General features: G+C 71.6%; 55 protein-coding genes (1 of these 55 cut by a window edge). 13 read left to right on the forward strand and 42 right to left on the reverse strand.

Annotated features, from left to right (window positions below):
• Positions 1-306: 306 nt before the first annotated feature.
• The 9 genes from ACO03V_RS10135 to argC all read right to left on the reverse strand — a co-directional run bounded on the left by ACO03V_RS10135 (position 307) and on the right by argC (position 10,329).
• Entirely contained in the window at positions 307-1,134 is an 828-nt protein-coding gene (locus tag ACO03V_RS10135) for a DUF4184 family protein (protein WP_423137507.1), read from the reverse strand.
• 1 nt (position 1,135) lies between these two features.
• Positions 1,136-2,449 (reverse strand): tyrosine--tRNA ligase, encoded by a 1,314-nt coding sequence (gene tyrS, locus ACO03V_RS10140; protein ID WP_367730806.1) that lies wholly within the window; start codon positions 2,447-2,449, stop codon positions 1,136-1,138.
• Positions 2,450-2,517: 68 nt separating this feature from the next.
• Positions 2,518-3,948: an argininosuccinate lyase gene (gene argH / locus ACO03V_RS10145; RefSeq protein WP_423137508.1), complete on the reverse strand. Its 1,431-nt coding sequence runs from the start codon at positions 3,946-3,948 to the stop codon at positions 2,518-2,520.
• Entirely contained in the window at positions 3,945-5,084 is a 1,140-nt protein-coding gene (locus tag ACO03V_RS10150) for a heparan-alpha-glucosaminide N-acetyltransferase domain-containing protein (RefSeq protein ID WP_367730761.1), read from the reverse strand. Before ACO03V_RS10150 ends, argH begins: the two co-directional genes overlap by 4 nt.
• Positions 5,063-5,986 carry an ornithine carbamoyltransferase gene (gene argF / locus ACO03V_RS10155; protein ID WP_423137509.1) on the reverse strand — a complete coding sequence of 308 codons (924 nt, stop codon included), beginning with the start codon at positions 5,984-5,986 and terminating at the stop codon, positions 5,063-5,065. Before argF ends, ACO03V_RS10150 begins: the two co-directional genes overlap by 22 nt.
• On the reverse strand, positions 5,983-7,230 hold the full coding sequence (locus tag ACO03V_RS10160) for an acetylornithine transaminase (RefSeq protein WP_423137510.1): 1,248 nt from the start codon (positions 7,228-7,230) through the stop codon (positions 5,983-5,985). The genes argF and ACO03V_RS10160 overlap by 4 nt, the downstream gene beginning before the upstream one ends.
• Positions 7,227-8,129, reverse strand: a complete 903-nt coding sequence (gene argB / locus ACO03V_RS10165) for an acetylglutamate kinase (RefSeq protein WP_367730755.1) — start codon at positions 8,127-8,129, stop codon at positions 7,227-7,229. Before argB ends, ACO03V_RS10160 begins: the two co-directional genes overlap by 4 nt.
• Positions 8,126-9,283 (reverse strand): bifunctional glutamate N-acetyltransferase/amino-acid acetyltransferase ArgJ, encoded by a 1,158-nt coding sequence (gene argJ, locus ACO03V_RS10170; RefSeq protein ID WP_423137511.1) that lies wholly within the window; start codon positions 9,281-9,283, stop codon positions 8,126-8,128. Before argJ ends, argB begins: the two co-directional genes overlap by 4 nt.
• Positions 9,280-10,329: an N-acetyl-gamma-glutamyl-phosphate reductase gene (argC, locus tag ACO03V_RS10175; RefSeq protein WP_423137512.1), complete on the reverse strand. Its 1,050-nt coding sequence runs from the start codon at positions 10,327-10,329 to the stop codon at positions 9,280-9,282. The genes argJ and argC overlap by 4 nt, the downstream gene beginning before the upstream one ends.
• Before the next feature lie 741 nt (positions 10,330-11,070).
• Between argC and ACO03V_RS10180 the strand changes: the two genes are divergently transcribed.
• The 3 genes from ACO03V_RS10180 to ACO03V_RS10190 all read left to right on the forward strand — a co-directional run bounded on the left by ACO03V_RS10180 (position 11,071) and on the right by ACO03V_RS10190 (position 14,539).
• Entirely contained in the window at positions 11,071-12,657 is a 1,587-nt protein-coding gene (locus ACO03V_RS10180) for a hypothetical protein (RefSeq protein WP_423137513.1), read from the forward strand.
• Between the two features lie 116 nt (positions 12,658-12,773).
• The gene (locus ACO03V_RS10185; RefSeq protein ID WP_423137514.1) at positions 12,774-13,490 is read left to right on the forward strand and encodes a DUF5819 family protein; all 717 of its coding nucleotides are present in this window, start codon (positions 12,774-12,776) and stop codon (positions 13,488-13,490) included.
• Positions 13,487-14,539 (forward strand): hypothetical protein, encoded by a 1,053-nt coding sequence (locus tag ACO03V_RS10190; RefSeq protein WP_423137515.1) that lies wholly within the window; start codon positions 13,487-13,489, stop codon positions 14,537-14,539. Before ACO03V_RS10185 ends, ACO03V_RS10190 begins: the two co-directional genes overlap by 4 nt.
• A gap of 63 nt (positions 14,540-14,602) precedes the next feature.
• Here the strand turns inward: ACO03V_RS10190 and pheT are convergent, their stop codons facing one another.
• The 10 genes from pheT to infC form a co-directional block, all read right to left on the reverse strand.
• On the reverse strand, positions 14,603-17,113 hold the full coding sequence (gene pheT, locus ACO03V_RS10195) for a phenylalanine--tRNA ligase subunit beta (RefSeq protein WP_423137516.1): 2,511 nt from the start codon (positions 17,111-17,113) through the stop codon (positions 14,603-14,605).
• Positions 17,113-18,153, reverse strand: coding sequence for a phenylalanine--tRNA ligase subunit alpha (pheS, locus tag ACO03V_RS10200; RefSeq protein WP_367730671.1), 1,041 nt, complete (start codon positions 18,151-18,153; stop codon positions 17,113-17,115). The genes pheT and pheS overlap by 1 nt, the downstream gene beginning before the upstream one ends.
• 51 nt (positions 18,154-18,204) lie before the next feature.
• Positions 18,205-19,119 carry an amino acid ABC transporter permease gene (locus tag ACO03V_RS10205; RefSeq protein WP_423137517.1) on the reverse strand — a complete coding sequence of 305 codons (915 nt, stop codon included), beginning with the start codon at positions 19,117-19,119 and terminating at the stop codon, positions 18,205-18,207.
• Positions 19,116-19,772, reverse strand: a complete 657-nt coding sequence (locus ACO03V_RS10210; protein WP_423137518.1) for an amino acid ABC transporter permease — start codon at positions 19,770-19,772, stop codon at positions 19,116-19,118. The genes ACO03V_RS10205 and ACO03V_RS10210 overlap by 4 nt, the downstream gene beginning before the upstream one ends.
• Positions 19,773-19,834: 62 nt before the next feature.
• Positions 19,835-20,731: a glutamate ABC transporter substrate-binding protein gene (locus ACO03V_RS10215; protein WP_423137519.1), complete on the reverse strand. Its 897-nt coding sequence runs from the start codon at positions 20,729-20,731 to the stop codon at positions 19,835-19,837.
• 131 nt (positions 20,732-20,862) lie between these two features.
• Positions 20,863-21,627 (reverse strand): amino acid ABC transporter ATP-binding protein, encoded by a 765-nt coding sequence (locus ACO03V_RS10220; protein WP_414685847.1) that lies wholly within the window; start codon positions 21,625-21,627, stop codon positions 20,863-20,865.
• Positions 21,628-21,702: 75 nt separating this feature from the next.
• Entirely contained in the window at positions 21,703-22,500 is a 798-nt protein-coding gene (locus ACO03V_RS10225) for a TrmH family RNA methyltransferase (protein ID WP_387055928.1), read from the reverse strand.
• Between the two features lie 104 nt (positions 22,501-22,604).
• Complete coding sequence (gene rplT / locus ACO03V_RS10230; RefSeq protein WP_063257942.1) at positions 22,605-22,988, reverse strand: 50S ribosomal protein L20; 384 nt, start codon at positions 22,986-22,988, stop codon at positions 22,605-22,607.
• 29 nt (positions 22,989-23,017) lie between these two features.
• A complete protein-coding gene (gene rpmI, locus ACO03V_RS10235) occupies positions 23,018-23,212 on the reverse strand; it encodes a 50S ribosomal protein L35 (protein ID WP_013583375.1) in 195 nt (64 codons plus the stop codon).
• Positions 23,213-23,259: 47 nt separating this feature from the next.
• Entirely contained in the window at positions 23,260-23,928 is a 669-nt protein-coding gene (infC, locus tag ACO03V_RS10240; RefSeq protein WP_367730980.1) for a translation initiation factor IF-3, read from the reverse strand.
• Positions 23,929-24,128: 200 nt separating this feature from the next.
• Here infC and ACO03V_RS10245 point away from each other — a divergent pair, with 200 nt between their 5' ends.
• Positions 24,129-24,551, forward strand: a complete 423-nt coding sequence (locus ACO03V_RS10245; RefSeq protein WP_387055929.1) for a DUF1844 domain-containing protein — start codon at positions 24,129-24,131, stop codon at positions 24,549-24,551.
• Between the two features lie 148 nt (positions 24,552-24,699).
• Here ACO03V_RS10245 and ACO03V_RS10250 read toward each other — a convergent pair whose 3' ends face one another.
• Genes ACO03V_RS10250 through ACO03V_RS10275 form a run of 6 tightly spaced genes read right to left on the reverse strand, consistent with a single transcriptional unit; the run spans position 24,700 to position 29,024 of the window.
• On the reverse strand, positions 24,700-25,509 hold the full coding sequence (locus ACO03V_RS10250) for an SseB family protein (protein WP_423137520.1): 810 nt from the start codon (positions 25,507-25,509) through the stop codon (positions 24,700-24,702).
• On the reverse strand, positions 25,493-26,239 hold the full coding sequence (gene priA / locus ACO03V_RS10255) for a bifunctional 1-(5-phosphoribosyl)-5-((5-phosphoribosylamino)methylideneamino)imidazole-4-carboxamide isomerase/phosphoribosylanthranilate isomerase PriA (RefSeq protein ID WP_367730652.1): 747 nt from the start codon (positions 26,237-26,239) through the stop codon (positions 25,493-25,495). Before priA ends, ACO03V_RS10250 begins: the two co-directional genes overlap by 17 nt.
• Positions 26,240-26,285: 46 nt before the next feature.
• Positions 26,286-26,933 (reverse strand): imidazole glycerol phosphate synthase subunit HisH, encoded by a 648-nt coding sequence (gene hisH, locus ACO03V_RS10260; protein ID WP_367730646.1) that lies wholly within the window; start codon positions 26,931-26,933, stop codon positions 26,286-26,288.
• Entirely contained in the window at positions 26,930-27,544 is a 615-nt protein-coding gene (gene hisB / locus ACO03V_RS10265; RefSeq protein WP_423137521.1) for an imidazoleglycerol-phosphate dehydratase HisB, read from the reverse strand. Before hisB ends, hisH begins: the two co-directional genes overlap by 4 nt.
• Positions 27,541-28,635, reverse strand: coding sequence for a histidinol-phosphate transaminase (locus ACO03V_RS10270; RefSeq protein WP_423137522.1), 1,095 nt, complete (start codon positions 28,633-28,635; stop codon positions 27,541-27,543). The genes hisB and ACO03V_RS10270 overlap by 4 nt, the downstream gene beginning before the upstream one ends.
• Before the next feature lie 38 nt (positions 28,636-28,673).
• Positions 28,674-29,024, reverse strand: a complete 351-nt coding sequence (locus tag ACO03V_RS10275) for a LysM peptidoglycan-binding domain-containing protein (protein ID WP_387055935.1) — start codon at positions 29,022-29,024, stop codon at positions 28,674-28,676.
• 260 nt (positions 29,025-29,284) lie between these two features.
• Here ACO03V_RS10275 and lexA point away from each other — a divergent pair, with 260 nt between their 5' ends.
• Both lexA and ACO03V_RS10285 read left to right on the forward strand, forming a co-directional pair.
• Positions 29,285-29,974 carry a transcriptional repressor LexA gene (lexA, locus tag ACO03V_RS10280; protein WP_367730638.1) on the forward strand — a complete coding sequence of 230 codons (690 nt, stop codon included), beginning with the start codon at positions 29,285-29,287 and terminating at the stop codon, positions 29,972-29,974.
• 180 nt (positions 29,975-30,154) lie between these two features.
• Positions 30,155-32,062 (forward strand): prolyl oligopeptidase family serine peptidase, encoded by a 1,908-nt coding sequence (locus tag ACO03V_RS10285; RefSeq protein WP_423137523.1) that lies wholly within the window; start codon positions 30,155-30,157, stop codon positions 32,060-32,062.
• A 57-nt stretch (positions 32,063-32,119) separates the two neighbouring features.
• Here the strand turns inward: ACO03V_RS10285 and hflX are convergent, their stop codons facing one another.
• Entirely contained in the window at positions 32,120-33,637 is a 1,518-nt protein-coding gene (gene hflX / locus ACO03V_RS10290) for a GTPase HflX (protein WP_387055937.1), read from the reverse strand.
• 87 nt (positions 33,638-33,724) lie between these two features.
• Between hflX and ACO03V_RS10295 the strand changes: the two genes are divergently transcribed.
• Entirely contained in the window at positions 33,725-34,369 is a 645-nt protein-coding gene (locus ACO03V_RS10295) for a class I SAM-dependent methyltransferase (RefSeq protein WP_423137524.1), read from the forward strand.
• 3 nt (positions 34,370-34,372) lie between these two features.
• Here ACO03V_RS10295 and dapF read toward each other — a convergent pair whose 3' ends face one another.
• Genes dapF through miaB form a run of 4 tightly spaced genes read right to left on the reverse strand, consistent with a single transcriptional unit; the run spans position 34,373 to position 38,216 of the window.
• Positions 34,373-35,227, reverse strand: coding sequence for a diaminopimelate epimerase (gene dapF, locus ACO03V_RS10300; protein ID WP_423137525.1), 855 nt, complete (start codon positions 35,225-35,227; stop codon positions 34,373-34,375).
• Positions 35,228-35,260: 33 nt separating this feature from the next.
• Complete coding sequence (locus ACO03V_RS10305) at positions 35,261-35,710, reverse strand: GNAT family acetyltransferase (RefSeq protein ID WP_423137526.1); 450 nt, start codon at positions 35,708-35,710, stop codon at positions 35,261-35,263.
• Positions 35,707-36,669, reverse strand: coding sequence for a tRNA (adenosine(37)-N6)-dimethylallyltransferase MiaA (miaA, locus tag ACO03V_RS10310; RefSeq protein WP_423137738.1), 963 nt, complete (start codon positions 36,667-36,669; stop codon positions 35,707-35,709). The genes ACO03V_RS10305 and miaA overlap by 4 nt, the downstream gene beginning before the upstream one ends.
• The gene (gene miaB / locus ACO03V_RS10315; protein ID WP_367730626.1) at positions 36,666-38,216 is read right to left on the reverse strand and encodes a tRNA (N6-isopentenyl adenosine(37)-C2)-methylthiotransferase MiaB; all 1,551 of its coding nucleotides are present in this window, start codon (positions 38,214-38,216) and stop codon (positions 36,666-36,668) included. Before miaB ends, miaA begins: the two co-directional genes overlap by 4 nt.
• A gap of 209 nt (positions 38,217-38,425) precedes the next feature.
• Between miaB and ACO03V_RS10320 the strand changes: the two genes are divergently transcribed.
• Positions 38,426-41,035 (forward strand): LuxR C-terminal-related transcriptional regulator, encoded by a 2,610-nt coding sequence (locus ACO03V_RS10320; protein ID WP_423137527.1) that lies wholly within the window; start codon positions 38,426-38,428, stop codon positions 41,033-41,035.
• Positions 41,036-41,050: 15 nt separating this feature from the next.
• On the opposite strand, the gene ACO03V_RS10325 is transcribed toward ACO03V_RS10320, so the two are convergent.
• From ACO03V_RS10325 to dapA, 9 genes are all read right to left on the reverse strand, one after another.
• Positions 41,051-42,109, reverse strand: coding sequence for a regulatory protein RecX (locus ACO03V_RS10325; RefSeq protein WP_423137528.1), 1,059 nt, complete (start codon positions 42,107-42,109; stop codon positions 41,051-41,053).
• On the reverse strand, positions 42,109-43,158 hold the full coding sequence (gene recA / locus ACO03V_RS10330; protein WP_367730617.1) for a recombinase RecA: 1,050 nt from the start codon (positions 43,156-43,158) through the stop codon (positions 42,109-42,111). Before recA ends, ACO03V_RS10325 begins: the two co-directional genes overlap by 1 nt.
• A gap of 224 nt (positions 43,159-43,382) precedes the next feature.
• Positions 43,383-43,607 carry a DUF3046 domain-containing protein gene (locus tag ACO03V_RS10335; protein WP_367730615.1) on the reverse strand — a complete coding sequence of 75 codons (225 nt, stop codon included), beginning with the start codon at positions 43,605-43,607 and terminating at the stop codon, positions 43,383-43,385.
• Between the two features lie 18 nt (positions 43,608-43,625).
• A complete protein-coding gene (locus ACO03V_RS10340; RefSeq protein ID WP_367730595.1) occupies positions 43,626-43,934 on the reverse strand; it encodes a helix-turn-helix domain-containing protein in 309 nt (102 codons plus the stop codon).
• Between the two features lie 168 nt (positions 43,935-44,102).
• Positions 44,103-44,630: a CinA family protein gene (locus ACO03V_RS10345; RefSeq protein WP_423137529.1), complete on the reverse strand. Its 528-nt coding sequence runs from the start codon at positions 44,628-44,630 to the stop codon at positions 44,103-44,105.
• Entirely contained in the window at positions 44,627-45,214 is a 588-nt protein-coding gene (gene pgsA / locus ACO03V_RS10350) for a CDP-diacylglycerol--glycerol-3-phosphate 3-phosphatidyltransferase (RefSeq protein ID WP_367730591.1), read from the reverse strand. Before pgsA ends, ACO03V_RS10345 begins: the two co-directional genes overlap by 4 nt.
• Positions 45,214-47,910 carry a DNA translocase FtsK 4TM domain-containing protein gene (locus tag ACO03V_RS10355; RefSeq protein ID WP_423137530.1) on the reverse strand — a complete coding sequence of 899 codons (2,697 nt, stop codon included), beginning with the start codon at positions 47,908-47,910 and terminating at the stop codon, positions 45,214-45,216. The genes pgsA and ACO03V_RS10355 overlap by 1 nt, the downstream gene beginning before the upstream one ends.
• Before the next feature lie 207 nt (positions 47,911-48,117).
• On the reverse strand, positions 48,118-49,794 hold the full coding sequence (locus tag ACO03V_RS10360; protein WP_367730587.1) for a ribonuclease J: 1,677 nt from the start codon (positions 49,792-49,794) through the stop codon (positions 48,118-48,120).
• A 76-nt stretch (positions 49,795-49,870) separates the two neighbouring features.
• Positions 49,871-50,848: a 4-hydroxy-tetrahydrodipicolinate synthase gene (gene dapA / locus ACO03V_RS10365; protein WP_367730585.1), complete on the reverse strand. Its 978-nt coding sequence runs from the start codon at positions 50,846-50,848 to the stop codon at positions 49,871-49,873.
• A 164-nt stretch (positions 50,849-51,012) separates the two neighbouring features.
• On the opposite strand from dapA, the gene ACO03V_RS10370 reads away from it, so the two are divergent.
• Positions 51,013-51,549 carry an NUDIX domain-containing protein gene (locus ACO03V_RS10370; RefSeq protein WP_423137531.1) on the forward strand — a complete coding sequence of 179 codons (537 nt, stop codon included), beginning with the start codon at positions 51,013-51,015 and terminating at the stop codon, positions 51,547-51,549.
• A gap of 42 nt (positions 51,550-51,591) precedes the next feature.
• Here the strand turns inward: ACO03V_RS10370 and ACO03V_RS10375 are convergent, their stop codons facing one another.
• From ACO03V_RS10375 to ACO03V_RS10385, 3 genes are read right to left on the reverse strand one after another with little or no spacing between them, the layout of a single operon-like run.
• Positions 51,592-52,353 (reverse strand): SDR family NAD(P)-dependent oxidoreductase, encoded by a 762-nt coding sequence (locus tag ACO03V_RS10375; protein WP_423137532.1) that lies wholly within the window; start codon positions 52,351-52,353, stop codon positions 51,592-51,594.
• Positions 52,354-52,355: 2 nt separating this feature from the next.
• Positions 52,356-52,853 carry a dihydrofolate reductase gene (locus tag ACO03V_RS10380; protein WP_367730579.1) on the reverse strand — a complete coding sequence of 166 codons (498 nt, stop codon included), beginning with the start codon at positions 52,851-52,853 and terminating at the stop codon, positions 52,356-52,358.
• Positions 52,850-53,659, reverse strand: a complete 810-nt coding sequence (locus tag ACO03V_RS10385; RefSeq protein ID WP_423137533.1) for a thymidylate synthase — start codon at positions 53,657-53,659, stop codon at positions 52,850-52,852. The genes ACO03V_RS10380 and ACO03V_RS10385 overlap by 4 nt, the downstream gene beginning before the upstream one ends.
• A 154-nt stretch (positions 53,660-53,813) precedes the next feature.
• Here ACO03V_RS10385 and ACO03V_RS10390 point away from each other — a divergent pair, with 154 nt between their 5' ends.
• From ACO03V_RS10390 to ACO03V_RS10405, 4 genes are all read left to right on the forward strand, one after another.
• Positions 53,814-54,266, forward strand: coding sequence for a TlpA family protein disulfide reductase (locus ACO03V_RS10390; RefSeq protein ID WP_423137534.1), 453 nt, complete (start codon positions 53,814-53,816; stop codon positions 54,264-54,266).
• Positions 54,259-54,762, forward strand: coding sequence for a DUF4395 domain-containing protein (locus tag ACO03V_RS10395; protein ID WP_423137535.1), 504 nt, complete (start codon positions 54,259-54,261; stop codon positions 54,760-54,762). The genes ACO03V_RS10390 and ACO03V_RS10395 overlap by 8 nt, the downstream gene beginning before the upstream one ends.
• A gap of 297 nt (positions 54,763-55,059) precedes the next feature.
• Positions 55,060-55,485, forward strand: coding sequence for an OsmC family peroxiredoxin (locus ACO03V_RS10400; protein WP_367730571.1), 426 nt, complete (start codon positions 55,060-55,062; stop codon positions 55,483-55,485).
• On the forward strand, positions 55,478-56,050 hold the 5' portion of the coding sequence (locus ACO03V_RS10405) for a TIGR01777 family oxidoreductase (protein ID WP_423137536.1). Its footprint extends 342 nt past the window's final position; only the first 573 of its 915 coding nucleotides appear in the window; its start codon is at positions 55,478-55,480; its stop codon lies off the right edge, out of view. The genes ACO03V_RS10400 and ACO03V_RS10405 overlap by 8 nt, the downstream gene beginning before the upstream one ends.

Here is a 56,050-nt window from a genome sequence, read left to right on the forward strand (position 1 = left end):
TGTTGAGTTCTCAAGGAACGGACGCACCCACAGAAACGATCTCTCGACCTACCCGTGAGGCAACTTCACTACCTTATATGCCGCACTCGATCTGTCAAGTCGACATCGAGCCGCTCTGACGAGCAGGGAGTCGAGGACAAGTGCCGAGTGGCGGGCTCCTCATCGTAGACCTTCGAGCCGAAGCTCTCAAGTACTGTGATGGGGATTCGTTCACCGCTTGAGAGGACGCGGGGCCTTCCGGCCGCTCCGCTCTCCCCTGTGGGGCGAACAAGTAATACTTTACGTGCGTCACCACGGTCTGGCCAATCAGGCACGATCCCGGGCGTGTCGCAACCCGGATTCCGCGTCTTTCCGCGGTAGTGTCCTCCGTCGGCGCTCCTGCAGGACGATGCAGGCGAGGAGGCTGGCGACGCCCCACACGGCGCAGGCCTGCGGCAGGGTCGCATAGGCCAGATGCGCCGGAGTGAACTCCCCGTCGAACGGGCCGAGCGTCACGAGGCCCACGACCGACGCGACGATCAGAGCGGCCGGCAGCGACGCCCACCACACGACGCGCGCCGCCGACGGCAGCACACGGGAGACCGCGCGCGGACGACGCCGCGCGAGCCAGACCGCACCGGCGACGGCGAGGATTGCCAACCCGACGACGCTCGAACCGTGCTGCAGCCACTTGATGCCGAGCAACGGTCCCCACTGCTCCTCGAGCACCGGGAACAGGTCGGTTCCCGCGCGGCCCTCGTGCGTGAACACGTCCCACACGATGTGAGAGAGCACGCCAATCGCGAGCGACAGAACGAGCAGCAGGAGACCGCGCACTCCCCCGGCGAACGTCTCCCGCGCACCGGCACGCGCTCCCCCCTCCCACTCGCTGGGGAGACGGCTCGCGACGACGCCCGGGACGAACTCGGTCACCGCGGGTCGCAGTACGCACCGCCACGCGAGCAGCAGCACGAGGGCGACGGTCACGGTGAGCGGCATCCAGACCGGGTCGTGCGTCATGCCGTAATGCGGCACCATGCCGCGGAGGAACAGCGGCAGGTCGGGGGTCATCGCCCCGACCGCGATCGCCGCCGGCACCAGCGGCGTCCGCACGAAGGGGAGTGCGACGACCGCGTGGCTCGGCGTGAACGGCATGTCAGCCCAGGAAGATCCCGGCGAGGGTCTTCTTGCCTCGACGCAGGACGGACACCCCGCCCGGCAGCGTCCCTTCGACGACCGCGTCGTCGGCGGCGACCTTGGCGCCGTCCAGCGACACCCCGCCCTGTCCGATCGCCCGGCGCGCCTCGCTCAGGCTGGTGACCAGACCGCTCGCCAGCAGGGCCTCGACCACGGTGCTGCCCGCGGGGACCGTCGCGTTCGGCAGCTCCTCCAGCGCGTCCCGGAGGACGGCGGCATCCAGGCTCCTCGGATCCCCCTGGCCGAACAGCGCCTCCGTCGCGGCGATGACCGCGTCGGCCGCGTCGATGCCGTGCACCGTCGTGACGACCTCGCGAGCCAGGCGCTTCTGCGCGGCGCGGCGGAAGGGCTCCTCTTCGACGAGGCGGGCGTAGCCGTCGATCTCGTCCTTGGCGAGGAAGGTGAAGACCTTCAGGCGGGAGATCACGTCGCGGTCGTCGGTGTTCAGCCAGAACTGGTACATCGTCCACGGGCTGCACATCTCGGCATCCAGCCAGATCGCATTGCCTTCGCTCTTGCCGAACTTCGTACCGTCGCTGTTCGTGATCAGCGGGGTGCCGATGGCGTGCACCGAGGTGCCCTCGACCTTGCGCACCAGGTCGGTGCCGCTGGTGAGATTGCCCCATTGGTCGCTGCCGCCGGTCTGCAGCATGCAGCCGTAGGCGCGATGCAGCTCGAGGTAGTCCATCCCCTGGAGGATCTGGTAGCTGAACTCCGTGTAGCTGATGCCGGCCTCGGAGTTCAGGCGGGCGCTGACCGCGTCCTTCTTGAGCATCGTGCCGACGCGGAAGTGCTTGCCGATCTCGCGCAGGAAGTCGATGGCGCTGAGCGGCGCCGTCCAGTCGAGGTTGTTGACCATGCGCGCGGCGTTGTCGCCCTCGAAGTCGAGGAAGCGCTCGACCTGCGCGCGCAGCCGGTCCACCCAGGCGCCGACGGTCTCGGGGGTGTTGAGCGTGCGCTCCGCGGTCGGACGCGGATCGCCGATGAGGCCCGTCGATCCGCCGACGAGACCCAGGGGACGGTGACCGGCCAGCTGCAGACGGCGCATGGTGAGCAGCTGCACGAGGTTGCCCAGGTGCAGGCTCGGAGCGGTCGGGTCGAAGCCGCAGTAGAACACGATCGGGTCGCCCCCGAGCATCTCGCGCAGTTCGGCCTCGTCGGTCGAGACGTGCACGAGGCCGCGCCACTGCAGCTCGTCCCAGACGTTCTCGAACGACGGGTCGTTGGCGGGTGCGAGAGCGCTCACGGGCGCGGCGTCGATCGGGGCGGACACCCCTTCAGGCTATCAGCGGGCCGGCGGCGCACCCGGCCCGCGGTGCTCGCGCGCCGGGCGCGGCGTCGTCAGACGCCGACCGCGCGCGCCGCGGTCTGGGCGCGGTGCACGAGCTCGGTGCGCTGCTCCCGCACGCGATCCGGCGCGGTTCCTCCAGCGCCGGTGCGGCTGGCCACCGAGCCCTCGACCGACAGGACCTCACGGACCTGCGGGGTGAGCAGGGACGAGACCGAGACGAGCAGGTCGTCGTCGGCGTCCTCCAGCCCGATGCCGCGCTCCTCGCAGGCGCGGACGAGGGCGCCGGAGATCTCATGCGCGTCGCGGAACGCGACGCCCTGACGCACGAGCCACTCGGCGACGTCCGTCGCCAAGGAGAACCCCTGCGGGGCGAGCTCCGCCATGCGCTCGGTGTGGAAGCGCAGCGTCGAGATCATCCCCGAGAACGCGGGGAGCACGAGCTCGAGCGTGCGGACGGAGTCGAAGACCGGCTCCTTGTCCTCCTGGAGGTCGCGGTTGTACGCCAGCGGCAGGCCCTTCAGGGTCGCGAGGAGCCCGGAGAGGTTGCCGATGAGACGGCCGGCCTTGCCGCGGGCCAGCTCCGCGATGTCGGGGTTCTTCTTCTGGGGCATGATGCTCGAGCCCGTCGAGTAGGCGTCGTCGAGGGTGACGAAGCCGAACTCCCGGGTGTTCCAGAGGATGACGTCCTCGGACAGACGCGACAGGTCGACGCCGATCATCGCGGCGATGAAGGCGAACTCCGCGACGACGTCGCGGGAGGCGGTGCCGTCGAGCGAGTTCTCGGCCGGACGCGCCAGACCGAGACGGTCCGCCACGAGCTGCGGGTCGAGACCGAGCGTCGCTCCGGCGAGCGCTCCCCCGCCGTACGGCGAGACCGAGGCGCGGACGGTCCAGTCCCGCAGCCGCTCCAGGCCGCGGGTGAAGGCCCAGCCGTACGCCTGCAGGTGGTGGGCGAGGAGCACGGGCTGCGCGTGCTGCAGGTGGGTGCGGCCCGGCATGACGGCGTCCTCGTGGGCGGACGACTGGGCGACGAGCGCGTCGATGAGACGCAGCAGCTCGCGGGAGATGGTCCGGGCGTGGTCGAGCAGGTACAGGCGCACCAGCGTCGCGATCTGGTCGTTGCGGCTGCGTCCCGCGCGCAGCTTGCCGCCGAGGGCGGGTCCCACCGTCTCGATGAGGACGCGCTCGAGCGCACCGTGGACGTCCTCGTCGCCGGGCGCGGCGACCAGCGTGCCGGCGCGCAGGCGAGCGGCGAGGTCGTCCAGGCCGTCGTGCATCGCGGCGGCCTCGTCGGCGGTGAGGTAGCCCGCCGCCTCCAGAGCGGCCGCGTGCGCGTGCGAGCCGGCGATGTCGTACAGCGCGAGGTCCCAGTCGAAGTGAGTGGAACGGCTCAACGCCGCCAGCTCGGGAGACGGTCCGCCCGAGAAGCGGGCGCCCCAGAGGGCGCCCTCGTTCGTGCCGTGTCCGGTCTCGCTGCTCATTGCTCCAGCCTATCGACGCTGCGCGGCTGCTCCCGGCGGGCCCCGGGTCCGACGACGAACCGGACCGCCGCGTCGATGAGCCTCTCCAGGGGGCCCCGCCCGAGGAGCAGCGCCCACGCCGTGCATCCCAGCACGAGTCCGATGGTGAGCGGCCAGAACAGTCCGGCATCCCGGATGCCGTAGAGGTCGGTCGTGTCCCCGAGCACGACCAGCGCGACGACGGCCCACACGAGGAGCTGGGCGACGTAGGCCGTCAGCGGCATCGACCCGACGGCCCGCAGCGGCAGGGCGATCCACCGGAGCGGGGTGCGGCAGACGAGGAGGCAGACGCCGATGACGGCGACGGCGAAGCCGCCCGATCCGACGACCTCCCACAGACCCGACGAGTGGTCGAGCGCCGTCCACACCTCGGCCATGTAGACGCTCTGCAGGGCGAAGGCCGTGGTCGCCGCGGGCACGGTGTAGCCGATCACGGCGAGGACAGCCCCCGAAACCGCCAGCACGGCGGGGGCCCGGATGCCGCGGAGGTCGAGGCGGCCGACGCCCATTCCGGCGAGGAGGAACGCGATCCAGACGGTGAAGGGGTACGCCCAGCCCACGCCGAGGAAGAGCTCGACGCCGAGCGCGCCGGACCAGATCGGAGCGGCATCCAGGAACGGCTGCACCCACGGCATGACGAGGCCGAACGCGGCGGCGGCGAGGAACAGCGGTCCCGCCGACCATCCGAGGAAGGGCAGGGCCAGGAGGAAGAGCACGGCGTACGCCGGAAGGATCACGTAGACGGGCACGCCCGTCGTGATGAGCAGGATGCCGATGACCCATAGCACCGCGGCTCGCACGGCCAGACGTGCGGCCGCGCGGGGCCGGTCGGCGGACGGCAGCGGCCGGGGGCCGCCCGTGACGAGTGCGATCGACACTCCGGCGAGCGTCGCGAAGAGGATCGAGGACCGCCCGTTGACGATGTCGAGCCAGGTCGAGGGGTCGCCCGGGTCGAACAGCTCGATCGTGAGCAGGTGTGCGGCGAGCATGCCGAGCACCGCGAGCCCGCGCGCGAGGTCGATGCCCGTCAGCCGTCCGGGGCCGTCGAGTCGCCGCCACGCGCGGCGGGCAGGGGTCACGACTGGCGCAGCAGCCACACCAGCAGCGCCTTCTGCGCGTGCAGGCGGTTCTCGGCCTCGTCCCAGACGACGCTCTGCGGTCCGTCGATCACCTCGGCGTCGACTTCGTAGCCGCGATCGGCGGGCAGGCAGTGGATGAAGATCGCGTCGTCGTCCGCCTGCGACATCAGCTGCGTCGTGACCTTGAACCCGCCCAGGTCGCGGATGCGCGCGATCTTCTCCTCCTCCTTGCCCATCGACACCCAGGTGTCGGTGACGACGACGTCGGCTCCGGATGCCGCCGCCTCGGGGTCGTCGCTGAGGGTGATCGACCCGCCGGTCTCGGCGGCGATCCGCTCGGCATCGGCGATGACGTCGGCGCGCGGGGCATAGTCGGCCGGGGCGGCGACGCGCACGTGCATGCCCGCGGTGACGCCGGCCAGGACGTACGAGTGCGCCATGTTGCTCCGCCCGTCGCCGAAGAACGACAGCGTGAGGCCCTTCAGCTCGCCCTTGTGCTCGCGGATCGTGAGCAGGTCGGCGAGCAGCTGGCAGGGGTGGAAGTCGTCGCTCAGCGCGTTGACGACCGGGACCCGGGTGCCCCGCGCCATCTCCTCCAGCCCGGCCTGGGCATAGGTGCGCCACACGATGGCGGCGACCTGGCGCTCGAGCACGCGCGCGGTGTCGGACGGCGTCTCCTTGCCGCCGAGCTGGCTGTTGGCGGTGGAGATGATCAGCGGCGAGCCGCCGAGGTCCGCGATGCCCACGGCGAAGGACACGCGCGTACGGGTGGAGGACTTGTCGAAGATCACCGCGACCGTCTGCGGACCCGCGAGCGGCTTCTGCGCCCAGCGGTCCTTCTTGAGCTCGATCGCGAGGTCGAGGATCTCGGCCTGCTCGGCCGGGGTCAGATCGTCGTCGCGCAGAAGGTGGCGGGTCACGCGGGGGCTCCTTCGAGGATGAGGGCATCGGAGACGGTGGCGAGCGCGGCACCGAACAGGTCGAGGAAGGCGGACACCTCGGCATCCCCGATCGTCAGGGGCGGGGCGATGCGGATCGTGGTGTCGTTCGCCGCGTTGACGATGAGCCCGTGCTGCTGGGCGGCGGCGACGACGGCCTTCGCCACCGGGCTGGTGAGCGCGATGCCGAGCAGCAGGCCGCGGCCGCGGATGCCGGCGACGAGCGGGGAGCCGATCGCGGCGATGCCGTCGCGGAGCTGACTCTCGCGGTGCGCGGCGTTCTGGACGAGCCCGGCGTCCTCGATCTCCTGCAGCACGGCGCCGCCGACGCCGGTGCCGAGGGCGTTGCCGCCGAAGGTGGAGCCGTGGGTGCCGGGGAAGAACAGGTCGCTCGCCGCGCCGAACGTGATGAGCGCACCGATCGGGAAGCCGCCGCCGATGCCCTTGGCCACCGTGATGGCATCCGGAACGATCCCGGCGTGCTGGAACCCGAACCACGCGCCCGTGCGACCGGCGCCGGTCTGGATCTCGTCGACGATCAGCAGCGCGCCGTGGCGTGCGGTCAGCTCGCGGGCCGCCTGGAGATACCCCTCCGGCAGCTCGACGACGCCGGCCTCGCCCTGGATGGGCTCGACCAGGAGGGCGGCGACCTTCTCGTCCACGGCGGCCTCGAGGGCCTCGACGGTGGCGTCGATGTGCTCGACGCCCGGCACCATGGGAAGGAAGTCGGCCTGGAGCGCGGGCTTGCCCGTCAGGGCGAGGGCGCCCATGGTGCGGCCGTGGAAGCCGCCCTTCAGGGTCAGGATGCGGGTGCGGTCGGTTCCGCGACCGTGCAGCCGCGCCAGCTTGAGCGCGGCCTCGTTCGCCTCGGCGCCGGAGTTGCCGAAGTACACCCGGCCGGACTCCCCCGTCCCCGCGAGGCGCTTCAGACGCGCCGCCATCGCCAGCTGCGGCGGCGTCGCGAAGTAGTTGGACACGTGCGCGAGAGTCGCCGCCTGCGCGCTGATCGCCTCCACGAAGACCGGGTGCGCGTGGCCGAGGGCGTTCACGGCGATGCCCGCGAGGAAGTCCAGGTACTTCGTGCCCTGGTCGTCCCAGACGTACGCGCCCTCACCGCGGACGAACAGCGCCATGCGGTCGCCGAAGCTGCGGACCAGGTCGCGGCCGGCGTCCTCCTGCCAGGTGGCGCGCTGCGCCGTGGGTTCCTGAGTCGTGTCCGCGTTCACGCGACCACCTCCGTTCCGATTCCCTTGTTGGTGAACAGTTCGACGAGCACCGAGTGCGGCACGCGTCCGTCGATGATGGCCGCGGTCGGCACACCCCCGTCGACGGCGTCGAGGCACGCCTGCATCTTGGGGATCATGCCCGACTCGAGCGTCGGCAGCATCGCGCGCAGCTCCGTCGAGGTCAGGTGCGACACGAGCGAGTCGCGGTTGGGCCAGTCGGCGTAGAGCCCCGGCACATCGGTCAGCACGACGAGCTTCTTCGCATCGAGCGCCGTGGCGAGCGCCGCCGCAGCGGCATCCGCGTTCACGTTCAACGACGAGCCCGGGTGGTCCAGGTCGGGAGCGATGCTCGACACGATCGGCACGCGTCCGGCGGCGAGATGGTCGAGCACCGGCTGCGGGTCGACGGTCACGACGTCGCCGACGCGACCGAGGTCGTGCTCGACCCCGTCGACGACGACACCGCGGCGGCGGCCGCCGAAGAGGCCGGCGTCCTCTCCGCTCAGGCCCGTCGCCAGGGGTCCGTGCGCGTTCACCTTGGCGACCAGCTGCGGGTTGATCTGACCGGTGAGGACCATGCGCACGACGCCGATGGCCTCGGTCGAGGTGACCCGGTAGCCGCCCCGGAACTCGCTGGGGATGTCCAGCCGGTCCAGCATCGACGAGATCTGCGGGCCGCCGCCGTGGACGACCACGGGCTTCACCCCGACGTACCGGAGGTAGGCGATGTCGGCGGCAAAGGCGTCCTGCAGCTCCTCGCTGACCATGGCGTTGCCGCCGTACTTCACCACCACGACCTGGTCGCGGTACTTGCGCACCCACGGCAGCGACTCGACGAGAGTCACCGCCCGCTCGCTCGCGGCGGTGGGATCGGTGTCCTGAAGATCGACGTGGGTCATGAGGAGTAGGCGCTGTTCTCGTGGACGTAGTCGTGCGTGAGGTCGTTGGTGCGGATGGTCGCCGCGGCGTCGCCGACGCGCAGGTCGATGACGAGGTCGGTCGCCCGCGGGGTCAGGTCGACGTCCTCGCGGGGCCGGTCCGGGCCGCCGGCGGTGCACACGCGGACGCCGTTCATCCACACGTCCACGTCGTACGGGTCGAACGCGGCGTCCGTGGTGCCGATCGCGGCGAGCACGCGGCCCCAGTTCGGGTCGTTGCCGAAGATCGCGGCCTTGAAGAGGTTGTTCCGGGCGACCGAGCGGCCCACCTCGACGGCGTCGTCCTCGGTCGCGGCGTTCACCACGCGGATCGTGATGTCGTGGCTCGCGCCCTCCGCGTCGCCTTGCAGCTGGGCGGCCAGGCCATCGCATACCGAAACGAGCGCGGCCGTGAAGACCTCGGGATCGACCTGGATGCCACTGGCCCCGCTCGCGAGGAGGGTGACCTGGTCGTTGGTCGACATGCAGCCGTCGGAGTCGAGCCGATCGAAGCTGACGCGCGTCGCCGCGCGCAACGCGGCATCGGCCTGGGCGGCATCCATCACGACGTCCGTGGTGAGGACGACGAGCATCGTCGCCAGCCCCGGCGCGAGCATGCCCGCGCCCTTGGCCATGCCGCCGATGCTCCAGCCGTCGCCGGCGTGGATGACGCGCTTGGGGCGGGAGTCCGTCGTCATGATGGCCAGCGAGGCGTCCTCCCCGCCGTCCGCGGACAGCTGGGCGACGCCCTTCTCGACGCCGTCGAGCACCTTGGCGCGGAAGACCTCGTCGCCCGTACCGATGAGACCCGTCGAGCACACCACGACGTCCCCCGCGCCGACGCCGAGGAGATCGGCGGCGCGCTCGGCCGTCTGATGCGTGGTCTGGAACCCGAAGCTGCCGGTGAAGCAGTTGGCGCCACCCGAGTTCAGGACGACCGCCTCGACCACGCCGTCGCGGACGACCTGCTCCGACCACAGGATCGGGTTGGCCTTCGCGCGGTTGGAGGTGAACACCGCGGCGCCGACCTTGAGCGGTCCGCGGTTGACGACGACGGCGACGTCGCGCGCACCCGTCGACTTCAGCCCGACGGCGACCCCGGCCGCTTCGAATCCTGCGGGGGCGGTGACGCTCACGGGGCGACTCCATTCACGGGGAGGGCGGTGGTCTCGGCGAGGCCGAGCGCGATGTTCATCGATTGGACGGCGGCGCCGGCGGTTCCCTTGACGAGATTGTCTACGGCAGCGACGACGACCACGCGGTTCGCCGCGCGGTCGATCGCGAGTCCCATCAGCGCGGTGTTCGCGCCGAGCACGTCCGCCGTGCGCGGGAACTGCCCCTCCGGGAGGACGTGCACGAACGGCTCGTCCCCGTACGCGGCCTCCCAGGCCTCCCGGATCTGCTCGTCGGTCGCCCCGGGCCGGATGGGCGCGCTGGAGGTCGCCAGGATCCCTCGCGCCATCGGCACGAGCACGGGGGTGAAGGAGATCCGGATGCCATCGGCCTCGGCCCCCGCCGCCGCCAGAGCCTGGCGGATCTCGGGGATGTGGCGATGTGTACCGCCGACGGCATATGGGTTCGCAGTCCCCAGGATCTCGCTCGCGAGGAGGTTCGTCTTCGCGGCCTTCCCGGCCCCGCTGGGGCCGACGGCCAGGACCGAGACGATGTCTCCCGGGTCGATGACTCCCGCCGCGACGCCCGGGGCGAGGCTGAGCGACACGGTGGACGCGTTGCACCCGGGGGCCGCGATGCGCGACGCCCCACGGAGCAGCTCGCGCTGCTTCGTCGATCCCGCCGGCAGCTCGGGGACCCCGTACGCCCATGGCTCCGCGTGGTCCCCGCCGTAGAACGCCGCCCAGTCCGCGGACGAGGTGAGCCGGTGGTCCGCGCCGGCGTCGATCACGAGGGCCGTGTCGGCGAGCGCGTCGGTGTACTGCGCCGACTGGCCGTGCGGCAGGGCGAGGAAGACCACGTCGTGGTCCGCCAGGGCCTCCGGCGTGGTGGCCTCGAGCTGCAGGTGCGCGAGCGAGCGCAGGTGCGGCTGATGCGCGATGAGCGGCTGACCGGCATTGGAGTGCGCGGTGACTGTGCGGATCTCGACATCGGGATGGTCGGCGAGGAGGCGGAGGATCTCGCCGCCCGCATAGCCGGAAGCGCCGGAGACGGCGACCGAGAGGGTCATGTTTCCACCTTAGGAGTCGGGGCTGTGGCTGAACTCAGCGTGAACCGGGGCGGCGACGCCCGTATGCCCCACCTGCGGCGGGTTACGAGGTCGCCGAGACTCGGCGTGCGACCCGACGTCGACGCACGGCAACGGTGCTCACGGAGAGCCCCTCGTTGCGGGTGACGGTCGACGACATGGGCCGAGGTTATCCGCCCGCGAGGAGGCACCGCAAATCACGGGGCGTGTCGCCGGAGTCGGACCGATGCTCAAGATTGGCGCAGGAAACCCCTCATGTCCCCCAAATGGGGGACACGGTACGCCTATGCTGGAGACCTGCCCTCATCGCCGGGCACTTCCGACTGCCCCCCTTATCCGGCGATGAGGGCAGATCCATGCCCGCGCCGGTCTGCTCTCCGGGGCGCGACCGGCCGGCGCGCCGGCTCGCCGGTGGGGCGAGGTGCTGCGGCGGCGGTCGTGTCCCACGCGCTCGTCCAGCAATCCTCCGCGTCCGCGGCCGCGGCCCGCGCGCGAACGCGCACACGCCCGTCTGCGCGCACTCCGCGCGGGAGCGCGCGACGGTCGCAAACGAGCGATGCCGATGTCAAGTGGGCCGGGGGGGTTCAGGTCGTTTCCCTACTTTCGTCACCACGGTGCATCTAGGGGGGCCTAGACAACCGGGGGAAAGCAGTGCTTCGCACTACTCATCGAGATGCGCGCAGTCAGGGACCGCGCGGCATCCTGTTCCGAACTCTCGCCATCGTGGCGCTGGGTTCACTGGCCGCTTTCGGCGCGCCGCTCAGCGCGTCGGCCACGACGGACGCGGTCGCCGAGAGCACGACGCAGACGTCGACGGACGGCGGCCACACGGACGGTTCTTCGGGCGGCGGACACAGCGACGCGTCCGCCGACGGCAGCAGCCACGACGGCAGCCACACCGACGGCACCAGCCACGACGGCAGCCACACCGACGGCACCAGCCACGACGGCAGCCACCACGATGGTTCCACGGAGGCCAAGGACAACCACGACGGCACGAGCCACGACGGCTCCACCGACGCCAAGGACAACCACGACGGCACGAGCCACGACGGCTCGACCGAGGCCAAGGACAACCACGACGGCACCTCGGACGCGAAGGACGTCAAGGACTCCACCGACGCCAAGGACAGCCACGACGGCTCCACCGACGCCAAGGACAGCCACGACGGCTCCACCGACGCCAAGGACGTCAAGGACTCCACCGACGCGAAGGACGTCAAGGACTCCACCGACGCGAAGGACGTCAAGGACTCCGACGACGCGAAGGACAGCCACGACGGCTCCACCGACGCCAAGGACAGCCACGACGGCTCCATCGACGCGAAGGACGTGAAGGACTCGACCGACGCCAAGGACAGCCACGACGGGTCCACCGACGCCAAGGACGTCAAGGACTCCACCGACGCCAAGGACAGCCACGACGGCTCCATCGACGCGAAGGACGTGAAGGACTCGACCGACGCCAAGGACAGCCACGACGGGTCCACCGACGCCAAGGACGTCAAGGACTCCACCGACGCCAAGGACAACCACGACGGGTCCACCGACGCCAAGGACGTCAAGGACTCCACCGACGCCAAGGACAGCACCGACGCCAAGGACTCGACGGAGTCGAAGGACTCCCACGACGGCTCCACCGACTCCAAGGACGCCAAGGGCAGCCACGACGGCTCCACCGACGCCAAGGACGTCAAGGACTCGACCGACGCCAAGGACTCCCACGACGGCTCCACCGACGCGAAGGACAGCCACGACGGCTCCACCGACGCGAAGGACAGCCACGACGGCTCCACCGACGCCAAGGACGCCAAGGACAGCACCGACGCCGAGGACGCCGCTGACGCGAAGGACTCGACCGACGCGCAGGACGCCACGGACTCCACCGACGCGACCGACGGGACGACCGACGCCACTGACGCCACCGAGACGCCCCGACTGGTGGGCGTGACGTTCGCGGCGGCTGCTCCGGCACCGGCACCCGCCCCGGCGGCGCCGACCGCTCTCGCGGCGACCGGCAGCGACGCGGCGACCACGGGCGGCCCGCTGAGCCTGCTGGCCGGCGCCCTGCTCCTCGGTGGACTGTTCCTCCTCGTGCAGCGGCGTCGATCCGCGGCGGTCGCCTCGACCGGCGCGCAGCGCACCGCTCCGCGGGACGAGGCCGAGGCGGCGAGCGTCCGCACCGAGCGACGGTCCGCTCCGGCGGCATCCGTCCTCGCACCCCCGCTCCGCGCGGAGGAGATGACGCGGATTCGTCGTCGCGATGACGGCCGGAGGGCCGGCACCGACCCCGGGGCCTCGAACGGCTGACGATGTCCTCACGCAGATCCGGGGCCGGTCGCGCACCGCGGCCGGCCCCGGCGAAGCGCCCCACCGCGATCGAAACGCCTCGCCGGCTCGCGCCGACGATCGCGACGATCGCGGCCGTGGGCGTCATCGGTGCCTACGTCTTCGTCAGCGCGACGTTCACGGTTCCCGACGCGCCCGCCCGGGCGGCCGTCTCGGACGGCTTCGCGCCCTACTTCTCCCAGCGGTGGGACGTGTTCGCCCCGAAGATCCTTCGCGTCAACAGCGCGATGCAGATGCAGGCGCAGTGGCGCGACGACGACGGCGAGCTCGTCACCGGGGACTGGATCGACGTCACGGACATGGAGTTCGCCGCCGTCCGCGGCATCCCGGCGCCCTCCCGGGTCTCCAAGAACAGTGTCAACGCGCTCGGGGCCTATCTCGAGCGGTACGACGAGGTGAGCGAACAGCAGCAGGAACGGGTGCAGGACACCTTCATCCAGCGTGACGGCGACGGCGGTTTCGAGGCCATCCCCGACGAGGACCTGCTGGCCGAGCTGGACGAGCTGGGCGACGATCCGGATGCCGTGGTCTCGCTCATCCGTTACGACTACATGCTGACGCGGTACCTCACCGTCTTCGGCGAGGCGTACTACGACCGTCCGATCGAGCGCGTGCGGTGGCAGGCGCAGTACGACCGGCCGAACGACTTCCTGCACCGCTTCGACGACGAGCGTCAGTTCCCGCTGTCGACGACGACGTTCGGGTGGCGGCAGGCGCAGGCGCCCGATGACCCCTCGCTCATCGCCGTGTTCGACGAGGTGCAGGATCGTTACGCCGGGGAGGACCGCTCATGACCACCGGCGCTCCCCCGCGGCTCGGACGCGCGCAGCGGTTGCGGCCGGCCGCGATCCTCGGCCGCTTCCAGACGTGGATGACGTCCGCGCCGCACGCGACCATCGGCTTCTCGCTGCTGCGGATCATCTTCGGCGTCGCGATGCTGCTGGTGCTGCTGCCGAGCTTCGCCGACCGTCACTACCTGTGGGGCGCGGGCTCCTGGTGGGTCGAGCCCGAAGCACGGCGCCGTGGCTGGTGGGAGCCGTTCCGTGCGGTCTTCTCCAAGGACGACCCGGTGCTGTTCGACATCGCCTTCTTCGCGCTGATCGGCCTCGTGCTGCTGTTCATCGTCGGCGTGAAGACGCGGTGGGTGACCCCGTTCCTGTTGCTCATGTGGGTGGGACTGTCGACGAACTCGACCCTGCTGACCAACGGCGGCGACACCCTCATGCGGATCGTGCTCGTGTTCGCCCTGTTCGCGGACCTCAGCCGTCACCTCTCGGTGGACGCGTGGCTGCGTCGTCGCCGCGGCGAGCGTCCCGGTCGCTTTGCGCGGGTGACCGACCGGATGCCGCCGTGGCTGTCGCCTCTCCTCCACAACACCGCGTTGGTGCTGTGCTGCTACCAGATCCTGCTCGTCTACCTCGTGTCGTCGATCCTCAAGCTGCAGGGCGTGGAGTGGCTCGACGGGACCGCGCTCTACTACGCACTGGCGTTGACGGAGTTCCAGGTCCTCCCCGCCCTGAGCGAGGCCGCCTGGCAGGTCACACCGCTGGTGCAGCTGGGCACGTGGTTCGCCCTCACAGCCCAGCTGCTGTTCCCCCTTGCCCTGCTGTGGAAGCCGAGCCGGTACGTCGCGGTCGCCGGCCTGACGCTGACGCACCTGGGCATCGGCCTGCTCCTGGGACTGTGGCCGTTCTCACTGGCGATGATCGCCCTCGACCTGCTGCTCGTGCGCGACGCCTCCTGGCTGCGGCTGCGCGCCGCGGTCGCCGGCGTCCGGCGACGCCTCCGGAGGCCGGGGACCGACGACGAGGTCTCCGCGCCGGGACCGCGGCTGGCGGCCTGACCGCCGCGACGGACACGAAGGGGCGCCCCCGGCCGAGCCGTGGGGCGCCCCTCTCGTCGTCCGTCAGTCGCGGATCGCGGCGCCGAAACGCTCCGCCGCCCGGGCGACGCCGGCCATCTTGGCCTCCGTCGCCTCGGCCGCGGTGAGCGTGCGGTCCGGCGCGCGGAAACGCAGCGCGAAGGTCAGGCTCTTCTGGCCCTCGCCGACACCGGTGCCGCGGTAGTCGTCCACCAGACGTGCACCCTCGAGCAGCGGCGCCCCGCCGTCGACGAGCGCGGCGCGCACCTCCCCCGCCGGCACGTCGACGGGCACGACGAGCGACACGTCCTGCGTCGCGGCCGGATACCCGGAGAGGGATGCCGCGACGACGCGGGTCTGCGCCGCCTCCAGCAGCGCGTCCAGGTCGATCTCGGCCACGAGCACGCGCCCCGGCAGGTCGGCCGCGGACGACACGGCCGGCAGCACTTCGCCGACGTAGCCGATCTCCGTGCCGGCGACGAGCACGCGCGCGGTCCGCCCGGGGTGCAGCGCCGCGCGCTGCGCCTGCACGAGCTCGATGTCGGCCCCGGCCGCGGCCGCGAGGACGCGCACGGCGTCCACGGCATCCGCCAGATCCGCGGGCACCGCCGCCTGGCCCGGCTGCTTGGCCACGAGGCTCCCCGTGAGCAGCACGGCAGCGAAACGGCGCTGCGGCGGGATGGCGGCATCCAGGGCCGTCAACGTCGCCGCGTCGGGACGCACCGCCAGCGGCGGGACGGATGCCGTGCCGTACTGCACGCCCGGGGCGGGGAGGAAGACGGTGCCGATCTCGAACAGCGCGAGGTCGGTGATGCCGCGCGAGACGTTGCGGTGCGCGACCTGCAGCAGCGCCGGCACGAGCGAGCGGCGCAGGAACGGCGCGAGGCCGTCGAGCGGGTTCGCGAGCTTCACGCTCGGCAGCTTCTCGCCCGTCGCGGACCCGTGCAGGTCGTTGTTCTCGGCGGTGGTGAAGGGGAACGACGGCGTCTCGACGAACCCGGCCGCGGCGAGGGCGTTGGCGACGCGGCGCCGTCCCTGCTGCGCCGTCGTCAGTCCCCGACCCGACGGCGGGGTGGGCAGCACCGAGGGGATCCGGTCGTACCCCTCGATGCGCGCGACCTCCTCGGCGAGCGTCCACTTGTCGGTGAGGTCGTGGCGCCAGGACGGCGGGACGACGCTCCATCCGGCCTCGCGGGCCTCGACATGGCATCCGATCAGGCGCAGCGCGTCCTCGGTCTCGGTGTCGGTGTAGTCGACGCCGATCAGTCCGGCGACGAAGCCGTTCGGCAGGGTGATCGCGTCGCGGGAGTACTCCGCGCCCAGCGATCCGCCCAGCTCGGTGTCCAGGGTGCCGCCGGCCAGCTGCACCATGAGTCCGGCGACGCGCTCGGCCGCCACGTAGGCGACGAGCGGGTCGACGCCGCGCTCGAAGCGACGCGACGCCTCGGACGGCAGCTTGTGGCGCCGGGCCGTGCGCGCGATCGACACCTGGTCGAAGGTCGCCGCCTCGATGAGGACGTTGCGGGTGTCGGGTCCCATCTCGGTGGGGCCGCCGCCCATCACGCCGGCGAGGCCGATCGGGCCCGACTCATCGGTGATGAGCAGGTCCTCGGCGTCGAGCGTGCGCACCTGGCCGTCGAGGGTCTCGAGCTTCTCGCCCTGCTCCGCGCGACGGACCGTGATGCCGCCCTGCAGGCGGTCGAGGTCGTAGCCGTGGATCGGCTGGCCGAGCTCGAGCATCACGTAGTTCGTGATGTCGATGAGCACGCCGAGCGAGCGGATCCCGGCGAGGGACAGGCGCGTGATCATCCACGGCGGCGTCGGACGCGACGGGTCGACGTCCCGGACGATGCGCGCGACGAACTCGCGGGCACCCACGCGGCCGCGGATCGGCGCACGGTCGTCGACCGCGACCGGGAATCCGGAGGGCGCCCGGGTCACGGCCTCGTCGTGACCGGCGCCCGGGTCGCGGAACGACGCGCCGGTGGCGTGGGAGTACTCCCGCGCCACACCGCGCAGCGACAGGGCGTAGCCGCGGTCGGGCGTGACGTTGATCTCGACGGCGACGTCGTCCAGGCCGAGCAGGGCGATCGCGTCGGTGCCGACGGGCGCGTCGATGCCCAGGTCGACCAGGCGCAGGATGCCGCTGTGCTCGCTGCCGAGCCCCAGCTCCTTCGCCGAGGCGATCATGCCGTCCGACACGTGACCGTAGGTCTTGCGCGCGGCGATGGGGAACGGGCCGGGGAGGACCGAGCCGGGCAGGGTCACCACGACCTTGTCGCCCTCGAAGAAGTTGCCCGCGCCGCAGACGATGCCGCGGACGCCGCCGTGCTCCGCGCCCACGTCCACCTGGCACCACCGGATGGTCTTGCCGTTGGACTGCGGCTCGGGGACGAACTCGACGACCTGGCCGACGACGATGGGGCCGGACAGCTCGAAGCGGTGCACGTCCTCCTCTTCGAAGCCGACCGACACGAGGGCGGCGAGGACGTCGTCGGGCGTGGCCTCGGCGGGGACGTCGACGTACTCACGCAGCCAGGACAGAGGGACGCGCATCAGACCACCATTCCGAACTGCTCACTGAAGCGGACATCGCCCTCGGCCATGTCGCGCATGTCCTGCACGTCGCTGCGGAACATCAGCGTCCGCTCGATGCCCATGCCGAACGCGAAGCCCGAGTACTCCTCGGGATCGATGCCGGCGGCACGCAGCACGTTGGGGTTCACCATCCCGCAGCCGCCCCACTCGATCCAGCGCGCCCCGCCCTTGAAGGTGGGATGCCACAGGTCGAGCTCGGCGCTGGGCTCGGTGAACGGGAAGTAGTTCGCACGGAAGCGCGTCTTCGCCTCGGGGCCGAACAGCACGCGAGCCGCGTGGTCGAGCGTGCCCTTGAGGTGGGCCATCGTGATGCCCTTGTCGATCACGAGCCCCTCGAACTGCGTGAACACGGGCAGGTGCGTCGCGTCGAATTCGTCGGTGCGGTAGACCCGCCCCGGGCAGAGGACGTAGATCGGCAGGTCGCGCTCGAGCATCGACCGCACCTGGACGGGGCTCGTGTGCGTGCGCATGACGAGGTGCCGGGCGACCGGGTCGACGAAGAACGTGTCCTGCATCTGCCGCGCCGGGTGGTCCACGTCGAAGTTGAGGGCGTCGAAGTTGAACCACTCGTGCTCGAGCTCCGGCCCTTCCGCGATCTCCCAGCCCATGCCGACGAAGATGTCCGACACCTGCTCCTGGAGGAGGGAGATGGGATGCCGCGCCCCCACGCGCGCGCGCTGCGGCAGCGCCGTCACGTCGATGCGCTCGGCCTCCAGCTGCGCGGCTGTCTCCGCCTCGGCGAGCTCGGCCTCTCGGGCCGTCAGGGCCTGGTTCACCCGGCCGCGGGCCTGGCCCACCAACTTGCCGAAGGCGGCCTTGTCCGCCGGGGCGACGTTGCGCAGCTGGGCGTTCAGACGCGCGAGCGGGGACTGCTCCCCCGTGTGCGCGGAACGGGCCGCTTTGAGGTCGGCGGTCGTCGCGGCGGCGGCGATCGCCGCGAGAGCGGCGTCGACGGCGGAGGCGACGGCCTCGGGCGTGATCTCGGGTGCGTCGGACACGAGATGAGAGTCTACCGACGGGCGGGGTGCTCCCCCGCCCGTCGGCGGGTGTCAGACGCTGGTGCCGTCGTGCCGACCGAGGCCGCGCTGCGCCACGATCAGCTCGGTGTCCGTCCCCGCCTGCTGGGCGGGCTGTGCGGCCGCGGCCACGGCGGTGACCCGGGGCGAGCGGCGCAGACGCTTCTCCACGAGATTCGCCACGAACGACAGAACCAGGCACAACGTGATGTAGATCGCCCCGACGATGATCGTGGCCGGGATGATGGGCGACCCCACGCTGGGCTGAGCACCGATGTACTTCGCGTAGAACAACAGTTCCGGGTAGGTGATGATGAACCCGAGCGCCGTGTCCTTGAGCGTCACGACGAGCTGCGCGATGATCACCGGCATCATGGCCCGGATGGCCTGCGGGAGCAGGATGAGACGCATGACGCCGGCTTTGCGCAGGCCGATCGCGTACCCCGACTCGCTCTGGCCGCGCGGCAGCGACTCCACACCCGCGCGGATGACCTCGGCGAGGACCGAGCCGTTGTAGCAGATGAGCGCGATGACGACGGCCCAGTACGGCTCCATGCGAACACCGATGACCGGGAACCCGTAGTACAGCAGGAACATGAAGACGAGCACGGGGATCGCGCGGAAGACCTCGATGACCGCGGTGAAAGGCCACCGGACCCACGCGTGGTCGGACAGTCGGCCGATGGCGAGCACGAAGCCCAGGGCCAGCGCACCGACCGCCGCGGCCGCGAAGGCCGAGAGCGTCGCGACGGTCGCGTCGAGGATGCTCGCCCACACGTTGGTGTAGGTGAAGGCCGACCACTTCTGGGCGGTGAACTGGCCCGTGGCCGCGAGCCTCCACACGAGGAAGCCGATGATCGCGAGCACCACCAGGATGGTGATCACACCCAGGATGCGGTTGCGAGCGACCGCCTTGGGTCCGGGGACGTCGTACAGGACGCTGCTCATCGCGCCACCCTCCAGCGGTTCTCGAGCGATCGCTGCAGCCAGGACAGCAGCAGGACGAGGGCGACGAACACCACCATCACCCAGAGGATGACGATGAAGGCGTTCTCACCTCGCTCGCTCAGGTAGTTGCGGACCGAGCCGAGGTTGACGATCGAGAACCCCGCGGCGACGGTGGTGTTCTTCAGCAGGGCGATGAAGACGCTCATCATCGGAGGGATGACGGAGCGGAACGCCTGCGGCAGGACGACGAGCGACATGACCTGTCCGAAGCCGAGCCCGAGAGCGCGTGCGGCCTCGGCCTGGCCGACCGGCACCGTGTTCACACCGGAGCGGATGGCCTCTGCGACGTAGGTTGCGGTGTACACGCCGAGGGCGCAGATGCCGAGCGTCAGCGACACGTCGCCCGTCAGACGCAGTCCGAGCAGGGGCGGCAAGGCGAACACGAAGGCGAAGAAGACGAGCGTCAGCGGCGTGTTGCGGATGGCGCTGACGTAGAACGTCCCGACCGCGCGCGCGATCGGAACGGGCGAGACGCGCATCGCACCCACGATGATGCCGAGGACCAGCGCGAGCGCGCCGCCCGCGAAGAACAGCACGAGCGTGCCGAGCAGGGCCTCGCTCCACACGTCGAGGTTGTCGAAGATGACACCCATGCGTGCTCCTTGTCGTTGTCAGGTGCCGGGGGGCGGCTCGATGCGCCACCCCCCGGACAGGATCACTCGTCGGCGGTGGGCTGCTCGCCCTCGATGCTGGCCGGCGCGAGGTTCTTGTCGAACAGGGCGGTCCACACGTCGCCACCGTCGTTGAAGAGGGTGTTGATGTGGTCCTTCAGCACGGTGTCGCCCTTGGGCAGGCCGACGCCGTAGCGCTCCTCGCTGAAGGTCTCACCGGCGATCTTGAAGGTGTCGGGCTCCTGAGCCACGTAGCCCGCCAGGATGGCCTGGTCGGTGGTGACGGCGTCGACGGAGCCCGCGCGCAACTGCTCGAGGCACTGGGTGTAGGTGTCATACTCGACGGTGTCGCCGGGGCTGTACTCGTCGCGGATGCGCTGCAGCGGGGTCGAGCCGGTCACCGAGCAGACGATCTTCCCGGCGAGGTCGTCGGGACCGTTGATGGAGTCGTCGTCCGCGGCGACCAGCAGGCCCTGGCCCGTGATGAGGTACGGCCCGGCGAAGTCGATGGACTCCTTGCGCTTGTCGGTGATGGAGTACGTCCCGACGTAGTAGTCGATGTTGCCGTTGACGAGCTCCTGCTCGCGGTTGGCGGAAGGGATCGTCTTGTACTCGATCTGGTCGGCGTCGAAGCCGAGCGACGCGGCGATCCACTGAGAGATCTCCACGTCGAACCCGCCGCGCTCGTCGGTCAGGGGGTCCTTGAAGCCGAGGCCGGGCTGGTCCTCCTTGACGCCGACGACGACCTTGTCCGCGGCCACCATGCGGTCGTAGGTGGGGCTGCCGTCGAGCGAGACGTCGGAGGCGACCTCCCACAGCTGATCGCTGGAGCCCTCGGAGGCTCCGGGAGCGGCGCCGGGGGTGCCGCTGTTGCAGGCCGTCAGGCCCAGCAGGCCGGCGGCGACGATGCCGACGCCCGCGAGAAAACGAGTCTTGCGCATGTGATTCTCCTTGGTTACGTGTGCTGTGTGTGCTGTGCGGATATGGGTTCGGAAGCCCCGGCGACCGACCGAGCGGCGGCGGGGCGGAGCGGGAGCGGCGGCGGACCTCCTCGTTCGTCGCCGACGATGACTCAGTGCGTGATGAGCTTGGAGAGGAAGTCCTTCGCGCGGTCGGACCGCGGGCTGGTGAAGAACTGCTCCGGCGGCGCCTGCTCGACGATCTGACCGTCGGCCATGAAGACGACGCGGTTCGCCGCCTTGCGGGCGAAGCCCATCTCGTGCGTGACGACGATCATCGTCATTCCCTCGGCGGCCAGCCCGACCATGACGTCGAGGACCTCGTTGATCATCTCCGGGTCGAGGGCCGAGGTCGGCTCGTCAAACAGCATGACCTTCGGCTTCATCGCGAGGGCGCGGGCGATGGCGACGCGCTGCTGCTGACCGCCGGACAGCTGCGCGGGCAGCTTGTCGGCCTGGTGACCCACGCCGACCCGGTCCAGGAGCGCGCGCGCCTCCTTCTCGGCATCCGCCTTCTTCATCTTGCGGACCTTCATCGGTCCGAGCGTGACGTTCTCGAGGATCGTCAGGTGCGCGAAGAGGTTGAACGACTGGAACACCATGCCCACGTCGGCGCGCAGCGCGGCCAGGCCCTTCCCCTCCTTGGGAAGCTCCTTGCCGTCGATCGTGATGACGCCGCTGGTGATGGTCTCGAGGCGGTTGATCGTGCGGCACAGCGTCGACTTGCCGGAGCCGGACGGGCCGATGACGACGACGACCTCGCCGCGGTCGACCGTCAGGTCGATGTCCTTCAGAGCCTGGAACTGCCCGTAGTGCTTCTGCACATCGGAGATGACGACCAAGGGCTCGGAGCCCGTGGGGGGAACGGGTGTGGACATGCACTCACCCTACGAGAGGGGCACCGCCGCAACCACATCGGAACGCACGCCTTAACCGTTCCGTAACAGCCCGCCTCAGCCGGCGCGCTGCGCGAACGCGGTCTCGTAGAGGCAGACGCTGGCGGCCGTCGCGAGGTTCAGCGACTCCGCCCGCCCGTAGATCGGCAGGCGCAGCGCCTGGTCGGCGTGCGACAGCGCGGCCTCGTCCAGACCCCGCGCCTCGTTCCCGAACAGCCAGGCCGTCGGCTCCGCAAGACGGTCCCGGGATGCCACGAAGTCGTCGCCGTCGACATCGGCGGCGACCACGCGGAGACCGGCCTCGTGGATGCGCTCGACCACGTCGGCGAGCTCGAGGTCCACCGCGACGGGCACGTGGAACAGGGACCCGGTCGTGGAGCGGACGACCTTCGGGTTGTAGGGGTCGACGGTGCGGCCCGTGAGGATGACGGCGTCGGCCCCGGCCGCGTCGGCGGCGCGGATGATCGTCCCCAGGTTGCCGGGATCGCGTACCTCCTCGCAGATCGCGATGAGGCGCGGCTCCCCCGCGAGGATGTCCTTCAGGGCGGTGGGCGCCTGCCGGGCGACGGCCACGATCCCCTGCGGGGTGACGGTGTCGGCCATGGCATCCAGGACCGCCTCCGTCGTGAACTGCAGGTCGACGCCCGCCTCCTCGGCAGCCTCGCGGACGTCGGCGTGCTTCTCGAGCGCCGTCGGGGTGCCGTAGAGCTCGAGGACGGTGCCGGGCGCCCACGCGAGCGCCTCGCGCGCGGCCTGCGGGCCTTCGAGCAGGAACAGTCCGGTCTCTTGACGCGCCGCCCGCTTGCTCAGCTTCGCGACGGCGCGCACGCGCGGGGATCGGGGGTTCTCGAGCACGCGATCAGTGTAGGTCGGGCGCGGGCCGCGGCCCGGTCGCCGCGCTCGGGAACGCCGAACGGGCGCCCTCCGAAGAGGACGCCCGTTCGTGATGAGAACGCGTGTTACGCGGTCTTCGCAGCGTTGACGTCGCTGGGCAGCGCAGCCTTCGCGGTCGCGACGAGCGACGCGAACACGGCCGGCTCGTTGACGGCCAGCTCGGCGAGCATGCGACGGTCGACCTGGACACCCGCGAGGCCGAGGCCCTGGATGAAGCGGTTGTACGTCAGGCCGTTCTGGCGGCTCGCGGCGTTGATGCGCTGGATCCACAGACGACGGAAGTCGCCCTTGCGCTTGCGACGGTCGCGGTAGGCGTAGACGAGGGAGTGGGTGACCTGCTCCTTCGCCTTGCGGTACAGGCGCGAACGCTGACCCCGGTAACCGGAGGCGCGCTCGAGGATGACGCGACGCTTCTTGTGGGCGTTTACTGCCCGCTTGACTCTAGCCATTTCTCATTCTTCCTAACGTGCGTCGGCGCTCAGAGACCGAGGAGCTTCTTGGCGACCTTCGAGTCGCCCTTGGCCAGGACCTGCTCCTGGTTCAGGCGACGGGTGCGCTTGGAGGCCTTGCCCTCAAGGTTGTGCCGCATGCCAGCCTGCTGCTTCATGAGCTTGCCGCTACCGGTCAACTTGAAACGCTTCTTGGCGCCCGAGTGGGTCTTCTGCTTCGGCATGTCTCTTCCTTCGTTGTGTGTCCCGCCCGGGCGGGAGTCGTGGGGCCTTACTCGGCAGGGGCCGAGGAGGGCTCGTCCGGAGCGGCCGCATCTCCGCGGGACGCGCTGCGGGCCGCTTCGCGGTTCGCCGCGCGCTGCGCGTTCTGCTCGGTCTTCACTTCGGACTTGTTCTTGTGAGGGGCGACCACCATGACCATGTTGCGACCGTCGATCGTGGGGTTCGACTCCACGGTGCCGAGCTCGGCCACGTCCTCCGCGAACTTGCGCAGCAGACGCACACCCTGCTCGGGACGCGACTGCTCGCGACCGCGGAACAGGATCATGGCCTTCACCTTGTCGCCGGCCTGGAGGAAGCCCTCGGCACGCTTGAGCTTGGTGATGTAGTCGTGCGCCTCGATCTTCAGACGGAAACGGACCTCCTTGAGGACGGTGTTCGCCTGGTTACGACGCGCTTCCTTGGCCTTCTGAGCGGCCTCGTACTTGAACTTGCCGTAATCCATGATCTTGACCACGGGCGGCTTGGAGCTCGGAGCGACCTCGACCAGGTCGAGGTCCGCTTCCTGGGCCAGGCGCAGCGCAGCTTCGATTCGGACGATGCCGACCTGCTCGCCGTTGGGTCCGACGAGACGGACCTCCGGGACTCGGATGCGCTCGTTGGTGCGGGGATCGCTGATGCGGGACTCCTCTTGTCTTCGTTGATGGCCGCCGCGATCCATTCGGACCACGGGCGAAGAGAAGTCACACCACCCGGCACGGTGCTGTCAGCACCGGCTTCTGCACCCTGACGACCCCGTGCGAGACGGAGCGGAGTGCGGGAACCCGGTAACCTGGAGCGGCAAGCGCGGGTGGGATGAAATCCTCTTTCGTTCGGAGCAGAACACTCCGAAGCCCGCCACAGTCTAGCAGAGAGATACACGTGGACACGATCCCCTCCGACCCGCACGACCACGACGCCGCGAACGGCTCCGGTGAAGACGCCGAACGCCTGGCCCGCTGGGAGGAGCAGGAGCGCGTCTCCGCCTCCGCGACGCGCGACATCGCCGACGTGCCGGCGGTCGAGGTCATCACGACCACGGCGGTCCACCTTATGAGCGCCGCGGCGGTCAAGGTCGGCCTCGCCGACGACCCGCAGCACCAGACCGACCTCGATGAGGCCCGCAAGCTCATCAACGCCCTCGCCGGCCTGATCACCGCCGGAGCCGCCGAGATCAGCGACATGCACGCCCGGTCGCTGCGCGACGGCCTGCGCTCCCTGCAGCTCGCGTTCCGCGAGGCGTCCGTCATCCCCGACCCCATCGGCAAGGGGCCGGGCGAGAAGTGGACGGGCCCCGTCACCTGATCGAGGGTCGCCGCATGCCGCCGGGGCAGGCGGGGGCACGAGGACAGGACGATCCCACGGCCGACAGTATGTCTTCGGCTCGGAGCCTGTCTCGGTGACGGTGCGGGCGGGACGGATGCCATCGGCACCTCCCCCACGACGGTCGGGGTCAGGCGTCCTGACTGCGGTGGAGCTTGACGGTCAGCGAGTCGACGAGCACCGCGACGCGGTCGTCGCCGGCCCAGCGCCGCGCGAGGCGCGCGAGGACCGCGTCCAGCTCCTCCTGCTCCAGGCCCGACATGAGCTGCAGGTGCACGACGAGCTCGGGACCGCGCAGGCGGCCGGTCGGGTCACCGGGCTGCACGGCGAGGTCCAGTACCGCCAGCTCGCCGGAGATGCTCTCCTGCAGTCCGGTGAAGACCGCCGGCGAGGTGTGGGCCGACTCCCAGGCCTCCCCCTGGGCGATGGCCCAGACCGCCGGGCGGCGGAGGACGAACTCCGTCTCCGACGCGGGGTCGATGACGATCAGCTCGGTGTCCTCGTTCGCGGCGGCCAGCGCCGTGCGCCGACCGTCCGCCGGCACGGGGCGGGCCGCGGCGTCCCACCGCTGTAGCGCGTCGACCGATGTGAACACCGGCAGCACCTTGCGGCCGTCCGGGGCCGCGACCGTGACGATCGACAGCTCCTGCGTCTTGTCGACCTCCAGGCCGTGGGGGCCCACGCCGTGGTCGCCCTTCTCCGCAACGAGGGGGATCAACAGGCGCGCGTCACGGTAGGCGTCCACGACCGCGCGTGCCTCGCCGTCTCCGGTGTGGAACGCCAGCAGCGCGGACAGCAGCGCCGGGTCGGCCGAGCCGTCGTCCCCGGAATGCGGGTTGTGTTCGAACCGCCGCCCTTCCCAGGGCACGCCGGCGGAGTCCGCCCCGCGCCCGTGGCCGTGCGGTCCGTGGCCGTGCGGTCCGTCAGCCTCCGGCGACATCCAGAGCCTCTGCGAGCGTGAACTGGCCCGCGTAGAGCGCCTTGCCGACGATGGCGCCCTCGACGCCGAGGGGGACGAGCTCGCGCAGCGCGGCGATGTCGTCGAGGCTGGACACCCCGCCCGAGGCCACGACCGGCTTGGGCGTGCGCTGGGTCAGCTCGCGCAGCAGCTCGAGGTTGGGTCCGCGCAGCGTGCCGTCCTTGGTGACGTCGGTGACGACGTAGCGGCTGCATCCGGCGTCCTCGAGGCGGTCCAGGACCGTCCACAGGTCGCCGCCGTCGCGGGTCCACCCGCGCGCCGCGAGCGTCGTCCCGCGCACGTCGAGACCGACGGCGATGGCCTCGCCGTAGCGGTTGATGACGTCGGCGGCCCACTCGGGGTTCTCCAGGGCGGCGGTGCCGAGGTTGATCCGGCTCGCACCGCTCTCGAGGGCGGCCTCCAGGGACCGGTCGTCGCGGATGCCGCCGGAGAGCTCGACCTGCACGCCGCGCACGTTCTTGATGACCTTGCGCATGACCGCCGCGTTGCTGCCGCGGCCGAAGGCGGCATCCAGGTCCACCAGGTGGATCCAGGTCGCTCCCTGACGGGCGAAGTCGAGGGCCGCGTCGACGGGGTCGCCGTAGCTGGTCTCGGTGCCCGCTTCGCCCTGGGTCAGGCGGACGGCCTTGCCGTCGGCGACGTCGACCGCGGGAAGCAGCACAAGTTCGGGCGTGGACGCGAAATCGTTCATGGCTCCTCGTGCCCGGCGGCGCGTCTCGCCTGCCCTGGGCACGAGGTCACACAGTAGTCGTGCGCAGGCCGTCGATCCAATTCGCCAGCAGGCGGATGCCCGCCTCGCCGGACTTCTCCGGGTGGAACTGCGTCGCCGCCAGCGGCCCGTTCTCGACCGCCGCGAGGAACGGCGCGCCGTAGGTGCACCAGGTCAGCGTCGGCTCCGGGAAGGGCGGGGTCACCTCGAGGGACCAGTCCTGCGCCCCGTACGAGTGCACGAAGTAGAAGCGCTCCTTCTCGATGCCCTCGAACAGGCGCGAGCCCGCGCCCGCGTCGACGGTGTTCCAGCCCATGTGCGGCAGGACCGGCGCGGCCAGCTCGGCGACCGTTCCGGGCCATTCCCCTAGTCCCGCGGTGTCCGCGCCCCGCTCGACACCGCGTTCGAACATGACCTGCATGCCGACGCAGATGCCGAGCACGGGACGACCGCCCGCGAGGCGTCGGTCGATGATCTCGCCGCCCCGGCTGGCATCCAGGGCCCCCATCACGGCGCTGAAGGCGCCGACACCGGGGACGAGGAGACCGTCGGCGTCCATGAGCAGGGCACGGTCGCTGGTCAGGCGCGCGTCGGCGCCGGCCTCGATGAGCGCCTTGACCGCCGAGTGGACGTTGCCCGACCCGTAGTCGAAGACCGCGACGACCGGACGGCTCACAGGGCCCCCTTGGTGCTCGGGATGCCGTCGACGAGCGGATCCAGCGCCTTCGCCTGGCGGAAGGCGCGGGCGAGCGCCTTGTACTCGGCCTCCGCGATGTGGTGCGGGTCCCGGCCACCGAGAACGCGGACGTGCACCGTGAGACCGCCGTGGATCGAGATGGCCTCGAAGGAGTGGCGCACGAGCGAGCCGGTGAAGTGGCCGCCGATCAGGTGGTGCTCGAAGCCGGCGGGCTCACCGGTGTGGACGAGGTAGGGACGGCCGCTGATGTCGACGACCGCCTGCGCCAGCGCCTCGTCGAGGGGCACGAGCGCATCGCCGTAGCGGGCGATGCCGGACTTGTCGCCGAGCGCCTGACGGATCGCCTGGCCGAGCACGATGGAGACGTCCTCCACGGTGTGGTGGGCGTCGATGTGGGTGTCGCCGGTCGCACGGACCCGCAGGTCGGTCAGCGAGTGCTTCGCGAACGCGGTCAGCATGTGGTCGAAGAACGGCACGCTCGTGGAGATCTCGCTGTGGCCGCGGCCGTCCAGGTCGAGCTCGAGCTCGACGTGGGACTCGCTGGTCTCACGCGAGATCGAGGCGGAACGGGGCGAGGCGGGGCCGGTCATGCCCGCGATCCTACCGAGGCCAGCGCGTCCAGGAACGCGGTGGTCTCATCCGCCGTACCGGCGGTGACGCGCAGGTGGTGCGGGATGCCGACGTCGCGGATGAGCACACCGCGGTCGTACAGGCCCTTCCACGTCGCGGCCGGGTCGTCGACTCCGCCGAAGAGGACGAAGTTGGTCCACGACTCGTGCGCGACGTAGCCCAGGGCCGACACGGTCGCGGAGATCCGGTCGCGCTGCGCGACGATCTCATCGACCATCGACAGCATCGTCTCTGCGTGCGCGAGAGCGGCGGTGGCGGCCGCCTGCGTCAGAGCGGACAGGTGATAGGGCAGCCGGACGAGGCGGAGCGCGTCGACGACCGCCGGGTCCGCGGCGAGATAGCCCACGCGCGCCCCGGCGAAGGCGAACGCCTTGCTCATGGTGCGCGAGACGACCAGACGCGGGCGGTCCGGGAGGAGCGACACGGCGGACGGCTCGTCGCGCGGGGCGAACTCCTCGTACGCCTCGTCCACGATGACGATGCCGTCGGTCGCGGCGTACACCGCTTCGACGACGTCGAGACGCAGCGGCGTTCCCGTGGGGTTGTTCGGCGCGCAGAGGAAGACGATGTCGGGCCGCTCGCGGTCGACCTGCTCCGCCGCCGACTCCGCGGTGAGGGAGAAGTCGTGCTCGCGCGTCCCGGCGATCCAGGTGGCGCCGGTCGAGCGGGTGAGCAGCGGGTACATCGAGTAGGTCGGCGCGAACCCCATGGCCGTCCGCCCGGGACCGCCGAACGCCTGCAACAGGTGCTGGAGGACCTCGTTCGAGCCGTTCGCCGCCCAGATCTGCTCGCGGTCGAGGCCGTGCCCGAGGTAGTCCGCGAACGACTCGCGCAGCGCGGTGAACTCGCGGTCGGGGTAGCGGTTGACGTCGCGGAGCGCACGGGCGACGGCGTCGAGGATGTCGTCGGCCACCTCGGAGGGCACCGGATGCGTGTTCTCGTTGACGTTGAGGGCCACGGGAAGGGCGGCCTGGGGCGCTCCGTAGGGGGTCATGCCCCGGAGATCGTCGCGAAGGGGGAGGTCGTCGAGCCGAACAGTCACCTCACCCATCGTAGGCGGCGGCGCGGCCGTCAGCGTCGGCGCCCCGCTCAGCCCTGGACGGTGTACTCGGACGGGATCGCGATGCGCTGACCGGCCGACACGACGCCGTTCTCGAGCGCGTTCAGGCGGGTGATCTCCGCGACCACGTCGCGAGGATCGGCGCCCGGGGCCACGTCCTCGGCGATCGACCAGAGGGTCTCGCCGCTCATGACGGTGACCTCGGTGAACGAGCCCGCCGGTGCGCCGCTGTCGAGCGAGGCGAGTGCCGCTCCCCCGCCCAGCGCGGCCACCGTCAGCGCGATGAGCACCGGCAGCGCGGCCAGGAAGGCCACGACGCGGCGACCGCGGACGGTCAGGCGCAGGCGGGTGGTCGGTGCGGGGGCGGCGATGCTGGTCATGGTGTGCTCCTTGAGGGGGAGAGATTCGCACCCCGCCCTCGGCCGGGAGGACGGTGGTGCGAACCTGTATTCCGAATCTATCTTCGATACAGTTCGAGTGTCAACACCGGTTCGCTCGGAATCCAATCGAACGCGACACGCGCGCGGTCCACGGGATTCGCCTCTCTGAGCGGATACGGTTTCGACACGGAGACCTCACCACGAACCTCCGACATTCGAATTTCCGCCGCATGCCCCGTGCGGCGCGAGGGGAGCAGACGATGACCGACGCGACGACCGCGGGCGGGCGCGACAGGCCGCAGACCCGTCGGCGCAAGAACCTCAGCGACAAGCAGCTGGCGATCCTCGAGGTCATCCAGCGCTCGATCGCGCGGTACGGCTACCCGCCGAGCATGCGCGAGATCGGCGACGCCGTGGGGCTGAAGTCGCTGTCGAGCGTCACCCACCAGCTCAACCAGCTCGAGCTCAGCGGATACCTCCGCCGCGACCCGGGCAAGACCCGCGCGATGGAGGTGCTGATCGACCTCCCCGGCGCCGCCGCCGAGAACCCCGCCGACACCGCGCCCGCCCTCGGCGACGCCGCCCTCGTGCCGCTCGTCGGGCGCATCGCCGCCGGCGTGCCCATCACGGCCGACCAGCAGGTCGAGGAGATCTTCCCCCTCCCCCGCCAGCTTGTGGGCAAGGGCGAGCTGTTCATGCTCAAGGTGTCCGGCGACTCGATGATCGACGCCGCCATCTGCGACGGCGACTGGGTCGTCGTCCGCTCGCAGGCCACCGCCGAGAACGGCGAGATCGTCGCCGCCATGCTCGACGGCGAGGCCACGGTCAAGACGTTCCGCCGCCGCGACGGCCACACGTGGCTGCTCCCCCGCAACTCGGCGTTCGAGCCGATCCTCGGCGACGAGGCCGTGGTGCTCGGACGCGTGGTGGCGGTGCTGCGCGCGGTCTGACCGCGAGCCGACACGACAGAGGGCCGGATGCCGCCGGGAGGGGCGGCATCCGGCCCTTCGTCATGTCGCCGGGCGCGCAGAATCGGAGGACGGCCACGGAATCGGAACAGACGCGGCCCCCGGTCCGAATCCGGCGCCGTCATCCGACGGCGCGCCCTGCGCTTTTCGTAGGCTGGGCCGATGGACACGCTCCCCTACGGTTCCTGGCCCTCCCCCGTCACCGCCGAGGCGGTCTCGCGCGCGACGCCGCGCGTGGACGGCGCACGACTCGTCGGCGACGAGGTGTGGTGGGGCGAGTCGGTCCCCGCCGAGGGCGGCCGCGTGGCCGTCAAGCGCCGCCGGGCCGACGGCGTCGTCGACACGATCCTCCCCGCCCCCGCGAACGCACGGTCCTCGGTACACGAGTACGGCGGCGGCGCCTGGACCGCCTCCGACGACGGAGAGCTGTTCTACGTCGAGAAGACCGATCAGCGCGTGTACGGGCTCCGCCCCGGTGCGGAGGCGCGTCCGCTCACTCCGGCGTCCGACACGGACCGCCACGGCGGCCTCACATGGCAGCACGGCGCCCTGCTCGCGGTGCGCGAGCGGCACGGCGACGGGCGCGTGCCCGAGCGGGCGATCGTCCGCATCCCCACCGACGGCTCCGGCGCGGAGGACACCGACGCGGTCGCGACGCTGGCCGCGGGCAGCACCTTCCTCGCGCAGCCCGCCCTGTCGCCCGACGGCTCCCGTCTCGCGTGGATCGCGTGGGACCATCCCGACATGCCGTGGGATGCCACGCGCCTGCGCGTCGCGGACCTCTCGACGGGCGAGGTGCGCGACCTCGCCGGCGGCGAGCGTCGCGCTCCCCTGCAGCCGGTGTGGCTGGCCGACGACGAGCTGCTCTACGCCGACGACCCGGACGGGCGCTGGAACCTCGTCCGGCACCGTCTCGACGGCGAGCCGCAGCCGGTGGCGCCCGCGGACGCCGACACCGGCGGCGGACTCTGGGTGCTCGGCACGCGGTGGTTCGTTGCGACGGCCGACGGCCGCATCGTGGCCGTGCGCACGAACGGCGCCGACGACGTCGTCGAGATCGCCCCCAGCGGCATCCGTCCCCTCCCTCTGCCCGTGGTCGCGGGGGCCGCCGTCGAGCACGCCCGCGACGCCCGCGTGCTGGTGTCGGGGGCGGACGCGCACGGACGGTCCGGCCTGTGGCTGATCGACCTCGACGCCCCGGAGTCCGTCCTGCCGGTGGCCGGCGGCGACGCCGCCTGGGGGGACGAATGGATGCCGCCCGCCCGCGCCCTCGTCACCGAGGGGCCGCACGGCCCGGTGCACGCGTTCGCCTACGCGCCGACGAACCCGGGCGTCGTCGCCCCCGCCGACGAGCGCCCGCCCTACGTGGTCCTCGTCCACGGCGGCCCCACCTCGCACGTGGGACCCGCGCCGTCCGCGAAGACCGCCTTCTTCACCAGCCGCGGCATCGGCGTGCTCGACGTCAACTACGGCGGGTCCACCGGGTACGGCCGCGCCTACCGGGACCGCCTCAAGGGCCAGTGGGGCGTGGTCGACGTGGACGACGTCGCCGTCGCCGCATCGGCCCTGTCGGAGGCGGGACTGGCCGACCCCGGCCGCATCGCCATCGCGGGCGGCTCCGCGGGCGGGTGGACGGTGCTGGCCGCGGTGACCACCACCGACGTCTTCGCCGCCGGGATCTCGCGCTACGGCGTGGGTGACGCCCGCGCCCTCGCCGAGGACACGCACGACTTCGAGGCGCGCTACCTCGACGGGCTCATCGGTCCGCTGCCCGCCGCGGAGGACCTCTACCTCGAGCGCTCCCCGCTGAGCCACCCGGAGCGGTTCCGCGTCCCGCTGCTCATCCTGCAGGGGTCCGAGGACCGGGTCGTCCCGCCGTCGCAGGCGGAGGCCATCCGGGACGCCCTCGTCGCCCACGGCGTGCCGCACGCGTACGTGCTCTACGAGGGCGAGGGGCACGGGTTCCGCCGCGCGGAGACCGTGGTCGACTCGCTGCAGCGCGAGCTCGCCTTCCTCGGCGCCGTCTTCGGCTTCGCGACGCCCGGCGTGCCGGCTCTCGACCTCGACTGATCCCGGATGCCACGGACCCCCGCCGATGCATGATCGACGGGGGTCTGTGGTCTCGGGTCAGGCCGCGAAGGGCTCCAGCTCCGCCGCGAGGCGGGCGCCCACGTGGGCGTGGAGGAAGGTGCCCTGCTCGCGGTGCTCCTGCGCCACGATGAGGCCGGTCTCGTGCACCGCGGAGACGAGGTCGCCGCGGTCGTAGGGCACGACCGCCTGCACCTCGACCGCGGGGAGCGGCAGGGCCTCCTCGACGGCCGCGCGCAGCTCGTCGATGCCCTCGCCGGTGCGGGACGACACGAACAGCGCCTGCGGCGCGAGTCCGCGCAGCACGAGCCGGTCGTCGGGGGCGAGCAGGTCGGCCTTGTTGAACACGACGATCTCGTGGCCGAAGTCCGCGTCCACGTCGCCCATCACGTCGCGCACCGTCGACAGCTGCGCCGCCGGGTCCGGGTGCGATGCGTCCACCACGTGCAGGATGACGTCGGCGCCGCCGACCTCCTCCAGCGTGGAGCGGAACGCCTCGACGAGCTGGTGCGGCAGATTGCGCACGAACCCGACGGTGTCGGTCAGCGTGTACACGCGCCCGTCGCTCGTCTCGGAGCGCCGAACGGTGGCATCCAGGGTCGCGAACAAGGCGTTCTCGACGAGCACGCCCGCACTGGTGAGCCGGTTCAGCAGACTCGACTTGCCGGCGTTGGTGTACCCGGCGATCGCGACGGACGGGATCGTGTGGCGCTTGCGCTCGGCCCGCTTGGCCTCGCGGGCCGGGGCGAAGTCGCGCAGCTGCTTGCGCAGCTGCGCCATGCGCGTGCGGATGCGACGACGGTCCAGCTCGATCTTCGTCTCACCGGGTCCGCGCGAGCCCATGCCCGCACCGCCCGCGCCGACCTGTCCACCGGCCTGACGCGACATCGAGTCACCCCATCCGCGCAGTCGCGGGAGGAGGTACTCGAGCTGGGCGAGCTCGACCTGCGCCTTGCCCTCGCGGCTCTTCGCGTGCTGGCTGAAGATGTCGAGGATCACCGTGGTGCGGTCGATGACCTTCACCTTGACGACATCCTCCAGCGCGCGGCGCTGGCTGGGCGCGAGCTCGGTGTCGGCGATGACGGTGTCGGCGCCGACGGCCGCGACGATGTCGCGCAGCTCCTGGGCCTTGCCGCGGCCGACGTACGTCGCCGGATCGGGGTGCGGACGGCGCTGGAGGACGCCGTCGAGCACCCGCGCACCGGCCGTCTCGGCCAGGGCGGACAGCTCGCGCAGCGAGTTCTCGGCATCCGTCTGCTCCCCCTGCGGGTGGACGCCGACGAGCACGACGTTCTCCAGGCGAAGCTGGCGGTACTCGACCTCGGTGACGTCCTCGAGCTCCGTGGACAGACCCGGGACGCGGCGCAGCGCAGCGCGCTCCTCGCGATCCCACTGGTCGCCGTCGGTCTCGCCGCCGTACGCGGTGGTGGCATCCTGGAGCGCCTGGGCAGCACCGAAGACCCGGACCCCGCGATGCGCATCGGCGCGCGAGAGCACGCGGTCCACCGGGTCCACCGGCGACGCGTCCGTGCTCAGGGGTGTGGTCTGATCGGTCATGTGTTCCTTTCGTCCGCGGGCGTCCCGCGGCATGTTGGCACTTTAGCTCCCCCGGCGTCCGGGGTCGCCGTCGGCTACGCTTTCGGCATGGGGAGCGACCACTACTTCAGCGCGTCGCCGTCGAGTCCCGAACAGCTCCGCCGTCTGCGCGTCGCCCTCGCCGGGCGCGACCTCGAGGTCACCACCGCCGGCGGCGTCTTCAGTCCGGATCGTCTGGATGCCGGGACGTCGGTGCTGCTGGCGAACACACCTCCCCCGCCCGCCGGTGGAGACCTGCTCGACCTGGGATGCGGGTGGGGTCCGATCTCACTGACGCTGGCGATGGACGCACCGCACGCCACCGTCTGGGCCGTCGACGTCAATGAGAGGGCGCTGGACCTCGTGAGGCGCAACGCGGAGCGTCACGGCCTCCAGAACATCAACGCCGTCCGGCCCGAGGATGTTCCCGACGACGTCGTCTTCCGCACGATCCGATCCAACCCGCCGATCCGCGTGGGCAAGAACGAGCTGCACGGCATGCTCGAGCACTGGATCCCCCGGCTCGCGGAGCGCTCCGACGGCTGGTTCGTCGTCCAGCGGAACCTCGGGTCGGACTCGCTGCAGCGATGGCTCGCGACGACGTTCCCCGACGGCTTCGGCGTCACGCGGGCCGCGACCGGCCGCGGCTACCGCGTCCTGCGGGTACGCCGCCACGGCTCGCCGCCGAGCGGGCCGATCGACGTCGTGTCCTGAGCCTCAGGCGAGGGCGACCTCGCCGGTGAAGACGAGGGATGCCGGACCGGAGAGGTAGACGCGACCCTCCGACACGCGCACGCCGAGCGTGCCGCCGGGGGTGTCGACGATCCAGGAGTCCGGAGCGGCCGAGCCCGCCCAGTGTCGGACGGCCAGCGCCGCGGCGGCGACGCCGGTGCCGCAGCTGAGGGTCTCGCCGACGCCGCGCTCGAACACCCGCAGGCTGATCGCGCCGACGCCCTCGCGGACGAGGGGGTCGGCCGGGACGACGAACTCGACGTTCGCGCCATGGCGGGGAGCCGGGTCGAGGACCGGCTGGAAGGTGAGGTCGAGGCCGTCGAGCTCCGCCTCGGACGACAGTGCGACGACGACGTGCGGGTTGCCGACGTCCACGCCCACGCCGGGACGGGCGACGGGGAGTCCCTTCGCACGGACGAGGGTCTCCTCGGCCTCGATCGCGAACGGTCCCAGGTCGACCTCGTAGCCGCGCTCGCTCCGGGTGAGCGTCTTGATGCCGGCGCGGGTGCCGATGCGGAGGCCGCCGTCCAGCGAGGCGAGTCCGGTGTCGCTGAGGTAGCGGGCGAAGACGCGGGTGCCGTTGCCGCACATCTCGGCCGCGGAGCCGTCGGCGTTGCGGTAGTCCATGAACCATTCGGCGCCGGCCGCGGCGGCATCCGCCCCCTCCGCGATCGCCGCGGAGCGCACCACGCGGAGCAGGCCGTCCCCGCCGATGCCGAAGTGGCGGTCGCAGAGGGCCGCGACCTGGCCGTCGGCGAGGTCGAGCTCGCCGTCCGGGTCCGCGATCACCACGAAGTCGTTGCCCGTGCCGTGGCCCTTGGTGAACGCGAGAGTCGCCATGCCCTCCAGTCTAGGCAGGACCGCCGAGGGCGCTCACGCGAGGGCGGGCGGTCCGCCGGGACCGTCGACGATGAGCCGACGGCCCGTCGCCCAGATCTCGAACGGCTCGTACCCGAGCGCGTCGTAGAAGCCGCGGGCGCCGGCGTTGTCGGGGCGCACCATGAGCTGCACCTTGGGGCAGCCCATCGCCTCGAGCAGCCGCTCCGCCTCCGCGACGAGGCGGCGACCGATGCCCTGCCCGCGGTGCGACTCCGCGGCGGCCAGGTAGTACAGCCATCCGCGGTGCCCGTCGTACCCGGCCATGACGCTGCCGACGACGGCATCGCGATCGACGGCGACGAGGAACAGCTCCGGCTGCACGGAGAGCTTCCGTCGGATGTCGGCGCGGGGGTCGTTCCAGGGCCGGGTCAGCCCCGCCTCCTCCCACAGCGCCACCACGGCGTCCTCGTCGGCGGCCGCGAAGGCCCGGATCTCGACGGTCATCGCGTCTCTCCCTCCGCGGATGCCAGGTCGGCGGCATCCACTCTCCGCGCATCGACCCAGCGGGCCCCGGCATACCGCCGGAACCACGACACCTGACGGCGCGCGTACCGCCGGGTGAGCGCCTGCGTCTCGGCCACGGCCTCGTCGCGCGTGAGGTCGCCGCGCAGCTGACCGAGGGCCTGCGCGTACCCGATGGCCCGGCTGGCCGTCACGCCCCGCTCGAGCCCCTGGGCGCGCAGCTGCGCGACCTCCTCGAGGAGGCCGTCCGCCCACATCCGCTCGACCCTCGCGTCGAGCAGCGGGACGAGCTCCTCGCGGTCGATCGCGGTCGCCACGATGGTCGTCTCCGGATGCCAGAACGACGGCGCCGCGGGAAGCGCACCGCCGTGCGTCTCGCCGCCCTGCGCCAGGACTTCGAGCGCGCGGACGACGCGGCGGCCGTTGCGGGGGTCGATGCGTTCCGCGGCGGCCGGGTCGGCCGCACGGAGCCGTGCGAAGAGAAGGCCCGCGCCGTGCTGCTCGAGCTCGGCCTCGAGCTCGGCGCGCAGCCTCTCGTCGCGAGGCGGGAAACGGAAGTCCCACAGCACGCTGGACACGTACAGTCCCGAGCCGCCGACGAGGATCGCGTCGGCGCCGCGGCTGTGGATCCCGGCGATCGTCGAGCGCGCCTCGTCCTGGTACCAGGCGACGGCGGCCTCGTCGGTCACGTCGAGCGCGTCGAAGAGGTGGTGCGGGATGCCGCGCCGTCCGGCATCCGGGATCTTCGCGGTCCCGATGTCCATTCCGCGGTAGAGCTGCATCGCGTCGGCGTTCACGACCTCGGCCGCGCGGCCCCGCTCCGCCAGCGCCTCGGCCAGGTCGAGGGAGAGACCGGTCTTGCCGGTCCCCGTGGCACCGACGACGGCCCAGAGGCGCGGGGCGCTGGTCCGTTCCGTGGCCGCGGCCGCGACCACCGTCAGACGCCGACGCGCAGCGTGGGCAGGCCGAGGGAGACCGCGCGCGGCGCCCCCGCCTCTCCCGCCGGTGCCGGGACACCGCAGGACTCCGCCTGCGAGCGGTCCCAGGCGTCACCCGCGCGCGTCCGACGGATGCGCAGCGGCGCACCGTCCGGGGCGTCGGCGAGGAGGTGGAAGGGAGCGGCGTGCGTGACCGTGACCGACACGACGTCGCCGGGACGCGGCAGCGGCGAGCCCGCCGGGACCTCGAAGTGCACGAGACGGTTGTCCTCCGCGCGCCCGGTCAGCCGGTGCGTCTCGGCATCCTTCTTGCCCTCGCCCGTGGAGACGAGCACCTCGAGGGACCGGCCGAGCTGTCTCTGGTTCTCCTCGGCGGAGATACGGTCCTGCAGGGCCACCAGACGCTCGAAGCGCTCCTGGACCACGGCCTTCGGCACCTGGTCGGGCATGGTGGCCGCCGGGGTGCCCTCGCGGATGGAGTACTGGAACGTGAAGGCGCTCGAGAATCGGGACGCCTCGACGACGCGCAGCGTCTCCTCGAAGTCGGCGTCGGTCTCGCCCGGGAACCCGACGATGATGTCGGTCGTGATGGCGGCGTTCGGGATGCGCTCGCGCACCCGGTCCAGGATGCCGAGGAACCGGTCGCTGCGGTACGACCGTCGCATGGCCTTGAGGATGCGGTCGGACCCCGACTGCAACGGCATGTGCAGCTGCGGCATGACCGCGGGGGTCTCGGCCATGGCGGCGATGACGTCGTCGGTGAAGGCCGCGGGGTGCGGGCTCGTGAAGCGGATCCGCTCGAGACCCGGGATCTCCCCCGCCGCGCGGAGCAGCTTGCCGAAGGCGAGGCGGTCGCCGAACTCCACGCCGTAGGAGTTGACGTTCTGCCCGAGCAGGGTGACCTCGATCGCCCCGTCCTCGACGAGGAGGCGGATCTCGTTCAGGATGTCGCCGGGGCGGCGGTCCTTCTCCTTGCCACGGAGGCTCGGCACGATGCAGAAGGTGCAGGTGTTGTTGCAGCCGACCGAGATCGACACCCACCCGCTGTGGACGGAGTCGCGCTTCGTCGGCAGCGTGGAGGGGAAGACCTCGAGCGACTCGAGGATCTCCAGCTCGGCCTCGCCGTTGTGCCGCGCCCGCTCCAGCATGCCGGGCAGCGAGCCCATGTTGTGGGTGCCGAACACGACGTCGACCCAGGGCGCCTTCTGCTGGACGGCGTCCTTGTCCATCTGGGCGAGGCAGCCGCCGACGGCGATCTGCATGCCTTCGTGCTTGTCCTTGCGGGACTTCAGGTGCCCCAGCGTCCCGTACAGCTTGCCGGCGGCGTTGTCGCGCACCGCGCAGGTGTTGATGACCACGACGTCGGCCTCGACGCCGGCGTCGGCGCGGACGTACCCGGCGCTCTCGAGCGAGCCGGAGAGGCGCTCCGAGTCGTGGACGTTCATCTGGCAGCCGAACGTGCGCACCTCGTAGGTGCGCGATCGACCGTCGGCGGCCTGGGCGGCGAGGGACGGCGCGATCAGCGTCGGGGTGGAAAGAGGGGTCGTCATGATGCGAGCCATTCTAGGCGCCGCCGTCCGCGACGACCCCGGCGGAGCCCCCAGGTGTGGACGGGATGCCGCCCCGCAGGGGTGTCGTGAACAGGTTGATTCCGTGCGCGCCACGGCCGGACGCGACCTGACGCCGCCGCTTATCCTGACGAAGCGCATCCCCCCATGCGCATCGTTCGCGTGCCCGCGAGCATCGACGAAGGGACCCTGTGAGAGACGAGCGCGCCTGGACCTGGTCCGATCCGCTCGTCGGCGATGACCGGGACGCGGCGGCCTCGGCGGCCCGACTCCTCTCCGGCACCTCCCTCGTCCTGGCCGGGCCGCGCGGCAGCGGTCGCAGCCACCTCGTCCGGGCGATCATGACCGAGCTGCGCTCCCGCGGGGTGTCCCCCGCCGTGGTCCGCCCGTCCGCGATCCTGGGCGACGTCCCCCTCGCCGCCCTCGACTCGTCCGGGGATCCGCGCATCACGGCGCTCCGCGCCGGCGAGGCCGCACCCGAGCCGGCGCCCATCGTCGTCGTGGACGATGCCCAGCTCCTCGATCACGCCTCGGCGACCGCCCTTGCACGAGCCGTCAGCGGCGGCCGGGCGGTTCTGCTCTTGTCGGTCATGGTTCCCCGAGCCCGGGCCCGGCACGCACCCGCCGGCGACACGGGCGTGGGCCGCGTCATGATGCGGCTGTGGCTGGACGGCTTCGCCGACCGGGACGACCTGCGCGAGATGACCACGGAGGACGCCGAGCGCCTGCTATCCCTCTTCCCGGGTTCGGCCACGCTCGACGCCGCGACCACCGCCGGCCTGGTCTGGCGCGCGGACGGCTCGCGACGTCTGCTGCGCGAGCTCGTCGCGGAGGCCGTGCAGGCCGCCTCCGCCGGTCGGGACCCTCTGCTCGCGGTCCGCGAGCCCCCCGCGCACAGCAGGCTCGCCGGCGCGGTGGAGCTGCACGTCGCCGATCTTTCCGAGGACTCCCGCAGGACCCTCGCCTTCCTCTGCCGCGTTCCCCATATCTCGATGGTGGATGCCACCCGCTTCCTGCCCCAGGACGTCCTGGAATCCCTGCTGGCGTCCGGTCTGCTGTACGCCGACGACAGTCCCGCCCGGCGTCTTACGGCCAACGAGTTGCTCGCCAGGGAATCCGCCCGGCAGCTGGGCGCGGAGCGCGTGGACGCCCTCGTGGAGCGGGCCGGCACGCGGATGCTGCGGGAGAGCGAAGAGTGGTGGAGCACGCCCATCTCCGTCGCCCTGGCCGACCGGTGGCACCGGGGCGAGTCGACCTCTGCCGAGATGGACGAGATCCCGGCCGCGGTGCGCGCGCGTGTCGCCCTCGACGCCGCCCGGGCCGCCAACGACGCGGGGGACGTGGCACGCGCCCTCGCGCACGTCGCTCGCGGGCAGCGGGCGGCGGACACCCCTGACCTCCGCGTCGAGCGTCTGTTCGCCACCGCCGTCCTCCACCCGCGCGACGGCGACGCCTTCGCGGACGTCGACGAGCAGACCCTCGACCCCGTGACGCGGCGGCGCCTGCACCGGCTCCGTGCCGTGCTGGCCGACCGCGGCTTCTCTGCGCCGCTGCTGTCGGCGTCGGACGCGGGCACGGATGCCGAGGTGGAGGATGTGCTCGCCCGGGCCGCGCGGCACGGCGAGCAGATGGACTGGATCTCCGCCGCCGCGGACGCGACCCTCGCCACCCGGCTGGAGGCCGCACCGGCCACCCGGCTGCGCGCCCTCGCGGCCGCAGGCATGGCGGAGACGTTCCTCGGGCGGTGGACGGTCGCCCAGTCCCACTTCCGCACTGTGGAACGCCTGCTGGACGCCCGGACGCGCACGACCAACCTGGGCACTCTGGACCGTCTCGGCGCCATCCTCGTCCTGCTGTCCAGTGCTCAGCTGGCAGGGGCGGACGGTGGCGGAGCCGCCCAGAGGCTGCTGTCGGAGCGGATCGTCGCCGCCCGCGAGGGCGACGGTGTCGGTCTCACCGTCGCGGGGATCGCCGCCGCGATCGCCGACACGAACCTCGATCGCCCGGCGCGCGCGCTCCTGGAGCTCGAGACCGCGCTCGGTCGCGGACCGCGCACCCTGACCGGACCCGATCTCGCCCTCGCCGAGCTCGGCGTCGCCGAGGCGCTCGCGGCGGCCGGCCGGGTCGAGGACGCGCGGCTGGTCTTCGACCGCGTCGAGGCCGGGGACGCCCCGCAGCTGCGGCACGCGCGCGCCTCGGTGGAGGCGACGCTGCTGATCGCGGAGAGCCGCCGGGAGGAGGCTGTCGGGCGCGCTCGCGACGCCGCGACGCTGACGCGGGGCCGGGCGGTCCCCCCGATGCGCCTGCGGGATCTCTTCAAGCTGCTCGTCCTCGGGGAGCTGTCGGACGCCGAGCGCGAAGAGCTCGAGCTCCTCGCCGCCGATAGCGAGCTGCCGCTCGCGGCCGTGACCCGCGAGCGCATCGCGGCGTGGGACGGCTCCGGTCCGGACCGCGACCCCCGGGAGGAGCTCCGCCTGCACCCGCGCTGGGTGCCGACGGAGGCCACGGCGACGGGCGGACCGATCGGTCGGCTGTCACCGGTCCCCCTCTCCGCGGCGGGGGCGGCCGCGGGCGGCGGTCTCGAGCTCACCCGCCGGGAGCGGGAGATCGCACTGCTCGTCGACCAGGGTCTGAACAACCGTCAGATCGCGGAGCGCCTTTATCTCTCCGTCCGCACGGTCGAGTCGCACGTGTATCAGGCGCGGCAGAAGGTGGAAGCCAGCTCGCGCTCCGACCTGGGGCGGATCGTCGCTCGGGCCGACGCGTCGCGGGGCGCCGACCCGTCGCGGTCGCGCATGTGACGCGAGCCGCGCGGTTCAGTCCTCGTCGGGGGTGAAGCGGACGCCGGTGGCGGGACGTGCCGACGCACGAGCGCGCCCGATCCCCGCCTCGGCCAGAGCAGCTCGCGCGGCGTTGAGCGAGACGGAGGACGGGTATCCGCGTCTGGACAGCTGTCCGGCGAGTCGACGCAACGCCGTGTCGTAGTCCTGACCGGTCATGGCCCGCGCTTTGCCCCGTGCGAACTCGAGGGCGCGATCGTCGTCGTCGTCCGGGAGGGCGTCCACCGCGGCATCCGCCACGTCGCGCGGGATCCCCCGCTTGAGCATGGTCTGGACGACCGCGCGTCGGCCCTGGCCCTTGCGCTCCACCCCGGAGAGGGCGAGCTGGTCGGCGAGCGCTCCGTCGTCCAGGTAGCCGAGGTCGACGAAGCGGTCGATCAGCTCGGCGACGAGGGCGTCGTCGACGCCCTCGACCCCGCGCAGGGCCGTACGCGACTCCGACAGCGAGAGCGATCGCGTCCGCAGCTTGCGCAGCAGGACCGCCTCCGCACGGTCGCGGACCTCATCCGGATCGGGAGCGTCCTCGTGCACCGCCGCCGTCGCATCGCGGAACCGGGCGCGGCTCTTTGCATGACGGTCCTCGTCCGTCGGCTGGGGCAGCGCGCGGATCGGGGGTCCTCCCCCGGCGGAGGGGTGGTCCGCCCGCGCCGGCGAACGCAGCCAGGTGGTGTGCCACCTCGAACGTTCATCGGCGTCGGTACCGTCGGACACTGCCCTGGCGCCGTCCACGTCCCCGCCGGGGTCACCGTCCTCGTCGGACCCGACCGCCGTCCGCGTCCCCGGCCGGGCCGCTGTGCGGGCCGAACCCGCATCGCGCGCGATGTCGTCGTCCCGGTCCCGGTCGCCACCCTCGTGGACGGCCGCGTCGTCGTCGCCGCCGTCCGGCTGGAGGCCACGGCGCCGGGCGGCACCCGCACCGAACAGCGGGATCACCGGGGCGAGGCCGTCGTCACCGCGACCGGCGCCTCCCCGACCCGCGGCGGGGCGGTCCTGCGCCCCGCCGCGGTCAGATCCTCGTCCGTCGCCGTCGACCATCAGGCCGGACGACGAGCCGCCAGCTCGTCCGCGGCGGGAGCCGCCGCCGGCGCCCCGCCGATGCCGAGCTTCGTCTTGATCTTCGACTCGATGTCGGCGGCGATGTCGGGGTTCTTCAGCAGGAAGTTGCGCGCGTTCTCCTTGCCCTGGCCGAGCTGCTCGCCCTCGTAGGTGTACCAGGCGCCGGACTTCTTGACGATCGCGTGCTCGACGCCGAAGTCGATCAGGCTGCCCTCGCGGGAGATGCCGACGCCGTAGAGGATGTCGAACTCCGCCTGCTTGAAGGGCGGCGCCATCTTGTTCTTCACGACCTTGACGCGGGTGCGGTTGCCCACGGCCTCCGTGCCGTCCTTGAGCGTCTCGATACGGCGGATGTCGAGGCGCACCGACGCGTAGAACTTGAGCGCCTTACCGCCGGCGGTGGTCTCGGGCGATCCGAAGAACACGCCGATCTTCTCGCGCAGCTGGTTGATGAAGATGGCGGTGGTCTTGGTGGTGTTCAGTCCACCGGTGAGCTTGCGGAGAGCCTGCGACATCAGACGCGCCTGCAGACCGACGTGCGAGTCGCCCATCTCACCCTTGATCTCCGCCTCCGGCACCAGGGCCGCGACGGAGTCGATGACGACGAGGTCGATGGCACCCGAGCGGATCAGCATGTCCGCGATCTCGAGGGCCTGCTCTCCGGTGTCGGGCTGCGACACCAGCAGGGCGTCGATGTCGACGCCGAGCTTCTTGGCGTACTCGGGGTCGAGCGCGTGCTCGGCGTCGATGAAGGCGGCGATACCGCCCGCGCGCTGCGCGTTCGCGATGGCGTGGAGCGTCAGCGTGGTCTTACCGGAGGACTCGGGACCGTAGATCTCGATGATGCGACCGCGCGGCAGGCCGCCGATGCCGAGCGCGACATCGAGGGCGACCGAGCCGGTGGGGATGGTCTCGATCGGTGCGCGGTCGTCGCTGCCCAGTCGCATGACCGAGCCCTTTCCGAACTGCCGGTCGATCTGGGCGAGGGCCGATTCGAGGGCCTTCTCGCGCTCTGCGGGTGAGGGCATGACGTGCTCCTATTGCTCGCGTTCCGTCGCCTATAGGCTGTCGCGCTCCCCATCGACGATGAGGATGCCCGACAAGGCGTTCAGGGTGTCGTTCGACGCTGCCCACGTTACGGAGGGCCTCCGACATCGACGCCGGCGCACCCCCGTTCCGGGGACAGGTTCGCAAGAAACCCTGTTGTGAAGGAGACTACGCCGAAATCGAACGGATATTCGACGACACGCCGTCAGCGCTGACGCGGCTCGATCCGCCCCACGCCGTAGCGGCGCTCGAGCGGGACGTCCGTCTCCTGACAGAGCGCCAGCCAGACGTCGCGGGGCTCGACGCCGGCCGCGAGGGCTTCGGCACTCGTCCGCCCCCCGACGGCCGACAGGACGAGATCAGAGACCAGGTAGCCGCCTCGAGCCCCGAACTCGTCCGTGACGGCGCGATCGAATTCGCTACGACGCATCGGTCGGCAGGCCGCCGATCAGTGGAGCGAGAGCTCGGGCTCGACCGCCGCGACGAGCTCGTCGGGAACGACATCGGGGAAGGTCTGCAGGCCCTCGAGGACCGAGAGCCGGTCGCCGACCTCGCGCATGATCGTGGAGATGGGAACGTCCAGCGCCTCGGCGACGGACGCCAGGATCTCGCTCGAAGCTTCCTTCTGACCGCGCTCGACCTCGCTGAGGTACCCCAGCGCGACGCTCGCGCGGCTGGCGACCTGACGGAGGGTGCGCCCCTTCTGCTGACGAAGGTCACGCAGGACTTCGCCGATCTCTTGACGAACCAGGATCATTTGGGCCCCTCCTCACTGCTGATTCCTGTGCTGTCCGGGTGGACAACGGTACAACACCGATACGGTCACCCTAATGCCGCGCGCTGGGCAGAGGATGGGAATCGCCTACTCGAACCGGAATGTGTCATCATTCATTCCCGCACGTCGCCCCGCGGCCTCCGGAGCCCGTCACAAGGCCATGAGAGCGCGCCGGAGGGCGATGTGAGCGGTCTCCCGGCGGATGCGATCCCGATCCCCGTGGATGACGAGGGAGTCCACGCGCGTACCCAGCGGCGTGGCCACGGCGATGTGCACCGTGCCGACGGGTTGGCCGTCCTGCTCGTCCGGACCGGCGACCCCCGTCGTCGCGATCCCCATGTCGGCGGCGCGCCCGTCCCTCCCGAGGACGTCGCGCACCCCGCGCGCCATCTGCCGCGCCACACGGGGGTGGACGGCGCCGTGCGCCTCGAGCAGCGCCGGATCGACGCCGAGCACGCTGTTCTTGACGTCGGTGGCGTACGCGACGACCCCTCCCCGCAGCACCCGCGAGGCCCCGGGCACATCCACGAGAGTGGAGACCACCAGGCCTCCGGTCAGGGACTCCGCGACCGCGACGGTCCAGTTGAGCTCGGCGAGCCGGTCGATGAGCAGCGCCGCCGTCTCGCGGGGATCGCGGACGAGCGTCTGTTCGAGATCGTCGGGCACGCCGTCGATCATGAGGCCCGGCGCTTCCGGCGCGCCCCGCGCACCTCGCTCACGATGTAGTCGATCCCGGACGCGATGGTGAGCACGACCGCGATCGTCATGGTGACGACGCCGGCCCACCAGACGCCCGAACGCCAGGTGTCCGCGTCGACGAGGGCGTCCAGCGGCAGGAGCGCGATGGACAACGCGACCGCCTGCGCGACCGTCTTGAGCTTGCCCATCCATGCCGCGGCCAGCACGTGGTCGCTCACGACCATCAGGCGGTACACGGTGATCCCGATCTCCCGGACCAGGACCACGACCGTGATCACCCACGGCAGCTCGCCGAGGAGGGAGAGCCCGATGAACGCCAGCCCCGTCAGCGCCTTGTCGGCGATGGGGTCCAGGAGCTTTCCGAGGTCGCTCACGATGTCGTACTTGCGCGCGATGTAGCCGTCGATGCCGTCCGTCGCGATCGCCACGATGAAGAGGATCGCCGCCGCCCAGCGCAGACCGCCGTCCGCGCCCCCGTCGGCGAGGAGCAGCCAGAGGAAGACGGGAGCGCAGAGGATGCGCGCGATGGTGATCGCGTTGGGCAGCTGCCGCGGGACCGCCATCAGTCGCGTCCCGTCAGCTGCCAGGCGTCCTCGCTGCCGTCGTCGTCCTCGACGACCGGCAGCCCGTCGTATTGCGCGGCGACCGCGTCGGGACCGTACCGGTCGTCGGCCGCGGACGGCGCCGCCGGCTCGTCCTCCCCGCGCATGCGCGCGAGCACGGACGGGAGCTGCTCGTTGGTCACCAGCACGTCGCGGGCCTTGGAGCCCTCGGACGGTCCGACGATCTCGCGCGACTCCAGTAGGTCCATGAGACGGCCGGCCTTGGCGAAGCCGACCCGCAGCTTGCGCTGCAGCATCGACGTCGAGCCGAACTGCGTCGACACGACCAGCTCGGCCGCCGCGAGCAGCAGCTCGAGGTCGTCGCCGATGTCCGCGTCGATCTCCTTCTTCTCCGCCGCCGCCTGCACGTCGGAGCGGTACTCCGGACGGGCCTGCTGGGTGACGTGCGCGACGACCTTCTCGATCTCCTGCTCGCTCACCCAGGCGCCCTGCACGCGCAGCGACTTCGACGCGCCCATCGGGAGGAACAGCCCGTCGCCCTGCCCGATGAGGCGGTCCGCGCCCGGCTGGTCCAGGATGACCCGGGAGTCGGTGACGCTCGTCACCGCGAAGGCCAGTCGCGACGGGACGTTCGCCTTGATCAGGCCCGTGACGACGTCGACCGACGGCCGCTGGGTCGCCAGGACCAGATGGATGCCGCTGGCGCGCGCGAGCTGCGTGATGCGGACGATCGAGTCCTCGACGTCGCGCGGGGCCACCATCATGAGGTCCGCGAGCTCGTCGACGACGACCAGGAGGTACGGGTACGGCTTGAGGACCCGCTCGCTGCCGGCCGGCAGCGTGATCTCGTCGGCGACCACCGCGCGGTTGAAGTCGTCGATGTGACGGAAGCCGAACGACGCGAGGTCGTCGTACCGCATGTCCATCTCCTTCACGACCCACTGGAGCGCCTCGGCGGCCTTCTTGGGGTTCGTGATGATGGGGGTGATGAGGTGCGGCACACCGGCGTACGACGTGAGCTCCACGCGCTTCGGGTCGATGAGCACCATGCGCACGTCCGAAGGCTTCGCGCGCATGAGCAGGCTCGTGATCATCGAGTTGACGAAGCTCGACTTGCCGGAGCCGGTCGAACCGGCCACCAGCAGGTGGGGCATCTTGGCCAGGTTGGCCACGACGTAGCCGCCGCCGACGTCCTTGCCGACGCCGATCGTCATCGGGTGCGTCGAGCTCGTCGCGGCCGTCGACCGCAGGACGTCGCCGAGCGTGACGATCTCGCGGTCGGCGTTCGGGATCTCCACGCCGATAGCGCTCTTCCCCGGGATGGGCGCGAGGATGCGGACCTCGTTGGATGCCACGGCGTACGCGATGTTGTTCGTCAGCGCCGTGATGCGCTCCACCTTGACGCCCGGGCCGACCTCGATCTCGTATTGCGTGACGGTAGGTCCGCGGGAGAAGCCGGTGACGCGGGCGTCGACCTTGAACTGCTCGAGCACGCTCTCGATGGCGCGCACGACCGCGTCGTTCGCGGCCGACCGCTCGAGGTGCGGCGTCCCCGCGGCGAGGGAGCCGACCGCCGGCAGACGGTAGTTCGCCGAGGGCGGCACACCGTTGTTGTCCGCGCCGAGTCCGGAGATCCCGGGCAGATCGTCCTCTGCGCCCTCGTCCGCGGGCGAGTCGTCGCGCAGACCGCGGCCGGAGGCGGCGGCGGCCATCGCCGCCGGGTCGAACACCTCGGTGACGGCGTCGGGCGTCGGCGGGAGCGGCGGGACCGGGGGCGCGGCGGGCGCCGAGCGCTCCGCCTCGACGAAGGCCGTGTCGAAGCCGCCCTGCGTCGTGCCCGGGCTCAGCAGCTCGGTGAGGTCGTCGGATCCGAGCGAGCCGTCGGCATCCTGCTCCCGACCGCTGCGGTTGCGTCGCCACCACGGCAGCGACTTCTCGGCGGGCTCGTCGTCGTCCGCCGGGAGGACCTTGGTCGCGGGGTCGGGGCGCTCGCTCTTCTCGGCGCCGAACATCCAGGCGTACAGGTCGCCGAGGCGCTGACCGATGCGGTTGGGCGGGGTCTTCGTGAGGATGAGGACGCTGAGGGCAGCGAGCAGTGAGAGTGCGATGTAGGCGCCGACGTCCTGCAGGACGGTCGCGAGCGGCTCGCCGACGATCCACCCGAAGATGCCGCCCGCCGGGCTGAGGACCGGCGGTCCGCCGTCGCTGGGCGCCGGTCGACCGCCGGCGACGTGGCAGAACCCGGACAGCGCGATGACGAACAGGCCGAATCCGATCCCCACGCGTCCGTTGTCGTGGACGGACGACGGATGCCGGAAGAGCCAGCCGGCCAGCAGGATGAGCAGGACCGGGAGCACGAAGGCGACACGGCCCACGATGAGGCCGAACGAATAGGCGCTGATCAGCGCAGCGGCATCCGTCCCGATGAAGAACCACTCCACGACCGCGCCGATGACGGCGAGGACGACGAGGAAGAACGGGAAGCCGTCACGGCGCTGCTCCCGATCCAGGGTCTCGGAGCCGAAGGCGCGGAACATCCCGCCGACGCCGTGGGCGACGGCCATCCAGGCGCGGGCGGCGACCGGCGGCTTCTCGGGCTCGTCGACGTAGCGCTTCGGCGCAGGAGCCGGGGCTTTCGATCGCGACGACCCCTTCGCGGGGGCGCGACCGCCGGACGGGGACGAGGTGCGAGCCATCCTCCCACGGTAGGCCGGACCCCGGACATTCGCGCGTGCCCACGCGGGGATGCCTCCAGACGCCCGCCCGTCGCACGGCGGAGGTGCGGGTCACGAGACGCCCGCCCCAGCGCCCCGGAGACGCGGCTCAAGAGACGCCCGCCGAGGGACCTCCCCCGACGAGCCGGCGGCGCGGCAGGGATCGACCCCCGCCGCGCCGCCGCGGCGTCACGCCTCGATGACGAGGGGGACGATCATGGGACGGCGCCGCAGGGACTGGTTGACCCAGCGCCCGATGGTGCGGCGGACGACCTGCGAGAGCGCGTGCTTGTCGCGCACGCCCGACTGCGCGGCCTCGGCGAGCGCCGCCGCGATCTTCGGCTTGACGCTCTCGAACACCGCGGCGTCCTCGGCGAAGCCGCGGGCGTGCACCTCCGGTCCGGACACGATCTTGCCGGTCGCCGAGTCGACCACGACGATGACCGAGATGAAGCCCTCCTCGCCGAGGATGCGGCGGTCCTTCAGGTCGGCATCCGTGATCTCGCCCACCGACGAGCCGTCGACGTAGACGAAGCCGATGTCGAGCTGGCCGACGACCTCCGCGGTGCCGTCGCGCAGGTCCACGACCGTGCCGTTCTCGCCGAGGATCGTGTTCTTCTCGGGGATGCCCGTCTCCTGCGCCAGCTTCGCGTTGGCCATGAGGTGGCGGTACTCGCCGTGGACCGGGAGGACGTTCTTCGGCTGCAGGATGTTGTAGCAGTAGAGCAGCTCGCCCGCGGCGGCGTGACCCGACACGTGCACCTTCGCGTTGCCCTTGTGCACGACGGTCGCGCCGAGCTTGGTGAGGCCGTCGATCACGCGGTAGATCGCGTTCTCGTTCCCGGGGATCTGACTGGATGCCAGGATGATCGTGTCGCCCTCGCCGGGCTCGATCGCGTGGTCGAGGTTGGCCATGCGGCTGAGCACCGCCATCGGCTCGCCCTGAGAGCCGGTCGACATGTAGACGATCTTGTCGTCGGGCAGGTCGCGGGCCTTCTTGTAGTCGATCAGCACACCGTCGGGCACGTTGAGGTACCCGAGGTCGGCGGCGATGCCCATGTTGCGCACCATGCTGCGTCCGAGCAGGGCCACGCGGCGGCCGTTGGCGTGCGCGGCGTCGAGGACCTGCTGCACGCGGTGCACGTGGCTCGAGAAGCTGGCCACGACGACGCGGCGGGGCGCCCGGGCGATGACCTGGTCGAGGACCGGGCCGATGCCCCGCTCCGTCGCGGTGAACCCGGGCACGTCGGCGTTCGTGGAGTCCACCAGGAAGAGGTCGACGCCCTCTTCCCCGAGCCGCGCGAAGGCGCGCAGGTCGGTGATGCGGCCGTCGAGCGGCAGCTGGTCCATCTTGAAGTCGCCGGTGGCCAGCACGAGGCCCGCCGGTGTGCGGATCGCCACCGCCAAGGCATCCGGGATCGAGTGGTTCACCGCGACGAACTCGAGGTCGAACGGTCCGACCTGCTCGCGCTGCCCCTCCTTCACCGTCAGCGTGTACGGCCGGATGCGGTGCTCCTTCAGCTTCGCCTCGATGAGCGCGAGCGTCAGTCCGGAGCCGATGAGGGGGATGTCGCTCTTGAGACGCAGCAGGTACGGCACGGCGCCGATGTGGTCCTCGTGGCCGTGCGTCAGCACGACGCCGACGATGTCGTCGAGGCGGTGCTTGATGGGCTCGAAGTCCGGCAGGATCAGGTCGACCCCGGGCTGGTGCTCCTCGGGGAAGAGCACGCCGCAGTCGACGACGAGCAGCTTCCCGTCGAACTCGAACACGGTCATGTTGCGTCCGACCTCGCCGAGGCCGCCGAGGGGGATGACGCGCAGAGTCCCCTTCGCGAGGGCGGGCGGGTCGTAGACGTTCGTGGGCATTGGTGCCTCCTCGGATGCCACGATGTGGCATCCCTTCGTGTGGCGTCCCTGGCCGCGGATCGGCGGACGCCGATGCTTATCTCGTGGTGCCGTGCACCTTCGGCAGGGCACCGCCGGCGGCCGCGTTGCGGTCGGGACGGAAGTTGGAGAAGTCCGCGCCGGGGACGTCGCGGACGAGGGCGAGCTCGTCCTCGATGACCGCGGCCTCCCACTCCTCCGGGCCGACGAGCGGCAGGCGCACGCGCGGGCTGCCGATGCGGCCGAGGCCGTGCAGGATGTACTTCGCCGCGACCGTGCCGGGGACGTGCGTCATGACGGCGCGCACGAGCGGCTCGAGGCTCTTGTGCGCGGCGGTGGCCGCGGCGAGGTCGCCGCGGTTCACGGCGTCGACGATCGTGCGGTACGGTCCGGCGGCGATGTTCGCCGTGACGCCGATGAGGCCGCTCGCGCCGATGGCCATGTGCGGGAGCACGTTGGCGTCGTCGCCGGAGAAGTAGAGCAGGTCGGTCTGGTTGAGCACGCGGCTGACCTCGCTGAAGTCGCCCTTGGCGTCCTTGATGGCGAGGATGTTGGGGTGCTTGGCGAGGCGCAGGATGGTCTCGTACTTGATGGGCACGCCCGTGCGACCCGGGATGTCGTAGAGGATGACCGGCAGGTCGGTCGCGTCGGCGACGAGGCGGAAGTGCGTCAGGATGCCGGCCTGGGTCGGCTTGTTGTAGTACGGCGTGACGATCATGATGCCGTCGGCGCCGGCCTTCTCGCTGGCCTTGTAGAGCTCGATCGCGTGCGCCGTCTCGTTCGAGCCGCCGCCGGTGATGATCTTGGCGCGGCCGGCCGCGACGTCCTTGCCGACCTCGACCAGACGCAGCTTCTCGGGGTCGGTGAGGGTGGAGGTCTCGCCCGTGGTCCCTGTCACGACGATGCCGTCGGCACCGGCGCTGACGACGTGGTCGATGTGCTTCTCGACGGCGGGCCAGTCCACCTCGCCGTCGGCGGTCATCGGGGTGATGAGCGCGACGAGCACCTGACCGAAGGGATTGCCGGAGTGCGTCATGGTCCCAGGTTATCGGGTCGTCGGGGTGCGACCGGGGCGCGGACCAGCGGAATCACCCGACCGGCGGGGCGGCCGCCGTTCTGCAGGACCGGTGGGGCGGAGGATGCCGCACCCCGGCACCCACGACCAGTCGACGTACCGGGCGGCCGCTCTAGGGTGAGCGCATGGCCTGGTACACCCGCGCGACGCGCACCGTCTACGAGAACCGCTGGATCCGCGTCCGCGAGGACGACGTGACCGGCCCGCACGGCGACGGCATCTACGGCGTGGTCGAGATGCAGCAGCCCGCGGTGTTCGTCATCGCCCTCGACGAGCAGGAGCGGGTCTGCCTGGTCGAGCTCGAGAGGTACACGACCGGACGCTCCCTCGAGGTGCCGGCGGGCGGGACGGACGGGGAGGACCCCCTCGTGGCGGCCCGTCGCGAGCTGTTCGAGGAGACCGGCGTCGAGGCGGCGGACTGGCGCCCCCTGGGACGAATGAACGCCCTCAACGGCATCGCCGCCGCACCGGAGCACGTCTTCCTGGCCCGGGAGCTGACGATCCGGGATGCCACGGCGTCCCAGCGCGAGGAAGGGATCGACGCGGTGCGGTGGGTCCCCTTCGCCGACGTCCTCGCCCTCATCGCCGACGGTGGGATGACGGACGGCGAGTCGATCGCCGCGCTCGCCTACGCCGGCATCGCCCTCGGGCGTTTCGCCTGAGCGGGCGGTCCGACCGCGCCGGCCGACCGGGCGCCGGCGTTCTCAGCGCCCGCGTGATGCGGCCGCGACCACGAGGCGGTCGGGTAGCAGTCGCGACGCGGCGACGAGCACTTTGTAGCGGAGCGACGGCACGGACACCGACCGTCCCCGCGCGGCGTCGCGCAGCCCCTCCCGGGCGACATCGGCGGCATCCAGCCACATGCCCGCGGGCACCCCTTCTGCACCGGGCGGGAGACCCAGCCGCTCGTGGAAGCTCGTGTGGACGAAGCCCGGACAGACCGCGGTCGCCGTGACGCCGCGTCCGCCGTAGACGACGTTCATCCACCGGCTGAAGGAGATGAGCCAGCCCTTCGCCGCACCGTAGGTGCCGCGGGGCACGAATCCCGCCACGGACGCGACGTTCACGATGCGACCGCCTCCCCGTTCGAGCATTCCCGGGAGGACCGCGTGCGTGAGGCGGAGGGCGGCCTCGACGTGCAACCGGAGGTGGCGGACCTCGTCGACCACGGGGTTCTTCTCGAAGGCGAGGTCCAGACCGAAACCGGCGTTGTTGACGAGGAGATGGACGGGTCGCCGGGCATCGCCGAGCCGCTGCTCCACCTCGGCGAGCGCGTCGGCGTCCAGCAGGTCGGCCGGAAGCACCTCCGCGCTCCCCCCTGCGGCGCGGACGGTCTGGGCGACCTCGTCGAGGGCGGAACGGTCGCGGGCGACGAGGACGACATGCGCACCCTGCGCTGCGAGCTGACGCGCGAACTCCGCTCCCAGACCGGAGCTCGCTCCGGTCACCAGCGCCGTCCGCGACACGGTCAGCCCTCCCGCTCGTAAGTCTCGAAGCGGTATCGCGTTCCCGTCCGGGACGTGTGCCACCCCTCGGACGGGTCGGAGCGGACCCGGTCGAAGCCGTCCGTGCCGGGGGCGTAGGTGTCGCCGTCGATGTCGAGGTCGAGGCGCGTGACCTCGAGCACGTCGCCCCGGGCGATCGCGTCGGTGTAGAGCCGGCCCCCGCCGATCACCCAGACCGTGTCGCTCGACGCGGCGGCCAGAGCGGCGTCGAGCGAGTCGGCGCGCTCCGCACCCTCCGTCGGATAGTCGTCGGAGCGCGTGACCACGATGTTCCGCCGCCCGGGCAGGGGCCGGAAGCGCGGGGGGAGCGACTCCCACGTACGGCGACCCATGACGACGTCGTCGGACCCCGTGACTTCGCGGAAGTGCGCGAGATCCTCGGGGACGTGCCATGGCATCCCTCCGTCGGCGCCGATGACGCCGCCGTCAGCCTCCGCCCAGACGAGCCCGACGCGGGTCATACGGCCACGGCCGCGCGGATCGCGGGGTGGTGCTGGTAGCCCTCGACGACGATGTCGTCGTAGGTGTAGTCGAGGATCGACGCGGGCGTGCGGGCGAAGCGCAGCGTCGGGTACGGATAGGGCTCGCGGGAGAGCTGCTCCGCCACCTGCTCGCGGTGGTTGTCGTAGACGTGGCAGTCGCCGCCGGTCCAGACGAACTCGCCGGGCTCGAGGCCGGTCTGCTGGGCCACCATCAGGGTGAGCAGCGCGTAGGACGCGATGTTGAACGGCACACCGAGGAACATGTCCGCGCTGCGCTGATAGAGCTGGCACGACAGCTTGCCGTCGGCGACGTAGAACTGGAAGAGCGCGTGGCACGGCGCGAGCGCCATGTCGGGGATGTCGGCCGGGTTCCACGCGGAGACGATCAGGCGACGCGAGTCCGGGTCGCGCCGGATCTGATCGACGACCTGGGTGATCTGATCGATCGCCCCGCCGTCGGCGGTGGGCCAGGACCGCCACTGCACGCCGTAGACGGGCCCCAGCTCCCCCGCGGGGTCCGCCCATTCGTCCCAGATCGAGACGCCGTGCTCCTGCAGCCACGACACGTTGGACTCGCCGCGGAGGAACCACAGCAGCTCGTACACGATCGACTTGAGGTGCACGCGCTTCGTCGTGATGAGCGGGAACCCCTCGGCGAGGTCGAACCGGATCTGCCGGCCGAACACGCTCGTGGTGCCGGTACCGGTGCGGTCGGCCTTGTGCACGCCGGTCTCGAACACGTCGCGGAGCAGGTCTTCGTACGGAGTGGGGATGTCGCGCGTCACAGCAGTCACGATACCCGCGTCTCCCCTCGCGACGACGTCTCGGACGGCGATCCGTGGACGACCGGACGCTCCGTCGAGATGGGGAGGAGAGGACCGTCCGTCACGGGAGGACGCAGGGCCCCGCATGTCCGCGGCCTGGGCTACCGTGTCGGCTGTGGACCTGCCCGTCGCTCTCGCTCTCGTCGTCGCCCTCGTGGGTGTCGCGACGGTGCTCGGCGTCCTCTTCCAGCGCTCGCAGGGCCGGCTCCGGCGACGGGATGCCACGGGGGTCGCCCCCGCGCAGGCGGTCGACCCGTCGGTGCTCGAGAGCGGCCCTCTGGGCGACGAAGCGACACTGCTGCAGTTCAGCACGGAGATGTGCGCTCGGTGTCCCGGCGTGCATCGGATGCTGTCCACCGTGGCCGACGCCCGCGACGGCGTCCGCCACCTCGACGTCGATCTCACCCACCGGCCCGATCTCGCCCGGCGCTTCCGTGTCCTGCAGACCCCGACCACCCTCGTCCTCGACCGCCGCGGCGTCGAGCGTTCCCGCTTCGGCGGACCGCCGAGCCGCGCCGCCGTCGAGGCGGAGCTGACCCGTCTCACCCAGGAGGCCCGCCATGGCTGACGCCCCTCGTATCGATGTCCGCGGCCCGAGATTCGTGGCATCCGTCACCGCCGTCCTGCTCCTGGTCGCGACCGGTCTCGCGCTCGTCGGGAGCTCGACCGGTGCCACCACCGGCTCGTTGGCGGAGCGCGCAGCCGACCCCGGCTTCCTGCTGCTGGTCGTGATCGCCGCGCTGTTCCTGTGGAGCGTCGTCTCCCCGCGCACCGCGCCGTGGGCGGTGCTGTTCCGTCGGGTGGTGCAGCCGCGCCTCTCCCCCGCCACCGAGTTCGAGGACGCCCGGCCCCCGCGCTTCGCCCAGGGCGTCGGTCTCCTCGTCACCGGCGCCGGACTGCTCCTGCATCTCGTCGGGGTGCCGTGGGCACTGCCGATCGCGGCCGCGATGGCGTTCGTCGCCGCGTTCCTCAACGCGGTCTTCGGACTGTGCCTGGGATGCCAGCTCTACCTGCTCCTCCAGCGCACGGGCCTCATCGGTCGCGGCCCCTCCGCCGCCACCTGAACGCGCCCCGCAGGTCCACGGAGCTCGACGCGCTCCCCCATCGCGCCCCGGCCGACGGCCCGCGCAGACGGCCCCGGCGGACCACGCACGGGTCCCGGTCACGCCCCGGCCGACGGCCCGCGCAGACGGTCCCCGCGGAACACGCACGGGTCCCCGTCGAGCCCGGCCGACGCCCCGCGCATACCGCTCCGGCGGAACCTGACGCGGGTCCCTGTCAAGACCCGGACGCCGTCCGGGCCCCTGGCTAGGCTGACCCCGCCGCGGCCACTCGGGTCGCGTGAACACCGGGAGGTCTGCATGTCCGTCACGAGCGAAGCCACCACCGCCTGGAAGGGCAGCCTGTTCGAGGGATCGGGCGAAGTCACCTTCACGTCGTCGGGTATCGGCACGTTCGACGTCAACTGGAAGGCGCGCAGCGAGGGCTCGAGCTCCGTCACGACGCCGGAGGAGCTGCTCGCCGGGGCCCACTCGTCGTGCTTCAGCATGGCGCTCTCGAACGCGCTGGCCGACAACGGCACCCCGCCGGAGTCCGTCGACGCCACCGCGTCCGTCACCTTCAAGCCCGGCACCGGCATCACCGGCAGCCACCTGAACGTCAACGCCGTCGTCCCCGGCATCGACGACGAGACCTTCCAGAAGATCGCCCAGGATGCCAAGGCGAACTGCCCCGTCTCGCAGGCTCTGACCGGCATCGAGATCACCCTCGAGGCCACGCTTGCCTGAGACCCCGGCCCGGCGCGTCGTCATCTCCGGCGCGTCGGGCCTCATCGGCTCCGCCCTCGTCGAGGCGCTGACGGCGGACGGCGTCGCCGTCACGTCGCTCGTCCGCCACGAGCCGCGCGGTCCGCACGAGGTGCAGTGGCTGCAGGATGCCGCTCCCCTCGATCCCGACGTCCTGGCCGGCGCCGACGCGGTGGTGTGCCTGAACGGTGCCTCCATCGGCCGTTTTCCGTGGACTCCGTCGTACAAGAGCACGCTGCTGTGGTCCCGCATCACCCCCACCCGCACGCTCGCGACGGCGATCCGCGCCCTCGGCGACGACGCTCCTGCGCTGATCAACGCCAGCGCGACGGGCTTCTACGGGTCGCGCCCCGGTGAACGGCTCACCGAGGACTCCGCCCGCGGCGAGGGCTTCCTCGCCGACATCTGCGGCGAGTGGGAGACCGCCGCGCGCACGGCCGGCGACCGGGCCCGCGTCGCCCTGCTGCGCACCGCCCCCATCGTGCACCCCGAGGGCGTGCTGAAGCCTTTCCTTCTCCTCACCAAGCTCGGCGTCTCCGGCCCCATC

Origin of the sequence: Microbacterium sp. HMH0099, from assembly GCF_049384025.1 — a bacterium.
Lineage (GTDB): Bacteria > Actinomycetota > Actinomycetes > Actinomycetales > Microbacteriaceae > Microbacterium.

What these genes read in the sequence shown, in the direction of transcription:
- ACO03V_RS10400 (WP_367730571.1), top strand. Translation starts at nt 55,060, where the DNA reads ATGTCCGTCACGAGCGAAGCCACCACCGCCTGGAAGGGCAGCCTGTTC.
- ACO03V_RS10370 (WP_423137531.1), top strand. Translation starts at nt 51,013, where the DNA reads ATGGCCTGGTACACCCGCGCGACGCGCACCGTCTACGAGAACCGCTGG.
- miaB (WP_367730626.1), bottom strand. Translation starts at nt 38,216, where the DNA reads ATGACGACCCCTCTTTCCACCCCGACGCTGATCGCGCCGTCCCTCGCC.
- pgsA (WP_367730591.1), bottom strand. Translation starts at nt 45,214, where the DNA reads ATGGCGGTCCCGCGGCAGCTGCCCAACGCGATCACCATCGCGCGCATC.
- ACO03V_RS10210 (WP_423137518.1), bottom strand. Translation starts at nt 19,772, where the DNA reads ATGGGTGTCATCTTCGACAACCTCGACGTGTGGAGCGAGGCCCTGCTC.
- ACO03V_RS10285 (WP_423137523.1), top strand. Translation starts at nt 30,155, where the DNA reads ATGGACACGCTCCCCTACGGTTCCTGGCCCTCCCCCGTCACCGCCGAG.
- ACO03V_RS10395 (WP_423137535.1), top strand. Translation starts at nt 54,259, where the DNA reads ATGGCTGACGCCCCTCGTATCGATGTCCGCGGCCCGAGATTCGTGGCA.
- ACO03V_RS10135 (WP_423137507.1), bottom strand. Translation starts at nt 1,134, where the DNA reads ATGCCGTTCACGCCGAGCCACGCGGTCGTCGCACTCCCCTTCGTGCGG.
- ACO03V_RS10345 (WP_423137529.1), bottom strand. Translation starts at nt 44,630, where the DNA reads ATGATCGACGGCGTGCCCGACGATCTCGAACAGACGCTCGTCCGCGAT.
- ACO03V_RS10325 (WP_423137528.1), bottom strand. Translation starts at nt 42,109, where the DNA reads ATGGTCGACGGCGACGGACGAGGATCTGACCGCGGCGGGGCGCAGGAC.
- dapF (WP_423137525.1), bottom strand. Translation starts at nt 35,227, where the DNA reads ATGGCGACTCTCGCGTTCACCAAGGGCCACGGCACGGGCAACGACTTC.
- ACO03V_RS10335 (WP_367730615.1), bottom strand. Translation starts at nt 43,607, where the DNA reads ATGCGTCGTAGCGAATTCGATCGCGCCGTCACGGACGAGTTCGGGGCT.
- argB (WP_367730755.1), bottom strand. Translation starts at nt 8,129, where the DNA reads ATGACCCACGTCGATCTTCAGGACACCGATCCCACCGCCGCGAGCGAG.
- argH (WP_423137508.1), bottom strand. Translation starts at nt 3,948, where the DNA reads ATGAGCAGCGAGACCGGACACGGCACGAACGAGGGCGCCCTCTGGGGC.
- dapA (WP_367730585.1), bottom strand. Translation starts at nt 50,848, where the DNA reads ATGACGCACTCCGGCAATCCCTTCGGTCAGGTGCTCGTCGCGCTCATC.
- rplT (WP_063257942.1), bottom strand. Translation starts at nt 22,988, where the DNA reads ATGGCTAGAGTCAAGCGGGCAGTAAACGCCCACAAGAAGCGTCGCGTC.
- lexA (WP_367730638.1), top strand. Translation starts at nt 29,285, where the DNA reads ATGACCGACGCGACGACCGCGGGCGGGCGCGACAGGCCGCAGACCCGT.
- ACO03V_RS10250 (WP_423137520.1), bottom strand. Translation starts at nt 25,509, where the DNA reads ATGTCGCCGGAGGCTGACGGACCGCACGGCCACGGACCGCACGGCCAC.
- ACO03V_RS10270 (WP_423137522.1), bottom strand. Translation starts at nt 28,635, where the DNA reads ATGGGTGAGGTGACTGTTCGGCTCGACGACCTCCCCCTTCGCGACGAT.
- priA (WP_367730652.1), bottom strand. Translation starts at nt 26,239, where the DNA reads ATGAACGATTTCGCGTCCACGCCCGAACTTGTGCTGCTTCCCGCGGTC.
- recA (WP_367730617.1), bottom strand. Translation starts at nt 43,158, where the DNA reads ATGCCCTCACCCGCAGAGCGCGAGAAGGCCCTCGAATCGGCCCTCGCC.
- ACO03V_RS10215 (WP_423137519.1), bottom strand. Translation starts at nt 20,731, where the DNA reads ATGCGCAAGACTCGTTTTCTCGCGGGCGTCGGCATCGTCGCCGCCGGC.
- rpmI (WP_013583375.1), bottom strand. Translation starts at nt 23,212, where the DNA reads ATGCCGAAGCAGAAGACCCACTCGGGCGCCAAGAAGCGTTTCAAGTTG.
- hflX (WP_387055937.1), bottom strand. Translation starts at nt 33,637, where the DNA reads ATGACCGATCAGACCACACCCCTGAGCACGGACGCGTCGCCGGTGGAC.
- ACO03V_RS10190 (WP_423137515.1), top strand. Translation starts at nt 13,487, where the DNA reads ATGACCACCGGCGCTCCCCCGCGGCTCGGACGCGCGCAGCGGTTGCGG.
- ACO03V_RS10380 (WP_367730579.1), bottom strand. Translation starts at nt 52,853, where the DNA reads ATGACCCGCGTCGGGCTCGTCTGGGCGGAGGCTGACGGCGGCGTCATC.
- hisB (WP_423137521.1), bottom strand. Translation starts at nt 27,544, where the DNA reads ATGACCGGCCCCGCCTCGCCCCGTTCCGCCTCGATCTCGCGTGAGACC.
- ACO03V_RS10220 (WP_414685847.1), bottom strand. Translation starts at nt 21,627, where the DNA reads ATGTCCACACCCGTTCCCCCCACGGGCTCCGAGCCCTTGGTCGTCATC.
- argC (WP_423137512.1), bottom strand. Translation starts at nt 10,329, where the DNA reads ATGACCCTCTCGGTCGCCGTCTCCGGCGCTTCCGGCTATGCGGGCGGC.
- ACO03V_RS10360 (WP_367730587.1), bottom strand. Translation starts at nt 49,794, where the DNA reads ATGCCCACGAACGTCTACGACCCGCCCGCCCTCGCGAAGGGGACTCTG.
- ACO03V_RS10205 (WP_423137517.1), bottom strand. Translation starts at nt 19,119, where the DNA reads ATGAGCAGCGTCCTGTACGACGTCCCCGGACCCAAGGCGGTCGCTCGC.
- ACO03V_RS10305 (WP_423137526.1), bottom strand. Translation starts at nt 35,710, where the DNA reads ATGACCGTCGAGATCCGGGCCTTCGCGGCCGCCGACGAGGACGCCGTG.
- pheT (WP_423137516.1), bottom strand. Translation starts at nt 17,113, where the DNA reads ATGCGCGTCCCTCTGTCCTGGCTGCGTGAGTACGTCGACGTCCCCGCC.
- ACO03V_RS10355 (WP_423137530.1), bottom strand. Translation starts at nt 47,910, where the DNA reads ATGGCTCGCACCTCGTCCCCGTCCGGCGGTCGCGCCCCCGCGAAGGGG.
- ACO03V_RS10340 (WP_367730595.1), bottom strand. Translation starts at nt 43,934, where the DNA reads ATGATCCTGGTTCGTCAAGAGATCGGCGAAGTCCTGCGTGACCTTCGT.
- ACO03V_RS10275 (WP_387055935.1), bottom strand. Translation starts at nt 29,024, where the DNA reads ATGACCAGCATCGCCGCCCCCGCACCGACCACCCGCCTGCGCCTGACC.
- ACO03V_RS10295 (WP_423137524.1), top strand. Translation starts at nt 33,725, where the DNA reads ATGGGGAGCGACCACTACTTCAGCGCGTCGCCGTCGAGTCCCGAACAG.
- infC (WP_367730980.1), bottom strand. Translation starts at nt 23,928, where the DNA reads ATGGATCGCGGCGGCCATCAACGAAGACAAGAGGAGTCCCGCATCAGC.